The following is a 43,544-nucleotide window of genomic DNA, read 5'->3' on the forward strand; positions in this document are numbered from 1 at the left end:
CCTGTCCCGGATGGTCGCACCATACGCCGAAAATCGCTCATCTCCAGCGGGGATCGGATGGCACCGTCATGATCATACCGGTTACGAACTCAATAGAGGCGTTGAACTCGAAGCTCAGGCGGGCTGTCAGGGCCAGGGGCCACTTCCCCAGCGATGATGCCGCAACCAAGCTGCTCTATCTGATCTTGAACCGATCAGAGAAAGAGTGAAAATGCCGCCACGTGAGTGGACCAAGGCCAAGGCCCAGATCGCCGTCGCCTTTGGCGAGCGCTTCATCCGGGCAATGGCGGCGTAATGTTCAACCGCCCGCCCGCACACGGAAATTCTGACACTCCCTGGATCTGGTCCCTTCACCACGCACAGTCTCTCGCCAAACCATCGCCGGTCCTTCCGGCTGCAAGAACCTATCACCCTTCTATTGGTCCGAACAACCCACCCGACACCTCCTGTCAGTTTGTCGGGTCCGCGACTCAGGCTTGTTAAATCAATCTCTCGTTTGGCCTCAGGCTAAATAGCTGAAAAGCAAGCACAGAATTTTTTCTTCGGCTCGATCATCCAAATTGGCGCGAGTTTTGCGGCGTTCGTTACAAGGCGGCGGGACCTGCCGACCGGCATTTATGTCGTGGGTGACGACGCGATCGATGGAAGAAGGAAGCAACATGTCAGGTCTGCGTCAGATCGCATTCTACGGCAAGTGTGGCACCGGCCAGGCCGGCAAGCCTTCCGCCCCATAGCCGGCCAACGTACCCCCGACCATTTTCTTCCTGCTGGCGTACAATGGCCGAGGTCTCCGTCGCGATGACCGGCCCCTTCGGCCTGTTGGCGATCCATAACAGAAAGAGGAAATATGTAGATGAGAAAAGTTGTTGCCGCCAAGCTTCATGGCATTACCGTGACCGATGCGGATCTGAACTACCACGGTTCGATAACTCTGGATCCAGATCACTGCAATGACGCGGGTATTCTCCCGCTGGAATTCGTCGAGATCTGGAACAGGGCTTCAGGCGCGCGAATCAGCACATACGTCATTTACGGTGAGAAGGGTTCTCGTTGCTGTGTGCTGAATGGAGCCGCTGCTCGAACCTGCCAGGTCGGAGATGAGATAATCGTTTGCTCCTCCGTGTATGTTGAGAAGCATAAGATCGCAGAGATGAAACCGCGACTGCTGACCTTCAACCGAGACAATTCTATCCGCGAACGCATGTTCTACGATGCTGGGGTCAGGGATGATGGAACGATGACGTTCGCCGTTCGCGAGGGCCCACCTGGCGGTAACGGCTGAAAGGTCCCGAGTCGGGCCAATCGCTGATGGCTCATGGGGTCGGGCTGGCTCTGAGGGATACCGCGGAGACCAGTCCTATTTAGTCCAGAGGCTCTTCGCGTTTCGCGCCCACAATAAAGCTGACCCCGCAACTCATTCCGAAGGACAATCTATGATGCAATTGGCGCTCATCTATGGCGGCCGGTCCGTTGAGCACGACTGGTCGATTGCGATGTACAATTACTTCGCTGACGTCCTTAACAATGCTCCCGACGCGGATATTTCACCGGTATGCATCTACTACATCTCCCGATTTGGGGACGTACTCAGGCTCGTACGGGAAGGGGATCGCCTTCCTAACCACGACGAGTTCGCAGCTCGCGCCGAGACGCATCCGCTTGCTTCTCTCGCTCACTTACTCAAGAGCGATGGCCTTTTCGTCTTTTCACTTCTTCAAGGCCAGGACGGAGAGGATGGCCAAATGCAGGCTCTTGCCCAATTCCACGACATTCCAGGTAGCTTTGGCGACAAAACTGCGGCCATGCTCTCAGCAGATAAATATCTGCAAGGCGTAGTTGCCAATCGACTTTGCCCTGAGTTGACTCCCATTCCGATGGTCCACGTCTCCCAAGACAATCTCGAAGCCGGCATCGCAGAGGCCATGCGGCATTTTGCTGGCCCGTGTGTCCTCAAACCGAACACGCTCGGAGGATCCTTCCTAACCGAGTGCACAGACGAGCTCTCAGAGGACGGCCTCCGTTCCTATTCCGAGCGGATCGCTCCGTATGACCCTTCGTTCTTGGTCCAGCAGCGAATTGTTGGAACAGAGTACACCTGCGGCGTCTTAATCGACCGCTATGAGATTACGGCGCTACCGGTCGCGCGGATCAACAATCCCTCGGGCTTCCTCGGGTATGATCAGAAGACGCAGAAAGGCAGTTACTCAGTTGAATTCGACGACGTAGAGAACACCCTTCAAACTCGTATTGCCTCGATTTCCACGCAGATTGCTCGGGAGTTCAAGCTCCACACATTCGGGCGCCTCGACTTCATCGTTGACGAGCAGCAGTGTGTTTACTTTTTCGAAGTCAACGTGGTGCCGGGTCTGACGGCAGGAAGTATCTTTCCCAAAATTCTTGCAAAAGCCGGCTTCGACCTCTACCACATCATTCGGCTAGCTGCCTCCAATGAGATGTATCAACGGCACCGAGAAGAGACTCGTAAGATCGAGACGAGCCGCATCCGCTACGGACTGCCATCAACAGTGGCATCCTAGTTCCCAATCTCGCCTCATGGAATGTTGCTATCAGTGCAGAAGACCAATGCTCCACCGCCATTCGCTCGGATAACGATCAAGCTCGACAATCTTGCCTGGAATTTGGACGAGTTCCGAACTCTTTGCCCTGGAGCTAGGTCAAGGCAGGCGCCTATGGAAACTGGGCTCGATGCAATTACTCGCCGCTTGACCTCACACGGTTGCGCAATTTTCTTCGTGGCCCATCTCCAGGAAGGAACTCAGTTCCGCAAAAGCGGTCGTGATTTTGCGGCATGGCTGGGACTTGTTCCCCGGCAATCTCATCGGGGGGCAAGAAAAGGCTCGGCAAGCTATCGAAGGCAGGACAAGCCGATATTCGCCGATTGCTGATCATCATCATCGGTGCAATGGTCCGCGTGAATTGGGCGAGCAGAAAGCCTCCGGCGCAGGGTTCCAGGCTGGCGCGGATGATAACGAGGAAGCCACGGATGTTGGTCGCGATGGCACTGGCGGACAAGATGGCCCGCAGAATGTGGGCCATGCTGACGAAACAAGAAGATTATCGAGATCCGGTGTTCACCGCCATGGCCTGACCTGTTGGTCAGCATGGACAGCGCATGATCGAACCGATCTGGATCGGGAAAACCAGCTGTTGCCTCGGTGCCTTCAAGCACGCACGTGAGATTTGGATCCGATCCGCAGATCACCATACCGGCCAGCGGCTTCGACAAGTGCCGCACTCAAAAGCCTGACGGAAGACCGCACTCGTTCACACGTTCAGAAATCAGAAACACCTTGCACAACGGACGGCAACCACAGAAGCAACACGACAACTCGAACCCTAGTCAATCTGTTGACCCGTCCAGAGGTCGATGCCTTGCTGGCCGCACCGGATCAATCGACCTGGTTCGAGCGGCGCGATCACGCGTTCCTCTATCTTTCCCTTTCGCCCGGCCTACGACCGCAGTCTTGAGATACTGACAGAAGAACCTCAACGCGGAGAAGGAAGGGGGTATTCTGTTTCCCAGCGCCAAGTGGTGAGTGCTCAGCGTTCATGGTGTTCAGATCTGCTGAACAAAGACCGCCAGGCCGCTTCTGCCATGTGCCCGTCACTGAATGGAAAGCGCGTCACCGTCATCATTTGAGGCACACGATGGCCATAGACCTCCTGGAGGCGGGTGTCGACCGATCGCCTGACGCGGTGGAGGCAGGGGACGTTTCGGATCGGGCGAAAGCTGCGCTTGGAAAAATTGCAGTGGTCAAGGATATCGCGAGCGGGCCGAAGCCTTCAAGGTGGTGTCAGCTGATCAGGATCAGGAGGTCAGCGGGAGGTCGCCACATTCAGGAAATCGCTCGAGGCACGTTTTGGCGAGGAAGGCAGCCGCAATATTGCTCGAGCGGCAGCATCCGCTAAGCCGTTTGAACCTCAGTCCGTGCCGAAATCCGAACAGGGCAGGTTGGATGAGGCCGCGGATTCGATTCTGCAGCCCGATCTGGAGAAGTCGCGCTTAGGCAACAGGCCGAAACTGAGCGTTTTGCAGCGCGACATATGTGGAACGTTCGCTCAGCGTGTCTAACTGGTCAACAAGAAGAGCCGTCAGGGCGAAGCGCCCCGCCGCAGGCAGGCGAGCATCCGTCGGGTCACGCACGATCGCGGCTAATGCCGCCACCTTCGCCGGGCCGGCCGCCGCGATGATGCCCAATTCGGACATATGAGCGCGCAAGGCGTTGATCGCTTGTGTTCTTTGGCGCAGAAGCAGAGCTCGCGTCCTCAGCATCATCGCCGCCGCTTGTTGCTCGGCCGACTTGAACGGCACAAAGCGCATGGTCTTGCGGATTACCGCCTCGCTGATCGCCTCGGCGTCGGCAGCATCGGTCTTGCCGCGTTTAACAAAGGGCTTAACGTAGGCAGGCGGGATCAACCGGACGTCATGGCCCGGCCTTCTTCTTGTCGATCCTTGCTGGAGCGATTGCAGGGTGCGGCTTGGCCTTGAATGATCCAGCCTGTCACGCCTCCGTCGGCGATATGCTGGAAAAGCGCGAGACCCGCTGAAGCGAACGCAGGAGCGCCGCATAGTCATGGGCTGACATTCAGCTTGCGCGAGATCGAGGCAGCAGTCTCGAAGGGGATCTCTCGGAGATGCGTGACGAGATAGGCCCGCGATGACGCTTTCCGCCCGCGAGAATGTCGCCTGCCGATCGTTGATCTTCTCGACAAAGGGCAAGGCGGTAGGTGACGTCTGGGGCCGCTTCCGGTCGGCTCATGCCTTCAATCGTCTATAGTTCCGCATGACCGCCTTAACAGCATCGTGGTCGATAGCTGCAACACTCCGATTCTCGCGCCCAACCATTGGCTCGGCTGCTACCAGGGCATTGATAATTGCTTCCTCCACGGCCTGCGCTGTCGCTTCGAAAAGGATGTCGAGCCTGTTGTTCGGCAGGAAAGCGAGGTCGCCTACTGCGGGCGCGGCCGCCGACTCACTCATGGTGAGGTTGGCGGTGGAGAAGGCAAGGCACAGGTCGCCGGAGCCGTCCCCAGATGGTGTGCCCGTACGACCGATGCCTAGGCCGGCGCGCCGGGCAAGTCGCTCCAATTGCGTTGGCATAAGGGGCGCATCGGTAGCCACGACGGCGATGATAGAGCCCTGTTCGCCGGCCCAAAGCCGATTGTCAGTGAGATGTTCGCCCACAGGAACGCCGAGAATTTTCAGCAGCGGGCGGATGCCAAAGTTCGCTTGTACAAGGCACCCGACGGTGTAGCTCGCTCCGAGTAGTTCAATGACGCGAGACGACGTTCCCGTGCCGCCTTTGAACTCGAAGCAGATCATTCCAGTTCCACCGCCGACATTCCCTTCGGCCAAGAAGCCGCTGGCCGCGGTATCGAGAGCCTCCGTCACGTGGGCGGACGTAACATGGAAGGCATCCATGTCGTTGAGGTAGGCGTCGCATGTTTCGCCCACCACAGGCAGCATGAACTTATAGGGTTCCACGCCCGTATCTGGCCTTCGGATCATCCACTGCAAAATCGACTGATGCACGGTTCCAAGACTATGGGTGTTCGTGATGCCGATAGGTCCCGTGAAATAGCCCGCCTCCTTGATCCAGTGCGTCCCGGTCATTTCACCGTTTCCATTAAGCGAGTGAAATCCCGCCCAAACCGGAGCCCGCAGGGGGCCGGTGCGGCCTCTTGGAAGAATGGTGGTAACCCCAGTACGCGCTGGTCCTCTGCCCGAAATTGACGAGTCGCTGACCACGGTCGAATAGCCCACTTCGATCCCGGCAACGTCGGTAATGGCGTTGAACGGGCCGGCCTTTCCGGGAAACGGTAATCCTAGATTTCGTGCCCGCGGCCTTTCTGAAGCGTGCGATGTCAAGTTCTGATTGGGTTCCATTAGGGTCCTCGTCGGTGGCTTGCGTCGGCCTTTTGTAGCGAAGAGGTGTCCATCGGAAGAGTCGCGCCAGTTCCTGGCGCCTCATTAGAGCGACCCATTCTATAGCTGGGCTCACCGCAATGGTGGGCTGATCCGCAATAATGGTGGTGAGGTAATCGGCGCTGTGTATCATTGGCGATGGTTCTGTCGCGAACTCCAAGGTCGGCCATGAACAGGGAGTTTTTGTCTGTCTATCAGGCAGTGAGGATTTCGAACTGCTCGGCGATTGAAGGTGGATTGTAGGGCGTACCTCACCTGTCGTTTGCGCATCATGTGGATCATCTCGATGCCGGATAAAATGGTTGTGGCGGTTGCCGCCGATTTGAAGCCAAGCATGGATAGGATCCGACGCTTGATGCGCCGGTGATCCTGCTTGATCCGGTGGTTAAGGTATTGGCTCTGTCGGATGTGGATCGGTTTCAGCGACCGTCGTGATCGATCCCGGAGCCGGCTTTCCTCATCGCGGAGGCATATCGCCGCGTGAGTGGTGCGGCTGCTGTCGATAACCATGTGCTCCGGTCGGCCATGGCGCGCAAGAGACTGATGAAAGAAGCGCTTCGCCGCCGATAGGTCGCGGTTTTCGCTGATGAAGAACTCCACCGTGTCGCCCACGCTGTCGATGGCGCGATAGGCATACATCCATCGTCCGCGGACCTTGCTGTAGGTCTCATCCATATGCCACCTGCCTGTGACAGATCGGTTGCGCCGGTTGAACCGCTCCAACAGTAGCGGCGAAAAGTGCACGACCCTGCGATGGACAGTCTGGATTTCGCCCGTCAACAGGGGTCGATGATGGGGATCGTGTGTCCGGCATAGTCGCATTCCATTGCAGCCCACCGTGGCCGACTTGCTGGCGATCATGGTCGCCGGGTCGCCAGCGCCAGCCTGTGAAGCAAGAAGAGCAATATCCCGACCATCGCCATAACGGCGATGGTCGGGATCATCCTTCAGGATGTAGGCAGCGATCCTCAAGCCCTCCGCATATTCCACATCGGGATGAGCAGCGGCATCTCTATGAGGCCGGTGAGCGTCTTGCGGCGCGCGATTGGCTGTACATATTGCCCCAGAAGAACGTAGCCGACATCGTCCCACCAAACCCTTTGCATCTTGCGGGCCAGGGCCTTGCGCTCTTCGAGCGTTTCGACATCCGCCCATTTGGCCCGAAGGGCCTCGTATTCGTCGTTCTTCGGCCAGCCGTAAAAGCTGCCCTTCTCGCCATTCAAGAAAAGGAAGTCTGCGGAGATCGGATCGCTCTCGATGGAATCAGAAGAGCTCGTGATGAAGATGCTCGAGCCGCCGTTCTCGACGGGGCCTTTGTTCTTCAATCGCGCAAGAACTCCGCTCCAGTCGCTCGGGGCAAGCTCGGCATTAACCCCAATCTTGCGCAGCTCGGCCGCGAGAAGCTGGGAGACATTGCTTCCTCCCGCCCAGTCCGTGGGCTGCAGGATGACGACCTTCTCGCCGGCATATCCAGCCTCCTGGAAGAGCTGCCTGGCTTTTTCGGGATCGCCGCCCTTCTTGTACCAACCCGTATTTTCGTCATTCGAATAAGGGGTAGTGTTTCCAAATATCGAAGTGAGGGTGTGGCCGTATTTTGGATCGGGAGCCATGACGCGCAGAAACGCTTCCTGGTCGACTAGGTGAAGCATCGCTCGGCGTGCCTTGATATTGTCGAACGGTTTCTGCAGGTGGTTCATGCGCAGCCACATGTTCCACCCCCCCTTGTCCAGGACCTGGAGTTCAAGATTGGGATCGCTCTCGATCGCTGAGTAAAAGTCGAAAGGTGGCGATGACAAGAAATCGACCTCACCCGCCTGCAAGGCCGAGAAAGCAGTCTGCTGATCGGAGATATTCTCCCAGATGACGCGGTCGACCTTGACGACCTTGCCGCCGCCCAATCCGTCGCTAGCTTCCTTGCGTGGTACATATTTCTCGTTGCGGTCATAGGTTAAGCTAGCACCCGGCTTGGCAAGGGCATCGTTAAACTTGAACGGCCCCGATCCGATGTTCGCGGTCACCTGCTCGGTTGCGGGGCGATCCGCATCCTTTTCGCGCATGATAAATAGCGGGTACGCCGAGATTTCCGCCAGCCGATCGATCAGAAGCCCGAGCGGCTCCTTAAGCGCGATGGTGAAGGTCTTGTCATCCTTCTTCGAGATATCCCTGGCCCGCTCCATAACCAGTTGCCCGCCGGAAGTCTGGCCCCAGCGACGAATCGAGGCCACACAGTCCGCCGCGGTGACGGGGATACCGTCGTGCCAGCCCAGGCCGTCCCGCAACTCGAACGTATAGGTCTTCTTGTCATCGGAAACCCCCCACTTCCCCACCATTTGCGGCTGCGGCAAAATCTTGGAGTCGAGCCCAAACAGGGTGTCGTAAATCGCCACGGCGTGGTTGTAGGTGGGTGTAGACGTCGTATTGTACGGATCGAAGATGGTGGGATTTAACATCACCATCCGCACCGTCCCGGCTGGCGCCGTCTGAGCGCGCAGGACCGACGGGATCGATAGAGCCGCTCCCGCGGCGATACCCGCTTTGAACAAGTTGCGCCGAGAAATTGTCATCTGTTGGTTCCCCTTTTTGGCCACTGTTGCAGTTAATCTGCGCATAGCGAACTCGAGCGAAGTATTCGTCTCCCATTGCCTGTTCGAAGAACTCGATGTTAGCATTTGGGTAGAAGGGTTTTCGCCAAAATACGTCGGCTACTGAAACACGGACTGCATCAAGCATCGCCGTTTGAAATGTCGCACTTCCGCCGGCCTGCGCCACGGAGTGTAATCGCCGTCTCATGACGGAGTGTGGCGCGATTAACCAGCGTCACCTATGTCAATTGCAGGTTCTAGCGAGACGTCATTCATACGGCAGACTGACTGGCGCTCACATATCGAAAGCTTACCCGCAACGCCTTGGGCCCAGCGCTATCGTCCCCCGGTTATCTGCTAGAGCACGTCCGGCTTAATCCGGATCATATCCTGCGGCCTTGAAGTAGTTTTCGCACTCGGCCGGTGAGAACAGGTCGACGATCGAACCGACGGCATCCCACAGGGCCTTGATGGTTCGCTCTGCTTTGGCGCGCAGAAGCGCCTTGAGCTTTGAGAAGGCGTTCTCGATCGGGTTGAAGTCGGGGCTGTATGGCGGCAGCAAGCTGAGTGTCGCGCCGGCCTGCTCGATCGCGCCGCGGACACCTGCCGCCTTGTGCGCCGGCAGGTTGATGGGGTTGTCTAATCGCCGCTGGGACGTCAAGCATGTAATTGCGTCGAGACGACGCTGCCGGGTGCATGGTTGTCTTCGCGGTCGACATCAGTCGCCGCATGATGGAGCTCCGCGGACGAGCCTTCAATGTGGACGACGCACTTTGCTGAGACAGCGGTGCAACCCCATCAGCGGAATGGCTCGGCTCACGTCCCGGCAGGGACGTCTCAGGCGCTCAGGTCCTGAACGCTATTCGCAAGATTTCATGCTGTGGCGCCTGCATTTCGATCAAAGAACTCACCGGTCTTGAGCATCGAATGCATTATCACCGCCAGTTTGCGCGCCACAGCCACGGCAGCTCGTTTGAAGCCAACCCTCTCCCGGAGCTTGAGGCCCACGTGCGCAGGCTGCTGTCGATCGAGCTGCGTGTCAGGATGACCGCCGCAGCCTCATAGAGAAGTCCCCGCAAATGTCGATCGCCGAGTCGGGATATATGGCCGTCATAATCGACTTCTCCCGATTGGTAGCGGCGAGTTGTCAGGCCGATCCAAGCGGCAACAGAGCGGGACTTCTTGAAGTTGCCCGGATCTTCAATGGCAGTGGCGAAAGAGGTTGCGGTAATGGCGCCGATGCCGGGGATCGACATGAGTATGCGGCATGCTTGGCTTTGACGTGCATCTGCGACAAGCTGGCGCCCAAGCTCGGCGGCACGGATGCGAATGCTGCGCCAGGCTTCCAACATCGGTAGGACGACAGGAGCAAGCTCGCACTGATCGATAAGAAGGCTCCGGACATTCTTTTCGAATGTAGTTCCCTTACCGGCGGGAACGAGCAAGCCGAACGTTTTCATGATCCCTCGGATCTGGTTGGAAAGCTCGACGGTGATCCGGACCAGCCGAGTGCGTGCTGCCACGAGCGTGCGGGTCAACATACTGTCGAAGCCTTTCACGCGCACCTCGCGAAAGAATCCTGCTTCAGCAAGACGCGCCAAACCATCGGCGTCATTCGCATCCGTCTTGTTCGCCGCCATATCGAGAGCGGCTTTGGCATGGCGCGCATCGATGCAGATGGCTGGCAATCCCTCGGCGCGCAGCGCATGATAGAACCAAACTGACAGCGGGCCGGTTTCGAACACGACGCGCTTTGCGGCCGGCGCCCGCTTGCGGACAAGCTCGGCAATGATCCTGGGATCAGATGCGCACTTCCCGCGCCAGATCCGTTCGCCTTCACGGCGGATCGACACTGCCGTCTCTTCATCGACACGTCGAGACCGATATGTTCTTCCATGGCTGTTCTCCGTTGATGCTGGGCCCGGCGTCCAGTCGTGAGCCCGTATTTCATCTTATCGGGGAACAGCCACCCTCCAAGGCTATGATCGGTTCCAGGGCGCGTCGCTCCCGCGATTACCCCATGTGGACGCCCCCTGACGGCATCGCTGTGCCAAAGTGGTGTCGTTGATCATCACTTGAACGGAGGCGTCCATGTCGGAAGTTAGCATGATCGGGTTGGATCTAGCGAAGAACGTGTTCCAGGTGCACGGTGCAGATGCATCGGGAGCTATCCTGTTTAGAAAGAAGCTTCGCCGCGATCAGATGCTTAAATTCTTTGATGCGCAGCCGGCTTGCACGGTTGCCATGGAGGCCTGCGGCAGCAGCCATTACTGGGCGCGGGAGATCACGAAGCTGGGACATAACGTCCGGCTGATCGCTCCGGGCTACGTCAAGCCTTTCGTGAAGAGGCAGAAGAACGATGCCGCCGATGCGGAGGCGATCTGCGAAGCTGCGCAACGGCCGACGATGCGTTTTGTGGCAGCCAAGAGTGAGGAACAACAGGCTGCGGCGATGGTGTTTCGCGCTCGCGATCTTCTGGTGCGCCAGCGGACCCAGACCATCAATGCGATACGTGGCCATCTTGCCGAATTCGGGCTGGTGGCCGCGCAGGGCCTTTTCCATGTGGCCAAGCTTGTAACGGCGATCGAGGATCATGGCTCCGCCATCCCACAGGCCGCCCGTCCGATCCTGTGTCTGTTCGTGGAACAGTTGCGCTCGCTGGATGAGAGGGTGGCTGTGCTCGACCGCGAGATCGCCCGGCGCGCCAGGGAGGACGCGGAATCGAAACGACTGATGACTATCCCGGGGATAGGATCGATCACCGCGACTGCTCTCGCCGCTCTGGCTCCGTCGGCTCAGACCTTCAAAAGGGGGCGTGATTTTGCGGCTTGGCTGGGGCTCACTCCGTTGCAGCGTTCCACGGGCGGGAAGCAGAAGCTTGGCGAGACGTCCCGCATGGGCGAACGAACTCTGCGCCGCCTGCTCATTATAGGAGCCAGTGCTGCCGTGCGCTGGGCGATGCGGAAGGGGAAATCTGCGGACCCATGGCTCATGCGCATGCTGGACCGTAAGCCGCCCATGTTGGTGATCGTCGCGCTTGCCAACAAGACGGCACGCATCGTCTGGGCATTGATGGCGAAAGGCGGAACCTATCGGGCTCCGGCCGTGGCGGGTTAGTTCCGCTCGGCCGGAAGGCCTCGAAAGTGTGAGAAGGTCAAACGGAGAGTATGGCGCAACGGTCAACGAGGCGGGATCGGGAAAACCAGATCATGGATACGTGCCTTGAGCACGCGAGATTGAATTGGACCCGCTCCGCGAACTCCCATACGGGCCCGCGGCATGTGGAACGCCGCATCAGAGGCCGGACACATGTCAGCACCCGACCACGCTCCTCATTCTTCATATAAGATTCTTCTTGCGCTGACGGGGGCGTCCACACATGTCCATGATGACGATGTCGCCCGGCTTCAGGGTCGGGACGAGGATCTGCTCGACATAGGCGAGGAAGACGGCGCCGTTCATAGCACCATCATAGACGAACGGCGCGGTCGTGCCGGTAAGGCGCAGCGCCCCGGTGAAGGTGGTGGTCTTCCAGTGGCCATGAGGCACGGCGGCCCGGCAACGCTCGCCGCGTGGGGCGCGGCCCCGCAGCCGCGCCATCTTGGTCGACAGTCCGGGGTGAGTAGGCCGGAGGGATTTCACCTGCCGGCCTCTCGCAGAACGGTGCGTGAACCTCTCGATTCACACCGCTCCCATCAGGCAAACGTATTCGTTCCGAACGCCTTCCAGTGCACGAACAGTCCTGGGTTTTCCCGCGCCAGCTTTCTCACGAAGAGGCTGGCACGCGTCTTATGGGACTGAAAGCGCTTGAACTTACGCATGATCCACGCCCTGAGCTTCCGGTTGACGTAATCAGCCAGAGTGGACAGGGCCGAACGGCTGTAGCGGCCATAATAGGCTATCCATCCGCGAAGGAGTGGATTGAGCTGTTGGGCGATTTCAGCCAGCGTCCCCGGCGTCTGCCGCGGGATGTTCAAGCTTTTGATCGTGGCCCGCATCGACTTCATTGCCGTTGGGCTGGCCGCAGGCGTGTAACCACAGAAGAACTCATCTCGCTGTGTGTTCGCCACGCGTCGCGGCCGGAACTGATACCCGAGGAAGTCGAACACGACATTCGGGTATTCCCCCCTACGCCTTTGGTCTTTGCAATAGACGATCTTGGTCTTTGTCGGATGCATTTGAAGCCCGCATGCTGCCAGTCGAGCACCAAGCTCCGCCTTGAGGGCTTCTGCCTGCTGCTCATTCCGGCAATGCACAAGACCATCGTCCGCATATCGACACCATGGAAGGTCAGGATGCGTCCGGGTCATCCACAGATCAAATGCATAGTGCATGAAGAGATTCGACAAGATCGGGCTGACAACGCCCCCTTGCGGGGTACCGCGTGTGCGCTCGACGACTTCCCCGTTCTTCTCCATCGGCGCTGCCAGCCATCTTTCGATGTAGAGCAGAGCCCACTTGCATGTGACGTGCTTCCTGACCGCCTTCAGCAGGAGATCGTGCGGAAGATTGTCAAACAGCCCTTTGACGTCGAATTCCAGAACCCAGTCATGCTTCCAGCATCGCTGCCGCGTGACGCCAACTGCATCCAGAGCCGACTTTCCCGGCCTGTAGCCGTAGGAGTCTGGAAGAAAGAGGGAGTCCAGATCCGGCTCAATCATCTGCTTGACCACCATCTGTGCGATCCGATCGCTGACGGTGGGCACACCCAAAACCCTTTCGCCCCCACTCTTCTTCGGAATGGAGACAGCGCGAACCGGCGGCGGGAAGTACGTCCCTGAGGACATCCGATTCCAGACCTTGTAGAGGTTTCCTGCAAGGTCCTTCTCGAACATCTCCAGGGTCTGCCCGTCCACCCCGGCTGCGCCCTGGTTGGCTTTGACCGCTTTGTAAGCTTCGTACACTTGTCGTTTCGCAATTCGAAACGGCTTGTCTGTCGTATCTTCCGAAGTCATCCTGTTTCCAGTTGTTCCAAACAATACGACCACCTGATCCGGCCCCTTTGCTCCGGCCCCATTACAGGGCCTTCAACGCTCATACGGGCCGGTCCGCCCCAGTCTCCTGCATCGGTACTCTCGCCTTGCGGTTTGGCCCGCTTGAGCTTCTCCCTTTGCATCAGGAGCCTGGTTCCTGCAGTTCCGCGCGAATGCCTGTGTCCGACTCACGCCCCCTCAACGCCGGTCGCCGCCCGCCCTGTCATCAGGCACCCGGCGGACTTGTCCCAGGATGACGAGACGGTCCTGGTTTCGGCGACACTTACGTTCATAACGACGCGTCTTCGAAGGGTTCACTTTCGTTCGTCTTTCGGACACCCACCTGCTCGGATCTCGTCCGAACTTTTCATCCAACGCTCACCACCACGGCTCTTTACCGCAGCAGCTTGGACTGGTTTGAGACCTGCTCCTGAAAGCCGATCCCGGAGGGCCGTCCCCCATCATTCACGCAGCTTTACGCTACGGTCTTAGTTCATGTTGAACTCCTTCCGCTGCTCTGCAGCACACTCTCATCAATGAAGACGAGCCGGGCAGGATCGAGATCGAGCTGGCCATCGAACCAAGCGCGGCGGCGCTTCAGGATGTCTGGACGGTCCTGCTCCAGTGCATGTGCGGACTTTTTTTGAACGTCCAGCCGCGCCTGCAAAGCCAAGCGCTCAATGCGCTGCGTCCGATACGTGCCGACCGCTCGGTCGCAAGCCGCTCGACCATCTCGTTCAGTGTGATGTCCTTGCGCTCCTCGATCAGCCCGACGATGAAGGCTTCATGCGCATCGAGGCTTGAACCTCGCCGCCAACCCTGCGGCCGAGGCGTTCGCTCGCCGATCTTGGCGCGCGCGACCCAACGGATCGCAGCCGATATCCCGACCCCGTGAACCGGGCTGCCACCTGCCGCGCGGACATGTCCTCGCTCGAAGCCCTCAACACCCGCCACCGAAGATCGCCGCTCAGTGCTCTTGCCATCGTCCACCTCTTCAAAGTGGACGTTGAATCAGCCGGCCAAGCCTGTGTCACCTCACAATGATTCATCGATCGCCGGATATGCTCTAGGTTGACTCCGAGATGCCGCGCCGTGTGGTCGCGCGTATCGGTTCCTCGCAGCGACCAACGCGCAATGTCCCGCAGTCTACCGCCGAGGGCGACATCGGGCCGGCTGACGGCGGTCGCTGCCGCAACGCACCTGCGAGCAAACCAGGCCGCGATAGCGGCGCTTGGCGCAGATACTTGCGCGCCAGCGCGTCGAACCCCTTCGGGGACAGGGTGGACCTCGCCGTTATTAAAGTCGCTCAGGCTCGCGTGAAACGCAGTTTCTTGACGCGGTCCGAGTTTATCTCGAAACCGTCTGCGGTGACGCTTAGCGTTGCCCTCCAGGGCCGATAGGGACCCATGTCGGTGCCGGGCTGGATCAAGAACCAAAGATCACTGTCCGCAGCGACAATGGTCGCGTTCAATGCGCCGAGATCGGAGCGCAGACGGAACATGCCACGCCGTGCGTCGGCGTCGATCTCGACCTGCAGGCCCTGCGCCTTGTTTGCGTACCTTCCGGCAAGAGGGGCGGCCGCCTTGGCGTCTGCGACCAGGGGTGTGTAGACCCTTGGCGTACCGCAGAACATGCCATCGACCTTACCGTCCGGCCTTGGACTGAGAACCAGGTCGGTGATCGAGCTCTCGGGCTTGGCGCCGCCTGGGTGGCCAAAATCGAACCCGCCCACACCAACGGAACTAAGGAAGGTCGGCACGCCAGTCTTGGCGACGATCTCGAACACCTCGGGGCCGTCTTCCTGTCGGTAGCGGCCGGGAGCAAGTTCGAACGGCGCTGGCGCGGCGTTTCCGAAATAGATGTCGGCGATGCGGCGGGCGACCGGGAAGGCGGTTACCTGGTCGTTGTTGGCGATGATGACGATACCAAGCCCGTCGTCAATGAAGCGCATCGAGTGCGAAAGGCCGCCGGCAACATCACCGCCGTGGCTAACAGCGCGGCGGCCACGATAAACATCCGTTACCAGCCCAAGCCCGTAGAAGCCGGTCGCGCCATTGTCGAACACGAATGGCGTCACCATGCGCTCATACATTTCCGCAGTGCCGACCTTAGGGTCGATCAGGTTCTGCTGCCAGACCACCATGTCGTCGAGAGTCGAAACCATGCCGCCCTCGCCGCCTAATTCAATTCCCATGCCCAGATGGATCCACTCGTCAGCGCGTTTTGTATAGTGGGCGGCCAGTCGCTTCCTGGCCAACCAGTCGCGCGGCAGGAGCGAGGTGTCGTCCATGCCGAGCGGGCCGGTGATGCGCTGGCGCAGGACCTCGTCGAAGGTTGCGCCCTCGATCTGTTCAATGATCTCGGACAGCATGAAGAAGCCGCTATTCGAATAGAGCATCGCGCTGCCGGGTTTGAAATTGAGCGCGTCCTGTCTGGCGATGACATCGCGGACTGTCTGGCGGTCTGACGGCGCGAAGATCGACAGGCCGCTAAGGAACATGCCTTCCAGATAGTCGCGGTAGCCGCTCGTATTGGAGGCGAGGTGCCTGAGCGTGACCGGGTACTCGAGCCGGGGCACATAGGGCAGGTGCTTCTGCGCCTCGTCCTCCAGGCTGAGCTTGCCTTCTGCCTCCAGCATCAGGATCAGCAGCACGGTGAACTGCTTGCTCTGCGAACCGATGCGGATGATGGTCTTACGCCCCATTGGCACGTCGTCGTTGATGTTCGCCAGACCATAGGCATTGGCGAAGATCTCGCGGCCGTTCTCGGTCACGGCGATAACAGCGCCAGGCATTTCCGGTCCGCTGAACTTGCTGAATAATGCATCGACGCGCCTGGTAAAATCGCCCTGCGAACTGGTCATGATCGTAATTCCTCGGTGGGGATGCTGCTAAAGGTCCTTCAGGATTATATGACGCATGGGCAAGGTAGTTTTGCGCCAAAATACATCGGCTTTTGAAACGCGGACCCGCGTGCAGCTACGTGATTTGTGATGTTGTCAGCCTCCCGGATTGTCTGACCAGTTCGGGAAAGTCGGTGGTAACTCGGCCCCGTGAAGCATTAGTGTTTCCGACCACGGATCGGTGAAGGCGAAGACGGTACTCGAGCGCCATCCATGTCTGATGTGAGGAACCGTTTCGCGCCTTTGGTCACTAGTGGTCGCCGGCGCACCTCAAAGCCGGCGGTCTGTCCAACTCGCCATTCGAGGCAGGAAACGATGTTTGTGCTCGTCATCATCGAAGCGCAGAAGCAGTACAGGTAGAGGGCCACGTGGCCGGTGTAGGTCATGCGCTCGAGCTGTAGATCCGAGCGTGCTCACGAGCCCTGAGTGTCCTCAGAGCGGAACTCGGGGGCGCCTTGGTGCCTCATAAGGTTGCTGAAGCGCGCCAAATCGGCACACTGTCGCCGACAGGCTGGCGCCGGACCCTCGCTGTGGCGGCGGGACCGACGAAGAGGAATCCGTCCTCTTTCAGCCGAGTGAAGCCCACACGCGTTCATGCAGCAGTTGCACGAACGAGCGCCCGTCGCGCGGTTCGGGCGCGGTTAATCCGCGCGTATCGGGCCTTGTCGATACCCGAGCGAAGCACTCGCTACGCCTGATCTCGGCGGTGACATTTTGAATCGATAGCACTTGGTGGGGAAGTTTGCGCCAAAATGCGTCGACTGCTGATATGCGGGCCTCACAACGCGGCGATGCACCAGGTGGCGTTGAACCTCTCGGACGTAAGCGAAGCGGTGAACGGCACCGACGCCGCAGCGCCGGCCTGACCAGCAGCTCGCCAAATCCGACCGATGCAACAGATCCTTCAAATAAATTTACAGGATCTTTGCGACCGCAAATTGCTGACGATGATACGCTCACGGCAAGGTCTGAGTCGGGCACGGCTGAAAAAAGTAGATGCCGATTTAGGCTCGAACCGCACACAGCACGCAATGTCGGGGCTAAAGCTAATGACAAAAAGAGCGCTCATTATGGTTGGAGGCTCAAGGGGTAATGGTCCGTTACACATCCAAGCGGCCCAGCGTCTTGGTCTTCATCCAATTACCCTGGCGGCGGATCCAACTCAATACGACTATCTTGCGGCGAACGGGATCCAGGCAAACCGTATCGATACAGACAATCTCGATGCGCTGATCCATGAATGTTCCCGTCTGCGTACGACCTATGACATTGCCGGCATTACCGGGTTTGCAGGCCTCGACGAGTCGATCCCTGCGACAGTTGGCAAGCTCTGCCAGCATTTCGGTCTACCGGGACCGAACCCCGCATCCGTTGAAAGGTGCTGCGACAAATTCATTCAACGTCAGCGGCTCGCAGCGGCCGGCGTTCCAATACCTGCTTATCGTTTGGCAGCGAATGCGACGGAGGTAGAAAGCTCTGCCGCGGAGATCGGCCTGCCTGTGGTTGTTAAGCCAGCCATGGGCTGCGGCAGCAGCGGTGTCCGATTGTGCCGCGACGCCGATGAGTTGGCCGAACATACGACCTATCTGTTGGGCGGGAAGCATGTATGGCGCTCTTCGCCGAGGATACTGGTCGAAGAATTCGCCCAAGGCCCCCTTTATGTCGCTAATCTAATGGGGAATGAGGTTATTGGAATTACCGCCTACGAGTACGGCCCGCCGCCGCATTTCGTCGTTCGTGAGTGCATCTGTCCGGCCCCGCTGATTGATGATGACCATCAACGTATCGCCGATGTTTCGCTGAGCTGTTTGCGAGCTCTGGGCCTTGGCTGGGGGCCATCGAACGTTGACTTCCGGTGGACGAAGCGTGGCCCAGTCGTCATTGAAGTCAATCCGCGTCTTGGTGTTGGGGAACCTATACTGATCCGACTGGCTCACGGTGTCGATCTCGTCACCGAGCACATCAAGCTTGTCATCGGCCAGGAATGGGATTTGCGCAAAAGGCATCCGCAGACTGTGGGCTGGCGGTCCCTGCTTCCTGATCGCGATGGCATCCTCGATTGGATCGATGGCGACTGTCGCGCGGCTGCTGTACCGGGTGTTGTCGATGTCAAATTTTACATTGAACCCAAGACGCCAATACTCAGGAAAGGCGACGTCCGAGACTCTATGGGATATGTCATCGCCGTTTCACCCAGCCTCGCTCAGAGCAAGGCGATCCTTCAGCGTGCCGTCGACTTAATCAGTTGGTCGATCACACCATTTCCGACCTCTGGCGAATCGTAACGATATGCGGCCCACTTGCCTCCTGCGCGCCTGGAAGAGCTCGATGCAGTCCAACCCGGCTTCATCACCCAGCTTCATCCGATTCCGAGGTCGACATGGCCGTTCTCGACCATTGCCATCACATCGAGCGCACTGCCGTCGAAAAACTCTGAACGAGACGCGCGGGTAGCATTGCAATACTAGTCAGGAATCCGGGGAAGCAGGCGCATTCCAACAGAAGGAAGGCAAGCGATCCGCACCTGATCTTTCTGTCTTGTGGTCGCAGCCGGAAGTTCAACAACAGCGTTTTCCCGTGCCATGACTATACGCGCGCTTTATCAAGTAAATAACGGCCGAAAGCCTTCAACTCGACACGCTTTGTTGTGCGCTCCAGCAGAGAGACGTCAAGCACTTCTTCTAGTTTTGAATCGTCACCCCGTGAAGAAAGCCATTTCGGCACCGGCGTTGAAGGCGAGTCCCGTTTCAGAGGCTATTCCGGTTGAACTGCGGAGGTCAGGCTGATAGTGGCTGGACCGGTGACGCTGGAGCGGTTGCAAGCAGCGCCGGAAGTAGGCAAACAAAAGCCTCAGACAGTTGAGCAAGAGGCTGAAGTTGTAGCCGACGGCGGCGAGCGTGGCGTTGTTTGGCGTCGCCATCGGTGACGGCCAGGAAGTTGCGGCCCATGCGGTGGTCCTGCTTGAGATGGCCGATGACCGGTTCGACGGCGGACCGGCGTCGCAGTGCCCGCTTGATGGCCTTGGTCAGCCGGCGACATGGACCTTGAACATCTTGTCCTTCGGCGCGTTGTGGCCGCGATAGCCGGCGTCGGTGACGATCTTGCCGAGATTGGCGCCGATCGCGGTTTCGATGGCGGGAATGACGGTGGCCAGCGTGTGGCCGTCATAGGGATTGCGGGCCCTTGACATGGGCGACGAACTGGCCGCCGCGGCTGCGCGCAGCGTGGTGGCGACCGAGACCTTGACGCCGAACTCATAGGCCTTGTGAGCCTTAACCTTGCCCATGCATTCCACCTCGGGAGCGTGCAGGGAATAGACCTTGCGGCCGCGCTCGCTGCCGCCGGTCCCTGACGCGCCGGGCAAGCGACAGCGGCAGGGCGAAGACGTGGGCCAGTTCCGGCTGCCCGGCGAGCGGGAGTGTCAGAATTTCCGTGTGCGGGCGGGCATAATGGGGTCTCGAACGAGGACCCATCTCAGCGGCACGATCTTGCTGCCGGGGCGATACCACATACCGGTTCCCGACATGATGTCCAGTTGACAGCGCTCGTCACCGTACCATTCGGAGGCGACAATCCTGCGCCAGACGGTCGTCCTGGCTTCGGCGACGGCCTTGAGCTTGGGCAAGGGCGCGCCCTTGCTTGCTGGCCGGCCTGCCAAGCGCCCGTGGCCCGCGCGCCGGGGCGGTGGGTAGAGGTTGGCATCAAGACGCAGCCGGCTGACGACGGTGCATCGACGCCGCACGGCGGCGAGCAGGTCCAGGACCGCAAAACCGCTGTCGCCGATCCAAAGTATCTGAGTACAGACCTTGTCATGCGCCTCAAGAGGCAGCAGCGATATGGCTATCATTTGATGGAGTAAATCTGAAGATTCATTCCTCACCTCATCATAGTCTGGCGGCTGGTATCCAACTTCCTTGCAACGACCGAAATGCTCAGCCATTTGGCCAGCTCTTCTAGCGCAGCTAGACCGCCAGATCAGAAAGAGCACGCTACCGAAATACGCCAGCTGAAGGAGCAGCGAACAAGCCAGCGTCGTGACGACTACTGTGCCGATGGAATGAGAAGCGAAGTAGACGGTCAGAGCGGTGCTGCACAGGACCATTCCCAGGACGCGACAAAAGATTCTAAAGGGCAACGCCGTTCTCCTGGTTTTGTCTCCTCAGATCATGCTGCGACCTGGTCGGCCGCAACATGGGTCTGGCAGTTCTTCGGGCAGACGCGGGCGCAGGCCCCGCAGCCAATGCAGCGGCCGGCATGATCGACGACCATGATCATGCGATTGAGCTCGCCATCGAAATCGTCATCCTCGTCGTCGCAGGCGCCGAGGATTTCACCCGCATCATCGACGCCGTAAAGATGCATGACCTCGCGCGAGCAGACTTTGAAACAGCGGCCGCAGCCGATGCAGGTCGTGCCGTCTATAGCGGTGAGATATTCCGGCATCCATCCGGAGCCGTCGCGGGTGGTGAATGTGCTCCTCATCGTAACTTCTTCATTGCAGCGAGCTCTCTCTTGGCACCATCCAACTCGGCAAAAACGGCCGACGTTTCCTCGGCAACTTCCTCTATCTCCGTCCATTTTCCCGGGAGATCCTCTGCAAGGTCGCGCAATTTCATCTTGGCAACTGCCGCGCGCAGCTGAAGCTTTCGGACTTTCTTCCCCATCTCATCTAGCTTTGACATAACCCTTCCTCGAAAATCAGTTTCATCACGCCCGCGCTAGGTCGCGATAGGCTTCAGTGGCTGAGGTCGTATCGTCGACCAGTTTCGTACCGGCCTCCGCGAGTTGCCGGAAAGTCTCGAAGCCGAACCGATGGACGTCTGGACAGAACGGCGAACTGCCCGACCGTGAAAAGCACGGGCCCGAACGCCTTACGGTTTTCATCTCCACGATTGGCGATGTCACCGGGCGAAAACGCTCCGCAATCGCAAGCCCGACGGCGGTGTAAAACATATCGAGCCTCCACAGCACGTCCGGATCGGAATAGCCCATGCCACGGATCGCATGGCGCTGTTTTCTGGTGACGATGAAGTCGGCCAGCAGCGTGGCGTCCGATTTGCCTTCCCATAAGCAGTATGACTCCTGAGCACGGATCAGCCGCACGAGGCATTTGACAAACGGGGTGGCAAGCGCCGCCTCGTCCTCGTTGACAGCAGGGCTAACCGCGGCGTCAGACACTTCATTTTCTCCTCATTTCAGTCCTCTTCCTCGAAGGAGGATTTCTTTTTCGGAGACGCCTACTTCGGGCACACTTGCGCATCCGACGCCCGGCTCGGGGCGGCCAATTCCACGCAATTGATGTCCCTGCGGCCGACTTTGGACGCATCCTCGACTGCCAAGCCTTCCAGGCGGATCCGCGTCGAACATCACTTCCGCCGTGATGCGGCCGGAGATCATCGCAAGATTCGAGCCTCGAACCTGCTACAAACGATCCACCAGGTGCTGCACGGAGCCTAGTTGCTGCGGCCACGGCAGGGAAATGAACGAATTGGCCCGTAAACATTCGACCATCCCCCCCTTTTAGGTGCTCTTCTCGCCCGGCTGCGCTTTGGCCCCTTCGGGAAGCTTGTTTTGCGGAGCCGCACAGGGAGCGCCGTAACAAACCTTCTCACCCTTGTAGTTGGCCAGGGCCTGCAGCAAATCCAGCAGAAGGTGCTGTTTCAGTTTGTCCGGGATAGGCTCCGAACCGTCTAGCGACTTCAGTGCCAGCTCGACTAACTCGATCGCGCGATCTTTGTTGCCGCTCTCGTGATAGTACCGAGCGACCGCCGGATAAGACCGGAACTTAGGGCCGTCGGCTTGCGGGGGATTCAGTGTCAGAATGGCTTCGGAGAGCTCCTTGCCCATCGCAAAGCGCTCAGCACGCGGGAGATGGGAGTTGTGCTTCGCGGGATCGAAGAGTTGGTTCAGGGCCATGGCCATCCAATGCTCCGCCTCGAATTTTTTGCCGATCGCGTCCCGAACTAATTGGTGCATAACCGGCAAGCCGGTCTGCATGTCGCGCAGTTTGTGAAGCAGTAGATTCGTATGAGTCTCCCGGAAGTCGAAATTGTCAGACATCAAGGCGACGCCTTCTTCGACAGCCGAGAGCGCCGCCGTCCAGTCCTCGGCCTGCATCGCCGGCCGAAGTTTGGCGTATGTCGGCTGGTCAGCATTAGTTCGCGCGCTATGCGTTGGTGGCTGAAAATCCGCTCCGTATCGGCGGCTTGATCGCTGGTGCGCCAGCCGCCGCTAAGCACTTTCGGCAAAACCTCATAGAGTTGCATCGGATGACCGATAAAGGCGATGTGGCCGTCTCGGTCGACCACGAACGAGGTCGCAATCCCGACGGAAAAGCTGGGTTTCATCCAAGGCTTGTTCATTTCGCCCGTGTAGTCGAACGCGATCCGATAGTTCAGATTCGAGCACTTTTCGGTCAACCAAGCGTCCAACTTGGTTCGGGCCTCGACGGCCGTTGGAGCGTCTTCATCAGCCGCGATCCCGACGACCTCAAGTCCGCTGTCCTTGTATTTCTCCTGCAGCTGCATCAGATGGGGCATCGCCGACACACATGGTCCGCACCAAGTTGCCCAAAACTCGACGATATACACTTTGCCGGGCTGGAGGTTCGTAAGGGGCTCGCCACGCAGCCAGTTCTCCACTTTGATCGAAGGAGCCGGTGACTCCATTTGCAATACCATGTTGCTCTCCAAAGCTATGGCCAAAGGTTGCGCGACTTCAGGCGCGAGCTTGTTTCCCTCTTAGAGAGGGGCACGCGGGTTCAAGGAGAGGAGAGCATCGCTCGTCACGCGCGTCTGCGTGCAGCCAGCCTTCCCTCAGTGTTGCCGCATCTCAATTCGCAAAGGCCGTGCCAGCGCGCTCAGCGCGCAGTAACCCCGTGATTCGCTGTCAAAAGCCTCGATCTGCCAAGATGGCCGGTTGTATTGAACCCGACATGTTTTCTGCCGCTGTCAGTTTTTGGACACGCATCACCGCTTCGCGCCGGGCAGAAAAGCGTGGCCCGGACGACTCAATACGCATTCGCGCCGAGGGACGAGGCCGTGGACATCATGACTGCGTTGGCTACCGCCAAGCTCGTCATCATCGTCCGCTTCACGCCACCGGCTTGAGCGTCTTGCCGTTTCGGTCCCTCAGGCGGTAGCGGATCTCGCCATTTGCGATCGCAAGGGGCAGCTCCATCCGAGCGTCGCCTGTGCCCTGCCCTCATCCGCCTTGCGATTGAATTCCTGGCTGGCGTCATGGAGTTCTTCACGACGAAGCCGGTCCAGCTGCAGCTCGCCAATACCGCCATCGTCAGATCGACGACGATGATCGTGGCGAAAAAGGCTAGGATGAGTGCCGGAATGTGCGGCCGGTGAGCTCTCCGGGGTTCCTGCTTTGTGCCGACATTTTCTGTGTTCCCTGTGCTCAGGCGCTACAGGGACCGCCTGGTGCGAATGTGAGCGTTGTCGGAATTTGACCAGCCTCAAGGCCGCTCGGTCGCCATGCGATGGGCCGGGCAGACAGAAAACGCCGAAGATGCGGCCTCCCTCGCCGCTGACCCGGCTACCATCCCAGGCGATGACAACGTGATTGACGCCATCGTTCGCGCCGAAGCCGGCAAGAGCCCGACCGTCCGACTCGAAGGTCGGCGCCTTGGCCGCTGCACGGTCGTTGCGGTGTTCACTCACGGCACTCACGGCCAGTGGTGAGGAAATCGCGATAACGCTAATACGGATGCGGCTACGGTCTGAACGCGGCCTGCTGCGCTGAAACGACTTTCTTTCTCGACCACGCCGACCCAAGCATCGGTGTTTTGAGCGCATTGAGGAGCGCCTGTACCTCTGCGCGGCCTTTTGAGCTCCGCGTTACGGATCATCTCGGGCGAGGAGAACCCCCGAGCGCGCGTTAGAGACGTCCGGGATGTCTCGGCGACGGCGCTTGCAAATTCGAGCTTCGCGAAAGTTGCGCTTTGCCGCGACCTTTCTCCGACTTCGCATCAGGGTAGGTGACCAGGGGAGTAGAGCCTCGAACAGCATCGGCGCTACTTCAAAACCCGTCAGCGGGCCAAAAACAGCGGCTGGCGGCTTGCCAACTATCCATCTTGTCACGCCACCGAAGAGCCGCTCGCGTAGCCGGCGGCTGCCATAGGCACCCATGACAATCATGTTGGCAGACGTGTCGATTGCGTGCTGCGCGAGCACCGTGGCCACCGGTTTGCCGGCGCTCGGCAGCCGGTCGACCAACACCCGAGCACCATGCCGAGTGAGATAGGCAGCGATGTCGGCTCCCGGCTCGGCGCCGTTTCCGGTGCAGGTCGCCTCCGGATCGACTAGTGCGACACGAACTTCCTCAGCACCGGCTAGCAGATCCAGCGCTTCCCGAACCGAACGGGACGCCTCGACTCGCGAATCCCAGCCGACCAGCACGCGCCGTGGAGACAGAGTTGCCTCAGCGCCCTCCGGCACGACAAGCACCGGCTTTCCCGTATCGAACAAGCTGCCGTTGATAACAAGAGGTCCGAGACTAGTGTCGTCGAGAAGTGCGGGGCCGATGATGGTCAGGTCGGTGCAGAGCGCCCGCTGTCGCACCGCGTCACCGACGCCAGCCTTGTCCCAGTGTTCGGTATCGACATCATAGCAGCGCCACGTGGCTCTCAGCAGTTTGTGAATTTCCCTGGATGTCTTTTCCAGGTTGGCCATGTCCTGTGAAAATCTCTCGATCTGCCTAAACCGTTTGTCCAGTCTGGCGATGGCCTGTGCGCGTTGTCCAGGCCACTCGGGGATGCCATCGCCGAGCAGCGGAGACGGCATAATGAGCGGCGGAGGCGACATCACCAGTACGGAAAGATACGCGCCGACTTCGGCACACAAGCTGGCAGCTGTTCTGACATCCTGATCGGAGTGGTCAGCTCCCGTCACACTGAGTACGCTTATGTCGTACGTGCCGGCGCGTTTCGAAGCCGCAAGACTTGCCCTCAGCCCGACGGGGGAGTGGCACTCCATCCGTTCGCTTTCATTCGTCCGGCTCCTCGAGCAAGTAGCCGGCCGACCTGACGGTGCGAATGACGCTACCTGGCGAGGCCGCCTTCAGCGCCTTTCTAATCCGGCTGATATGGACGTCGACGGTGCGTGGTTCGACATGGATGTTGTCCCCCCAGGCCCTGCCGATAAGCTCCTCCCGGCTGAAGACCTTGCCGGGAGCTTCAATCATAACCCGCAGCACGTTGAACTCGATGAGTCCGAGGTGAATGTCGTGGCCATTGCCGCGAATCCGGCGGGCATCGCGCTTCATTTCAAGGCTGCCGCAGCAGAGCCAGCTGCCGTTTTCGATCCCGTTTGAACCCCGCTTCGGCAGCGCCAGCCTCGCCCGTACACAGTCGAGCAGCTTGGCCGGGTCGATCGGCCGCACAAAGATCTCGTCAATGCCAGCTTTCAGGAGATCGAGGTGCTGGTCCTCGGCGCCGCGCGCGATCAGGGCAATAACGGGCAGGTCGGCCGTCCGCGGCTCCTCCTTGAGGCGGGCGCAGATTGTGGCTCCCGTCGCGCTTGCTGGCACGCAGTCCAGCACGACGGCGTGGAACTCCCGTTGTTCGGCCAATACAAATGCTTCCTTCGCGCAGCCTGCCTGCTCACTCGCGAAGCGGTCCGCCTCCAGAATGTGGCTATAATTCAGATAGAACTCCGCATCTTGCGAACAGATCAGGACGAGTGGCTTCATCGGCGCTACCCCAAGAGCCCACTCATCGACCTGGCCCGCCTCGGCTTCCGTGGGCTGGCTATCGCGCTCGCTCAAGATTGTCGTGGCCCCCCTTGCTCGAAGATCCGCTTCATCACGCACGCGCCACCTCGGGATAGGTCTCGATGGTAGCGATTGCGTCGCCGACCAGTTTCGTGCCGGCCTGAGCGAGCTTCCGGAACGTCTCGAAGCCGAACCTGTGGACGTCGCGCAGCGTCTTCGATAGAGCGACTAACCGCCCCGCCGTGAAAAGCACGCGCCCGAAGCCTTCATGGCTCAGCTCCATCATCGGCGATGCCATGAGGCCGCAGCGCTCCTCGATCGCAAGCCCAACGGCGGTGTAAAACATATCAAGCCTCCACAGCACGTCGGGATCGGGATCGCCGATGATCGGGATCGCGCGGCGCTGTTCCCTCGTGATGATGAAGTCGGCCAGCAGTTCGGCGTCCGTTTTGCCTTCCCATAACCCGTAGGAATCCTGAGCGCGGATCAGCCGCAGGAGGCATTTGACGAACGGGGTGGCAAAGGCCGCCTCGTTCTCGTTGACAGCGGAGGTAACCGTGGCATCAGACATTTCGCCCACTCCTCATTTCAGTCCTCCTCCTCGAAGGACGGTTTCTGTTCGGCGACACCTGCCTGCGCCAGCACCTTGCGCAGCCAGGGGGGAGGACAAGTCCTGAGCATCATCTGCGTGCGCAACAGCACCTCTTGGATGGTTTCGGGCTGCGGCACTTTGATCGGATGAATTTTTGCCGAAACAACCTTGGCCGCCGAAGGTCCGCCGATGGCCAGACAAAACAGCAGATGACAGCCCTTCAGCGCCTCCACCTTCGGGGCGATGCGGTCATCGCCCTCAGTTCGGTGCTCCCCGCTCTCGTCGGAAACGTCATCGAACGCTACGGCTTCAACGAGATTCCACTCCTCGCGTCGCACGTCGTAGACAGCAAAGCGCCTGGCCGAACCGAAATGGGCGTTGAGGTTCTTCATGTCCTGCGTGGCGATAGCCACGCGCAATGCGCCGGCTTGGCGTTCCGGCGTCGGTGCGTGAACCTCGTCAGTGACGAGCGAGAGGCGACGAACGGAGCTCATCTGGCATTTCTCGCTTACGGAGTGGATCAAGCGCCTCAGGCGTCGGCGTGTGCCGGTTGGCTTCAAAGATGTTGGCAACCTCGAAGATCAGGTCGCGGGTCCCCTGGTAGAGGATTGTGAGCTTGTGCTGACTGCCGAGCCGGTCGAAGATCGGGAAGCCGACGCGCATGAGCGGAATGCCGAGGCGCTGCGCCGCCTGGCGGCCGTGGGAATGGGTGACGAGAAGATCAGCGCCGGCGCCAAGCGCTTCCAAATCGCCGAGATCGCCGATTTGAACCCACTGCGCCGGTACTTCCTCCAAAATTTTCGACATGTCGGTCGTGGTGACCGCCGCCGCGATTTCGGAGCCCATGCCGATGAAGAAGCTCGCGAGTTGGTAGAGTTGGTCTGGTTCAGCAGCGATCGCAATTTTCTTGCCTCCAAAGTGGAAATGTCCGTCGAGCAACGCGTCCTCCAACTGCGCCCGGCGACGGCGCACCCCAGCCGGCGCCGCCGCGCCCGAAACCGCGGACAGCAGAGAGACGAACCGGTCGGCGTTCTTCAATCCAGTCAGCGACCGGAACAGCACGTAAGGCACGCCGGTCAACCTCTGAAGCAGCTCGGCCGGGCGGCGCATATGCTCACCGATGACGATGCATTGCTCGGCCGTGCCAAGCTCGCGGATATCCTCGATGCTGGTGCCGCCGTAGGTGGTCGTGATCCAGCGGTCGGGCACCGTACCGTCGAGCGAGCCGGAGACGTCCGGCAGAATCACCGGCTTGAGTCCAAAGCTTTCAATCATTTCACGCAAATGCTCGATATCAGCCACAGTGAGGTTCCAGCCAGGCAGGATCACGATCTTCTTCGACTGCCGCGCCTGCTCGCCGGGCCGCGTAATCCTTTCGATCATCGCGGTGACAGCCTTGGCCCAGCCCTCTTCGATCGCGCCGTCGAAATCCGGTGTGTTGGCTAGCACCACCTCCGTACCCGCGAGTTCTTGCCTGCGCTTCAGCCTGATATTGGCGATATCTCCTGCGCAGTCTTCGCCCCGGGTTTCCACCAGCGCCGTGGTGCAGACCCCGATCAGCGTTGGCTTTGTGCGGGCCTTGAGGTTGAGGATCGCCTCTTCCAGATGGTCTGCCCCGCCGAGGATCGTCGCCACCTCGTCCATCGCCGTCGTCTGCAAGGGGATGGCTTCCTTGAAATGCCGCACGAACAGCACGAGCGCAAAGCTGGTGCACCCCTGGCTGCCGTGGAACAACGGCATCGCGCCGTCGACGCCAAGAAAGGCCAAGGCGGCACCCAGCGGCTGCGATGACTTCAGCGGATTGATCGCCGCCGCTTTGGTCTGGGGAAGGATGCGGACCATCGGCTTTCCTCAACACCCGCCGAAATCGTCGATCGTCGTGCCGGCGAATTCCTGGACAACATGCAAGGTCGCGGTCTCGCTTTTCGTGCTCGGCAGTTCCTCCCTCACCGCAGTCTGGCAATCCCATGGTGCCGGCTCCCGCACCTGGCGCCAGATCGGGTTATGAATGGCGAAGTCGATCTGGCGTACGAGTTCCACCATGCCGTCATAGCCGGCGTAAGGATGTTGGCGCTCCTGGTTGATATCGAGCCAGGGTGTCTTGGCCTTCAGCGCGATGAACTGCGTGCGCCCGCCTGACAGCATGATATCGGCCTTGTGTTCTGAGAGCATGGCGTAAAGCTCGCGCGGCGCCATCTGCTCGAATATGTGGTTGTCGTCCTTGAGTATCTGCTTGATGCGCTCCTTGTCTTCGACCGTCGACTTCTTGACAGAGGTGCCGACGATCTCGATGCCGATCTCCATCAGCGCATGGACGAGCGACCAGGACTTCACACCGCCGGTGTTGAGCAGCACGCGCTTGCCTTCGAGCCTCGGCCGGTAGGCCGTGAGCTTTTTCCACGCGATCGCCTCCTCCTCTGCAATTAAGGCCTCGGTGCGGCCGAGGATCTCCGGATCGGCACCCTTCTTCACGAGCAGCTGAGAGATCTGTCTGAGCGCTTCCGAGGTGTCGGTGATGCCGTAGAAGGAGCCCTCGAAAAACGGGATGTCCCAGCGCTGCTCCATCTTGCGGGCGAGATTGATGAGCGCGGTCGAGCACACCATCATAGCCGCCCGGGCGCGGTGCGCGCAGGCAATGTCGAAGTAACGCGCGTCGCCCGGAATGCAGGCGCGCACCCGGATACCGAGCCGATCCAGCAGCGGCTTCACCAGCCAAAATTCACCCGAGAGGTTGAATTCGCCAAGAATGTTGATGTCATAGGGTCCGGCGTCGTCCGGTTCTACCGTGCCGATGACATGCTCGAGCAACGCCTCGCCGGCAAGCTTGTTGCCGAGATTCTTGGAGCCGACGAAGCCTGGCGCATTGACCGGCACCACCGGTAGGCCGAACTTTTCCGCCGCGCGCTTGCAGACGGCCTCGATGTCGTCGCCGATCAGCGCCGTCACGCAGGTCGGATAGACGAAGATAGCCGGCGGCCCATACGCTTCCTTGATCTCGCGGATCGCTTTGAAGAGCTTCCGCTCGCCCCGCCCCATCACCACGTCGAGTTCGGTGAGATCGGTCGTGAAGCTCGTGCGCCACAGCGTTGGCCCGGACGAAGCCGCACCGCGGTTGTCCCAGGAATTGCCCTCGCAGGCGAGCGGCGCATGGATCAGGTGCGCGACGTCGGTGATCGGCTGCAGCACGATCTTGGCGCCATCGAAGGCACAGCCGCCGGCCGCCGCCCCGGGGGTCAGTGGCTTCGAACAGCCCTCCTTGCGCGCCTTGGCATCCTTGCCGCGGTTCTGCTCGCAGGCAGGCTCGTTGAAGACATCCTGGATTTTGGCTCTGAGCGAGGACATTCCGTTGGTCTCCGAAGTCCCTTCGGGAAGACGACCGGCCTCACCGAAGAGCCGGCCGCCACCCTTAGCGGGTGAGGTCATACGAATAGTCCGTCACGCCCGTCTCGCTTGTCTCGCGATCGAGCTTGTCGAAGATCTTGTCGAGGATCGTCGTCAGGACGCGCAACCCGCCTTGGTAGCCCATGAGCGCAAAGCGATGGTGATGGTGCCGGTCGAAGATCGGAAACGTCAGCCGGATCAGCGGCGTGCCGGTGTCGCGCTCCAGATACTTGCCATAGGAGTTGCCGATCAGCAGGTCCACCGGCTCGGTGAAGAGCAGCGAGCGCATGGCCCAGAGGTCCTTGCCCGCCCAGACTTGAGCGTCCTTGCCGAAGGGCGATGATGCAAGCAGTTCCTTCAACTCCGCTTCCCATGCCGAGGTGCCGTTGGTGGCGAGGCAATGGGTCGGCTCGCCGCCCGTCTCCATGATGAAGCGGGCCATGGCGTAGACAAAGTCCGGATCGCCGTAGACGGCATATTTCTTACCGTGCAGCCAGGATTGGCTGTCCGCCATGGCGTCAACAAGTCGGCCGCGCTCCAGGCGGATTGCCTCGGGGATTTGCTTGCCGGAAATCGCGGAGACCTCCATCAGGAAGTCGTCGGTCGCCTGGACTCCGAGCGGGTAATGAAACGAGGCAGTCGCCTGCCCTACCCCCTCGCAATACTCCAGTGTTTTTCGGGTGTTGTAATGCTGTAGCGAAAGTGTCGCCTCGGCGTTGAGTGCTTTCCTCACGTCTTCGATCTTCGTGCCGCCGTCGTACATGCGGTATTCGCCGTCCGACGGCGTGTCGAACTGGTCAGAGGCGTCTTGGATGAAGGTATATGACACGCCCAGCAGATCGAGCAGGCGCTTGAGTTCCCGGTTGTTGCCCACGCAAAAGCCGTCGAAACCCGGAATGATGTTGATGGTTCCCTCGGCTTCCGTTCGCTCCTCGCCTTTCCAGAAGTGCTCCAAAATGCCCTTGACCGTAACGTCGTAGCCATCGACATGGCTGCCGACGAAGGCTGGCGTGTGGGCGAAGGGCACGTCGAAGTCGCGCGGGACGGAGCCTTCGTCCTTGGCGTTCTCGATGAAGCTGTGCAGGTCGTCGCCTATGACCTCCGCCATACAAGTGGTCGAGACGGCGATCATCTTCGGGTCGTAGAGTTGGTACGTGTTGGCGAGCCCGTCGACCATGTTCTTCAGGCCGCCGAACACTGCCGCATCCTCGGTCATCGAGGAGGAAACCGCCGAAGCAGGCTCCTTGAAATGGCGCGACAGGTGCGAGCGGTAGTAGGCCACGCAGCCCTGGCTGCCGTGGACGAAGGACATGGTTCGCTCGAAACCGGCGGCCGCGAACACCGCGCCGAGCGGCTGGCAGGCCTTGGCGGGGTTCACGACAAGCGCTTCGCGAGCGAGGTTCTTTTCGCGGTATTCCCACGTCTTGGTGAATTCGCCTTGGTCGGTAACGACCTGGTCCGGGTGAGGACATTCGAAATTCAGCCTCTTCTCGGCGAGCATCTGCCTGTATTCCGGCTCGCGGAACAGGGGCGCATGGTCGAGAACTTTTTCAGCCGACTGCGGCATGGATGGTTACCTCTTCTCCATCTGGCCGCGCCATACGGCGGCACAGGGACGTCGAAACGTTTCAGGTCTCCCGCGGACAAGGGGCCGCAGGCGTTCATCGGCCTTCCCGGCTTCCGGGAGGCCAGGTTTTTCATTCCGCAGCGATCGCCGCCGACGGCTCGGCTTTTTTCTTCCAGGGAGCGTCGTAGAGGCCCCAGACCGGGTTGTTGATGGCCAGATCCATGTCGCGGGCGAAGATGGCGAAGCCGTCGTAGCCGTGATACGGGCCGGAATAATCCCAGGAATGCATTTGACGGAACGGTATGCCCATCTTCTGGACCGGGTACTTTTCTTTGATGCCGGAGCCAACGAGATCAGGACGGATCCCCTCGATGAACTTCTCCAGCTCGTAACCAGTCACGTCGTCATAGATCAGCGTGCCCTTCTTCACGTAATGGCCGGTACGCTGATAGTCGTCGTTATGGCCAAATTCATAGCCAGTGCCGACGATCACCATGCCCAGATCCTCATATGCCGTGACGACGTGACGGGGGCGCAGCCCGCCGACATAGAGCATCACCGTCCTGCCTTCGAGGCGCGGCCGGTATTTAGCGATGACGGCATCGACCAACGGCCGGTATTTGGCGATGACCGCCTCGGCCTTGGCCTCGATTTCCGGCCCGAAATGCTTGGCTATCTTGCGCAGAGAGGCTTCGGTCTGGGAGGGGCCGAAGAAATTATACTCCATCCAGTCGATGCCATACTTTTCCTCCATGTGCCGGCAGATGTAGTTCATCGACCTGTAGCAATGGATGAGATTGAGCTTGGCCTTCGGCGCGCGCTCTATTTCGGCCAGCGTAGCGTCGCCGGACCAGTTGCCGACCACGCGCAGGCCCATCTCCTCGAGCAGGATGCGCGAAGCCCAGGCGTCGCCGCCGATGTTGTAGTCGCCGATCACATTGACATCGTACGGGCTGGCCTCGAACTCGACGTCTTTCTTCTCGAACACCCAGTCGCGGATCGCATCGTTGGCGATGTGGTGGCCGAGCGATTGCGAGACGCCGCGGAAGCCCTCGCAGCGCACCGGCACGATCGTCTTTTCGTGCTCCTTGGCCTTGTTGCGGGACACAGCTTCGGTGTCGTCGCCAATCAGGCCAATCGGACATTCGGATTGCACGGTCATGCCCTTGTTCAGCGGAAACAGTTCCTCGATCTCGTCGATGATCCGTTCCAGCTTCTTGTCGCCGCCGAAAACAATGTCCTTCTCCTGGAAATCGGAGGTGAACTGCATCGTGACGAACGTGTCGATGCCCGTCGTGCCGACGTAGTAGTTGCGGCGTTGCGACCAGGAATATTGCCCGCAGCCGACCGGGCCGTGCGAGATATGGACCATATCCTTGACTGGACCCCACACCACGCCTTTCGAGCCGGCATAGGCGCAGCCGCGAATCGTCATCACTCCGGGGATGGACTTGATGTTCGATTTGACCTCGCATTCGGAAAGGACCTCGCTTTCCTCGCCAGCCTCGTCGCCGCTCTTTGCGACGCTCAGGTGCTTTTTGCGGCGCTTCGCCGCCTTGTCAGGATATTGCGACAGCACCTCCTCGATAAGCTTCGCATGGAGGGCGCCGTCATTCTCGTATTCCAGGCTCATGGGACCCCTTTCAAGGTTCAGGGTGACGCCTCACCAACGAGGCGCCGTTCTTTGAAAGGCGCGCCAGGTCAAGGCCGCGCCTCGTTCGGCAGCGGTCGTTACTGTGCGGCCGCCTTGGCCGCTTCCTTGACCTGAAGCTCGGCAAGCATCTGCTCGTCAGTCTTCATGATGCCGAAGTCGAGCAGCATGTCCTCGAGCTCCTCCATGGTGATAGGGGTGGGGATGGTGCCCTGGCCCGAATTGGCATGGATCTTCTCGGCCAACGCCCGGTATTCCCCGGCCTGCTTGGAGTCCGGCGCATATTGAATGACAGACATCTTCCTGAGTTCGGCGTGCTGGACGATGTTGTCGCGCGGCACGAAATGGATAAGCTTGGAATTGAGCCTGGAAGCCAGCGCTTCGGCGAGGTCGAGCTCGCGATCGGTTTGGCGCTCGTTGCAGATCAGGCCGCCGAGCCGCACGCCGCCCGAATGGGCGTATTTCAGGATGCCCTTGGCGATGTTGTTGGCGGCATAGAGCGCCATCATCTCGCCGGACATGACGATATAGATTTCCTGGGCCTTGTTCTCGCGGATCGGCATCGCGAAACCGCCACACACCACATCCCCGAGCACGTCGTAGGAGACATAGTCGACATCGTCGTAGGCGCCGTTCTCCTCGAGGAAGTTGATCGAGGTGATTACGCCGCGGCCGGCGCAGCCGACACCCGGCTCGGGGCCGCCCGACTCCACGCATTTAATGCCTTTGTAGCCGACCTTGAGCACGTCCGCGAGTTCCAGGTCTTCCACCGAACCTTCCTCGGCCGCGAGGTGCAGGACCGTATCCTGCGCCTTCGCGTTCAGGATCAGGCGGGTGGAGTCGGCTTTGGGGTCGCAGCCGACGATGAGGATTCTCTGCCCGAGATCGACGAGGGCGGCGAGCGTATTTTGAGAGGTGGTGGACTTGCCGATGCCGCCCTTGCCGTAAAAGGCGATCTGACGCAAACCTGACATGTAGCTTTCCTTCCTTCGTTCCATTCATCGCGGCTGCCGCGACATGAATGCCGTCGGGCAGCTGTGGCCGCCTCGCACCCAAGGATCTCAAGACTCGTGCCAATTTGGCTGATCGAACCGAAGAATGTTTTCATGGTTGCTTTTCAGGGATTTAGCTTGAGGCCAAAGAAAGGATCGGCGGAACAAGCCGTGTAGCGGACCCGACAATGGCGACACAAAGCGTCGGATCGCGATCCTCAGTCACCGCATTCGTTCGAACCGCATCGTTGTGGTGAGGTGGGCGAACAGCATCTCGACCCTAGCGTTAATTGCGGGGATGCTGCGAAGTCTTCTGTTCCGGCGAGCTGACGTGCTTGGTCTCGCGTGTCCTCATCGAACCTGCGCGGAATCTGCGCGCCGCTGGCATACCATCGATCCACGGCATCCATCCGGAGCCACGGCGACAATTCCGCCATTTCACCAACCCAAGGCGACGCGGCTCACTTATCGGCGCAGGAGTTCAGTATCGGCGTCATCGCCTTGACATGTTCGTCAATCCGCTCAAGCACTTTCGCCGCGACAACGTCGCGCTCAGGCAGATGCCACCAGTGCTCATTGACGAGTTCGACGGTCTCGACCACTGCCTTCAGGACTGCCGGCTCCGGAAGCCTTGCGCGGTTCGCAAATGCCTTCCATCGCGGTGCTGCTAGCGCCTTGAACGAGCGCTCCCCTCCAAGCGAAAGCGTCGGCGGGAATATATGACACGGTCGACAGAACGTCGTAGATTGGTGCAAGCACCGGCTTGTCGCCGTTACCGGGATAAATCAAAGACCAGTTCTTCAGGTGCATGTCGCCATTGCCGGTGATGACCGTCAGCACCAGGCGGCGGACGAATTCGAGAGCCGCCGTAGGCGAGACGGCCACGCCAAGAGCCGAGGCTATGTATGGTAAGCGGCTCCCTCATATTTGCGCGAGGGATAGACACCGAAGACCTGAGCGAAATCCTCGATGTGTATCCTCTCGCCATCGGCGCCGCGATCGAAGCGTTTGACGAGAAGGACCTTGCCCTACGACAGCGTGTTGAATTCTTCGGGAATGCCCTCAAAATTGGACTTCTCGACCAGTTCGCATTCAGGCACCTCCATGCCGATTGCTGCGGCCAGCGCCAGGTTGGCGAATTCGTTCTCGGAAACGCCCGGAAACGCCGTCGAAGCGAACTTGGCGATGTACCGGCCCTGCTCGTCGTCCATCGGCAAGGTAAGGCCCCCGCCTTTTCCAGTGTTCTTCATGACCGACAGCTTCATCTGCACGCCGGCAAGTGAGAACCGTGCCTTGGGCTTATCCTTTGAAGCATCCTGCGAAACCGCGATCGCGCCGTCACTTGGCAACGCCCGTACGGCTCCCGGCAGATCGGCGCCAGCGCCGCTAAGAGATCGAAATCATTGCCTGGCCGCACATTGCCTTCATGGTGCTTTTCGCCCCGTCGGCGAGTGGGACGCCCAATGCGTCGCGGCCCCCTACCCGTTCGGCCGTTCCGTCGTACCAGGCGAGCGTCTCGTAGCCGCGAAAGCTGCTCACGCGACCGTTTCGCGATCTCGGCCCGTTCAACGCCGTTCTGGGACGGGAAACCAAGCGAATGGCTGGCGAAACGGCTCCGCCGCAGCCTGGCCTCGATCACAAGAACCCGGCGTCGGGCGTGAGCAACTCGACGTCGGATTGCATTGAAGCTTCAGCCAGGGCGGCTCAGTACGGATCGTTGTGAGCGACACGCTTCGGACTCCCATTCGATTGCCCGACTCGGCTCATGCCGGGACGGGCGGTATTCTGAGGGTGTCTGCGCACCATGTTCATGGTGGCCGACTCTGAAGCGGCGCCCAATCGGAAACATTAGCATCTCCGCGTTTTGGCGTGGCTGCTTAAACTCTTCGACAGTAACCGCCTCAAGTAGCAGGTCCAAGGCTTCGCGCCCCCTCCGACTTATCGGGTCATCGCCCCGCAGGTAGTGATACGCTCGATCTAAATGCACCCGCGCGGCGGAAAAATCGCTTGTCATATGACCCTCTCAGTTACCGCCCGCATTAGCCGTCTAGGAGGTGAGGGAGGCGCAATCGTTAGTATCCACAGACGGATTTGATTTAAATCGCTGATGATCCGGGAGAAACCAGGGCGCTGGCTGGTCTTGATGCGAGAGCCTCGCCGGATGGGTAGTATGCCACGGCTAGGGACGGTCTTGATCGAGATGATGGTTGAGGCTGCGGACTTCCCGGCGGACAGCTTCGATCGTTCTAGGCGTCTGCGCCGATAAATCAGGCGGGCGAATGCTCTCAATGTCCGCGTTGACAGCCATGCGAATACCGCTTCGTTCTAAATCTGTGGACACGGACCGAATACTGGCCCCGGCAAGTCGGCCAGTCGAGCTCTAATCCCTTGCCATCACAAAACGCGCATTCACGAGGGGTCATCGCGAATGCCGATCATCATCGGGCTTAGGGAAGCCATCCCTGAGCACTCGTCGTCAACCAGGGCGAGGACGAGATTGTGGCACCTCTCCTGTTAGGGTTCGTTGTCTCTCCCGTCTGTGAACAAGCGGGGTCAAGCTGCGGTCTTCACCCGGCCCGGTTCCGCTGCCGCCCCAAAGTTGATTGTGGAGCGTGCGGAAGCGACTGCTGGGTCATGCTCTGGAAATACTGACCGATTACACAAATCTATAGACAAAAAGTCAGTACTGGCAGCCGTGAGTTAACGATCGGCTCGTGGAAGGCAAAAAACGTGCAGCACGAAGATCCTCAGCCGTCCGCTCCAACGACGCTTGCCCCGCTTCGCAATCCGGTATTTCGCTCGATCTGTACAGCCATACAGATATCCAGCCTCGGGTGGCTCGTGCAGACGGTCGCCATCAGTTGGCTGATGGCCACCATTTCAGCTTCCGACCTCATGGTCGCACTCGTTCAGGCCGCATCCACATTGCCGGTGTTTTTCCTCTCAATTCTCGCCGGAGCCATCGCCGATAACTTCAGCCGCCGATGGGTGATGTTTGCGGGGCACTGCTTGATAGCATTGGCATCAACGACGCTGATGATTTTGGTCGGTCTGGGATTTGTCGATCCTTGGCTGATACTCGGACTGGGTTTCCTGGCCGGCTGCGGCTTTGCTTTGAATGATCCGGCCTGGCATGCTTCGGTCGGCGATATCCTCGACAAGCGCGACATACCGGCCGCGGTCACGCTGATGTCCGTCGGATACAACATCGTACGCAGCATAGGTCCTGCTCTGGGTGGGACGATTCTGGCCTTCTTTGGTCCGCTGGCCGCTTTCGGCTTGGCCGCGCTGAGCGATCTCGCGCCTCTAGGTGCACTATGGCGCACCAAATGGAAAATCCGCTCTTCGCCTCTCCCCCGCGAGAGAATGATGACGGCGATTCACGACGGAGTGCGCTTTACGGCGATGTCCCTGGAAATCAGGGCGGCGATCGCCCGCGGAACCCTTTTCGGGTTGGCCAGCATTTCGATCTTGGCGTTGCTGCATCTCGTCGTTCGGGATCAGTTGAAGAGCGGGCCGATCGTCTACGGTATTCTATTGGCCGGCTTCGGCACCGGGGCTTTCATCGCGGGTATGAGCAACGGCTTCCTTAGGCGGATCACGTCTCAAAACAGGCTGGTGACGTTCGACTTTGTCGCTTGTGCAGCATGTTGCGTTTCCGTTGCACTAACATCGTCGGTCCCTGTGGCGGCAGTCGCGCTTGCCTTGGGCGGCGCGGGTTGGCTTATCACCTGGACCGGCATTGACGTGGCGGTGCAACTCGCAAGCCCACGGTGGGTAGTCGGCCGTACACTCTCCATCTACTACGCCTTGAGCGCTGGCGGTATGGCTGCCGGCAGCTGGATTTGGGGTTCCGTCGCGCAGAATTACTCCCTGACCTGGGCTTTGGAGGGCGCCGCCGGGGGTCTGTTGCTGCTTGCAGCAGCGGGAATGGTGTTGCCGATACGTCCATGGGAAGATACGGACCAGGAAAGTTCGGATTTTCGCGCACCGGAGCTGGCACTCGATCTAAAGCCAAGGAGTGGCCCTATCGTCGCCAAAATCGACTATTGCATATCCGAAAAGAATACCGACGCGTTTCTGGCCTGCATGCGTGCAAAGCGCCACGCTCTTAGCCGCGCCGGTGCGCGAAACTGGACGCTCCAGCGCAACCTCCAAACGCCTTCACTTTGGACAGAGACATTTCGCACGCCACCTGGATGGACTTTCTTCGCCTGATCATCGGCTGACGGCAGCGGACAAGGAAGCAGCCCAGCAGCCTCTCGCCTTGCACGATGGAGAGCTTCCTCCACACACAGTCCTTTCGATCGAGCGAACGACCGAGGCAGCTCGTACCCGTGCGTCAACAATCGCTTCTCGTCCTCCGAGGTGACGTCATGATAAAGGTGTCAGCCGATGCCAACCCGCCGCGAAGGGGCCTAGGCTCACTCCCAGACCCCCATTCTGGGCTTCGGCTCCACTCAACCGCGCATAAACTGCGTTCCTTTCTCTGACCAGCCAAGGCTTGTCCGACTCCCCCGAAGAGAACCGCCCAAGAGCGCCGGTGTTACTATTTCCACAAGCTCCTAGTCGATAAGGACGCGAAGTCTACGCCATGGAAGGTCGAGCTCCTCGCCGCGCGCGATCAAGGCCATGTGCTCGCTTACCTGCTCGGCAACGGCCCCGGTCAACTCCGGCAGTTCAGTCAATTTTTCGAAGGCGGCCATTCATCTGATGCTTTCGGCAAGGTTGCCACGTCTGTCTGAAGCAAAAGCTCGTCCAGCGTGAGCAGCGGCGAGCGCATCGCCTTGGCATAGGCGTAGTGGAAGCAATCGAACATGCATCGACGAACATTATTCGTCACCACCTGTGAGATCATGGTCGAGCTCGTGATAGGCCTCCGGTGGAACCGGCTTTCGACCTGGCTGAAAAGACAGGCCGTGCTTAACCAGAATCTTTTTCGCCGTTTCTCTCGGGCTTTCCTTGTTCATCCGGTTGCGGATGGTTTCCCGCAGGGCGACAATCACAGCATCGGTGATGCTTGTGCCGTCAATGCGCGCAAGCTCCCGAGCGAGAGTATCGGCCTCCGGATTGTTGGCGAGCGGGCGAGCGGAGAACAGGGCAAGATAATCAAGCAATTTGAGCCGCGATAGCCTTCCACTCGGCCATCGCGCGTAGGCGGTGGTTCCGGGTCAATCTCACCAAGGCGTCGGGGCTCTGAAAGCGGCCCTCCCCTCCCCTGCTCAGTGCGCGGCTGCAGGAGTTTTGTTGTTGAGGTTGGCCTCCGTATCATTGGGCGTTAGAGCACGCAGCACCGCCTCAGGCTCCCGGTCCATGACGCGAAGCAGTGTACGGGCCGCGCCGCTTGGCTGCCGCTTGCCCTGCTCCCACTTCTTGTAGCCGGATGGACTGGTTCCCAGCACGGTCGCCATCTCATCCTGTGTCAGGTCGAGCTTCTTGCGGATGGCTTTGGCGTCGACCGCGCCAACATCGACGCTGTGCACCTTGATACCGGGAACGTCCTTACCCTGCGCGTGCGCCAGAGCTTCCGACATAGACTGGATCAGATCAGCGCCGAATTTTGTCATCTCGCTCATGTCCTGCTCCTGTTCGCTGCCTTAATCGCCTTGGCGAAGGCTGCAACCGCTTTTGCCTCGTCCGGCTTCAGATCGACCTTTTCATTCTTGCCGTACGCCAACAGCGCGTAGATCGGTGCGTCATCGCTGTACCAGTAGTAGATGACCCTTGCGCCACCGCGCTTACCCTTGCCTTTGGCGCCGAACCGCATCTTTCGAACGCCACCGGTACCTGGAATCTCATCACCCACCTGCGGATTGGCAGCGAGAAAGTCGATCAGTTCCTTCCGCTCATCGTCGCTAAACAGCTCCGCCGCCTGCTTGATGAACAATGGTGTCTCGGCGACGGTCTGCATGCACTTACTATAACCCAATGGGTTATATATGAGCCAGCGGTGGGCAGAGTCAATGGCCGATCTACCGAAACGACGCCTCCAACCGATCGATTATCCTTATCCTCTGGATTTGGAAATCAGCCCCGCAACGAGCTCTCAGGCGCTGCAAATGGCCGCTGACATGCAAAACGTGCTTCCCGTCGACCACAGGGACGGCTGATCGGCTACCTGCTCGGCGGCAACGACCCCGGTCAATTCCGGCAGTTCAGTCGATTTTTCGAAGACGGTCATTCATCTGATCCTTTTGGCAAGGTCGCCACGTCTGTCTGAAGCAAAAGGTGGTCCAGCGTGAGCCGCGGCGAGTGCATCGCCTTGGAATAGGCGTAGGGGCAATCGAACTTGCTGAGGCGCCGCTTTGCTATGCCGTGCTGTCCGGCGACAGCGACCGCGTAGGACAGGACGTGTCGGGGCGAAACCGGGCTCGCAGAGCCGAATCTTTGGTGCTGCGAGCCATTCGACGACGACCGCCTCAGTAGGCGCAATTCAACTGATCCGGCCGTGAAAGCACGATGATGGCTTCCTAGGCAGCAAGTGTCATGTGAACGGCGAGCCGCATCGAGCGGCGCCGCTTCATAGGCGTCGGCCGTGTCCTCCGCCGCCATCATCGAGACGATCGCACATGCATCGACGAACATTATTCGTCACCACCTGTTGAGATCATGGTCGAGCTCGTGATAGGCCTCCGGTGGAACCGGCTTTCGACCTGGCTGAAAGACAGGCCGTGCTTAGCCAGTGTCTTTTGCGCCGTTTCTATCGGGCTTTCCTTGTTCATCCGGTTGCGTATGGTTTCCCGCAGGGCGACAATCACAGCATCGGGTGATGCTTGTGCCGTCAATGCGCGCAAGCTCCCGAGCGAGAGTATCGGCCTCCGGATTGCGAATGTTCAGCGTCATGTGTGTAGCTCCAAGCGCGTAGCGCCCTTTACATCACTGTGTAGCTTGGAGCATACCCGCAGTGTCGGTCGATTAGGCTGGCTCACACTTCGCCGGGGGCTTTGTTCATCCTCCTCTTCAAAACTGTTAGCGGCGAGCCAACCCACCAATGTCACTGAGGCGAATTCCCTCGGGACGGGCAGAGGCTGCCTGCCGCGCGTCCTAATGGCCTTGGCGCTTCGGGGACGGGCCACGCTTTTCGGGCGGCGCGAAGCGTGTCCAAAACCTGACAGCGGCAGACAATATGACAGGTTCAGAACAAACAATGGCAAAAATATCAGGTGCATTACAACCGGTCATCTGGGGCACCGGGAGGTTTTTCCAAAGCATGTGCGCGCTGAGCTCGCTGGCATGGCCCTTGCACGAATAAGGGAGCAACCAGAGGCTCCTCTTCCCCCCAACCCGTGCCTCTCTAGGAAGGAAACCAGAGTGCCGACAACCTTACCCTTTGGAAATAACTTTGGACAGCACCCGGTCTTGCAGATGGAGTCCCCGGCCCCTTCGATTCAAGTGGAAACCTGGCTGCGTGGCGAGCCGCTCAGCAGCTTCGAGCCCGGGAAAGTATACATCGTCGAATTTTGGGCAACTTCGTGCGGCCCATGTGTGGACGCGATGCCTCATCTGATGCAGTTGCAGGAGAAATACAGGGACAGCGGCGTTGAGATCATCGGAGTCGCGGCTAGTGAAGACGCTCCAACGGCCGATGAGGCCCGCAGCAATCTGGACGCGTGGTTGACCGAAAAGTTCTCGAATCTGAACTTTCGGATGGCGTTCGACTCCACAGGCGAAATGAAAAAGCTTTGGATGGAGCCCAGCTTTTCTTGCTGGATTCCGACCAGTTTCGTGGTCGACCGAGACGGCCACATCGCCTTTATTGGTGGCCCGACGGAACTCGATGAGGTTTTGCCGAAGGTGCTCAACGGCAGCTGGCGCGCCAGCGATCAAGCGAAAGCCGCCGACAGGGAGCGGATCGCGAAAGGCGAACCCAAAGCGCGCGAACAAGCGCTGACGAAGCCGATCAAGGCTAGATATCGGGCGGCGATGGAGACAAATGATTGGAAGACGGCGCGCTCGGCAATCGAGGAGGGCGTCGCCTTGATGCCGGACAACCTATATTTCCGCGTGAGTCTTGCGCATCTGTTGCTTCACAAAATGCGCGACATGGAGGCCGGCTTGCCCGAAATGCGCCAATTCGTTCGCGACGCGATCAACAGAGAGTCCGAGCACTGGATATATTATGGGCTATTCCTACTCTTCGCGCCGTGCTTTGATTATGCGGGCTTTCCGTCTGCTGAGCGCTTTGCGATGGGCGAAGAGCTGTCTAAACACATCGTGGCACTGCCGCAAGGCCATGGCTCTAAGTTCATGTCTTATCCGATGGTCGCTCAGTACTATCATGAGAGCGGCAACAAAGATCGCGCGATCGAGTTGGTCGAGCAGGCACTTAAGGTGCTGGACGGTCCGGAGCCTATCTCGAACGACCTGAAACAGCACCTTCTACCGGAGTTGCTGCAGGCTCTGGCCAACTACAAGGGTGAGAAGGTTTGTCACGGCACTATCTGTGTAGCTCCGCAAAAGGATTCTCCCAACGTCAATGGGGTGGCCGAGGAGCAAACCTAAGAAGGGGCGTGTCGGAATGCGTTACTGGTCAATTCGTCCACTTTCCTGGCGTGGTTGTGCAAATAGCAGGCCCAGGCGTCCAGCCCAGCCTCGCCGTCATCCGCAAACACGTGACTGACCAAGGAGAAGACGACGTCCCCTGATCACCTCACCAAAACATACTGCCGCTGCGGGTCTCCCGGACCCGTCAAAGATGGCACTGGAGTAAGGCTTGGAACATGAAAAAAGGTTACTAGCCAGCTCGACGCTGCCCACCGATCCACCTGCACCCACAGGCGGGGAAGACGGGGACGCAGCCGACCGCCTGTCTCAGCGCCACGATAGCACTCGCACGCTCCGGCAACGGAACACCATTCAACATCCGCACCAAGGACATCCAAAAATGGCAAAGAATTTCCGGCCGCTGCATGACCGCGTGGTCGTTCGCCGCGTCGACTCCGAAGCGAAGACCGCCGGCGGGATCATCATTCCCGACACCGCAAAGGAAAAGCCGCAGGAAGGCGAGATCGTCGCCGTCGGCTCCGGCGCGCGCGACGAAGCGGGCAAGCTTGTTCCGCTCGACGTGAAGGCTGGCGACCGCATCCTGTTCGGCAAGTGGTCCGGCACCGAAGTGAAGCTCAATGGCGAAGACCTTCTGATCATGAAGGAATCCGACATTATGGGCATCATCGGCTGAATATCGGCCTCACCCTCATTTAAATCTTCGGGCTCAATCCAAGCCCCTGCCAGGAGCTA

At 59.5% G+C, this 43,544-nt stretch carries 32 protein-coding genes and 13 pseudogenes; 10 read left to right on the forward strand and 35 right to left on the reverse strand.

All coding sequences use genetic code 11. The features are described from left to right. From NKI50_RS28480 to NKI50_RS28495, 4 genes and pseudogenes are all read left to right on the forward strand, one after another. A pseudogene (locus NKI50_RS28480) lies at positions 1–295 on the forward strand (transposase); the annotation flags it as partial. Between the two features lie 558 nt (positions 296–853). Further along, positions 854–1,282, forward strand: a complete 429-nt coding sequence (panD, locus tag NKI50_RS28485) for an aspartate 1-decarboxylase (protein WP_352718308.1) — start codon at positions 854–856, stop codon at positions 1,280–1,282. A gap of 151 nt (positions 1,283–1,433) precedes the next feature. After that, a complete protein-coding gene (locus tag NKI50_RS28490) occupies positions 1,434–2,537 on the forward strand; it encodes a D-alanine--D-alanine ligase family protein (RefSeq protein WP_352718310.1) in 1,104 nt (367 codons plus the stop codon). 249 nt (positions 2,538–2,786) lie between these two features. After that, positions 2,787–3,109 (forward strand): annotated as a pseudogene (locus tag NKI50_RS28495) (transposase); the annotation flags it as partial. A gap of 1,091 nt (positions 3,110–4,200) precedes the next feature. Here NKI50_RS28495 and NKI50_RS28500 read toward each other — a convergent pair. From NKI50_RS28500 to NKI50_RS28525, 6 genes and pseudogenes are all read right to left on the reverse strand, one after another. Further along, positions 4,201–4,453, reverse strand: a pseudogene (locus tag NKI50_RS28500) (IS110 family transposase); the annotation flags it as partial. 324 nt (positions 4,454–4,777) lie between these two features. Then, complete coding sequence (locus NKI50_RS28505) at positions 4,778–5,890, reverse strand: DmpA family aminopeptidase (RefSeq protein ID WP_352718347.1); 1,113 nt, start codon at positions 5,888–5,890, stop codon at positions 4,778–4,780. Between the two features lie 251 nt (positions 5,891–6,141). Beyond that, positions 6,142–6,709 (reverse strand): annotated as a pseudogene (locus NKI50_RS28510) (IS6 family transposase); the annotation flags it as partial. A 206-nt stretch (positions 6,710–6,915) separates the two neighbouring features. Next, on the reverse strand, positions 6,916–8,511 hold the full coding sequence (locus NKI50_RS28515; RefSeq protein ID WP_352718312.1) for an ABC transporter substrate-binding protein: 1,596 nt from the start codon (positions 8,509–8,511) through the stop codon (positions 6,916–6,918). Positions 8,512–8,902: 391 nt separating this feature from the next. Beyond that, positions 8,903–9,157: pseudogene (locus tag NKI50_RS28520) on the reverse strand (transposase); the annotation flags it as partial. Positions 9,158–9,402: 245 nt separating this feature from the next. Continuing rightward, positions 9,403–10,426, reverse strand: a pseudogene (locus tag NKI50_RS28525) (IS110 family RNA-guided transposase). A gap of 194 nt (positions 10,427–10,620) precedes the next feature. Here NKI50_RS28525 and NKI50_RS28530 point away from each other — a divergent pair. After that, the gene (locus NKI50_RS28530; protein ID WP_352718314.1) at positions 10,621–11,646 is read left to right on the forward strand and encodes an IS110 family RNA-guided transposase; all 1,026 of its coding nucleotides are present in this window, start codon (positions 10,621–10,623) and stop codon (positions 11,644–11,646) included. 264 nt (positions 11,647–11,910) lie between these two features. Here NKI50_RS28530 and NKI50_RS28535 read toward each other — a convergent pair. From NKI50_RS28535 to NKI50_RS28550, 4 genes and pseudogenes are all read right to left on the reverse strand, one after another. Then, positions 11,911–12,144 (reverse strand): annotated as a pseudogene (locus NKI50_RS28535) (transposase); the annotation flags it as partial. Between the two features lie 80 nt (positions 12,145–12,224). Next, positions 12,225–13,484: a group II intron reverse transcriptase/maturase gene (gene ltrA, locus NKI50_RS28540; protein WP_352718316.1), complete on the reverse strand. Its 1,260-nt coding sequence runs from the start codon at positions 13,482–13,484 to the stop codon at positions 12,225–12,227. Positions 13,485–14,016: 532 nt separating this feature from the next. Beyond that, positions 14,017–14,485 (reverse strand): annotated as a pseudogene (locus tag NKI50_RS28545) (transposase); the annotation flags it as partial. A 323-nt stretch (positions 14,486–14,808) separates the two neighbouring features. After that, positions 14,809–16,365, reverse strand: coding sequence for a serine hydrolase domain-containing protein (locus NKI50_RS28550; RefSeq protein WP_352718318.1), 1,557 nt, complete (start codon positions 16,363–16,365; stop codon positions 14,809–14,811). 1,088 nt (positions 16,366–17,453) lie between these two features. On the opposite strand from NKI50_RS28550, the gene NKI50_RS28555 reads away from it, so the two are divergent. Continuing rightward, on the forward strand, positions 17,454–18,689 hold the full coding sequence (locus tag NKI50_RS28555; protein ID WP_352718350.1) for an ATP-grasp domain-containing protein: 1,236 nt from the start codon (positions 17,454–17,456) through the stop codon (positions 18,687–18,689). Between the two features lie 527 nt (positions 18,690–19,216). Here NKI50_RS28555 and NKI50_RS28560 read toward each other — a convergent pair. From NKI50_RS28560 to NKI50_RS28595, 8 genes and pseudogenes are all read right to left on the reverse strand, one after another. Beyond that, positions 19,217–19,802, reverse strand: a pseudogene (locus tag NKI50_RS28560) (transposase family protein); the annotation flags it as partial. A 23-nt stretch (positions 19,803–19,825) separates the two neighbouring features. Then, positions 19,826–20,344 (reverse strand): hypothetical protein, encoded by a 519-nt coding sequence (locus NKI50_RS28565; protein WP_352718356.1) that lies wholly within the window; start codon positions 20,342–20,344, stop codon positions 19,826–19,828. Between the two features lie 42 nt (positions 20,345–20,386). Continuing rightward, positions 20,387–20,506: pseudogene (locus tag NKI50_RS28570) on the reverse strand (exopolysaccharide production repressor protein); the annotation flags it as partial. A 62-nt stretch (positions 20,507–20,568) separates the two neighbouring features. Continuing rightward, positions 20,569–20,886 carry a ferredoxin III, nif-specific gene (fdxB, locus tag NKI50_RS28575; RefSeq protein ID WP_352548332.1) on the reverse strand — a complete coding sequence of 106 codons (318 nt, stop codon included), beginning with the start codon at positions 20,884–20,886 and terminating at the stop codon, positions 20,569–20,571. Continuing rightward, positions 20,883–21,086 (reverse strand): CCE_0567 family metalloprotein, encoded by a 204-nt coding sequence (locus NKI50_RS28580; protein ID WP_023801957.1) that lies wholly within the window; start codon positions 21,084–21,086, stop codon positions 20,883–20,885. Before NKI50_RS28580 ends, fdxB begins: the two co-directional genes overlap by 4 nt. A gap of 25 nt (positions 21,087–21,111) precedes the next feature. Then, positions 21,112–21,582, reverse strand: a complete 471-nt coding sequence (locus NKI50_RS28585) for a DUF269 domain-containing protein (RefSeq protein WP_352718321.1) — start codon at positions 21,580–21,582, stop codon at positions 21,112–21,114. A gap of 342 nt (positions 21,583–21,924) precedes the next feature. Further along, positions 21,925–23,084, reverse strand: a pseudogene (locus tag NKI50_RS28590) (TlpA disulfide reductase family protein). A gap of 329 nt (positions 23,085–23,413) precedes the next feature. After that, positions 23,414–23,815 (reverse strand): FixH family protein, encoded by a 402-nt coding sequence (locus NKI50_RS28595; protein ID WP_352718353.1) that lies wholly within the window; start codon positions 23,813–23,815, stop codon positions 23,414–23,416. Between the two features lie 34 nt (positions 23,816–23,849). Between NKI50_RS28595 and NKI50_RS28600 the strand changes: the two genes are divergently transcribed. Next, entirely contained in the window at positions 23,850–24,095 is a 246-nt protein-coding gene (locus NKI50_RS28600) for a hypothetical protein (RefSeq protein WP_352718323.1), read from the forward strand. Between the two features lie 156 nt (positions 24,096–24,251). Here the strand turns inward: NKI50_RS28600 and NKI50_RS28605 are convergent, their stop codons facing one another. From NKI50_RS28605 to NKI50_RS28650, 10 genes and pseudogenes are all read right to left on the reverse strand, one after another. After that, positions 24,252–25,256: a universal stress protein gene (locus NKI50_RS28605; RefSeq protein ID WP_352718325.1), complete on the reverse strand. Its 1,005-nt coding sequence runs from the start codon at positions 25,254–25,256 to the stop codon at positions 24,252–24,254. Between the two features lie 142 nt (positions 25,257–25,398). Next, positions 25,399–26,178, reverse strand: coding sequence for a winged helix-turn-helix domain-containing protein (locus NKI50_RS28610; RefSeq protein ID WP_352718327.1), 780 nt, complete (start codon positions 26,176–26,178; stop codon positions 25,399–25,401). A gap of 37 nt (positions 26,179–26,215) precedes the next feature. Further along, entirely contained in the window at positions 26,216–26,695 is a 480-nt protein-coding gene (locus tag NKI50_RS28615) for a NifX-associated nitrogen fixation protein (RefSeq protein ID WP_352718329.1), read from the reverse strand. Positions 26,696–26,712: 17 nt separating this feature from the next. Continuing rightward, a complete protein-coding gene (gene nifX, locus NKI50_RS28620; RefSeq protein ID WP_352718331.1) occupies positions 26,713–27,210 on the reverse strand; it encodes a nitrogen fixation protein NifX in 498 nt (165 codons plus the stop codon). Further along, complete coding sequence (nifN, locus tag NKI50_RS28625; RefSeq protein ID WP_352718333.1) at positions 27,176–28,558, reverse strand: nitrogenase iron-molybdenum cofactor biosynthesis protein NifN; 1,383 nt, start codon at positions 28,556–28,558, stop codon at positions 27,176–27,178. The genes nifX and nifN overlap by 35 nt, the downstream gene beginning before the upstream one ends. 9 nt (positions 28,559–28,567) lie before the next feature. Beyond that, complete coding sequence (gene nifE, locus NKI50_RS28630) at positions 28,568–30,058, reverse strand: nitrogenase iron-molybdenum cofactor biosynthesis protein NifE (RefSeq protein ID WP_352718335.1); 1,491 nt, start codon at positions 30,056–30,058, stop codon at positions 28,568–28,570. Between the two features lie 64 nt (positions 30,059–30,122). Continuing rightward, on the reverse strand, positions 30,123–31,664 hold the full coding sequence (gene nifK / locus NKI50_RS28635; protein ID WP_352718338.1) for a nitrogenase molybdenum-iron protein subunit beta: 1,542 nt from the start codon (positions 31,662–31,664) through the stop codon (positions 30,123–30,125). 130 nt (positions 31,665–31,794) lie between these two features. Continuing rightward, entirely contained in the window at positions 31,795–33,297 is a 1,503-nt protein-coding gene (gene nifD, locus NKI50_RS28640) for a nitrogenase molybdenum-iron protein alpha chain (RefSeq protein WP_352484991.1), read from the reverse strand. 98 nt (positions 33,298–33,395) lie between these two features. Then, the gene (gene nifH, locus NKI50_RS28645) at positions 33,396–34,289 is read right to left on the reverse strand and encodes a nitrogenase iron protein (protein ID WP_023801970.1); all 894 of its coding nucleotides are present in this window, start codon (positions 34,287–34,289) and stop codon (positions 33,396–33,398) included. Between the two features lie 479 nt (positions 34,290–34,768). Continuing rightward, positions 34,769–35,814: pseudogene (locus NKI50_RS28650) on the reverse strand (type II toxin-antitoxin system HipA family toxin). A gap of 1,223 nt (positions 35,815–37,037) precedes the next feature. On the opposite strand from NKI50_RS28650, the pseudogene NKI50_RS28660 reads away from it, so the two are divergent. Further along, positions 37,038–38,679: pseudogene (locus NKI50_RS28660) on the forward strand (MFS transporter). A 193-nt stretch (positions 38,680–38,872) separates the two neighbouring features. On the opposite strand, the gene NKI50_RS28665 reads toward NKI50_RS28660, so the two are convergent. From NKI50_RS28665 to NKI50_RS28695, 7 genes are all read right to left on the reverse strand, one after another. Continuing rightward, positions 38,873–39,013 (reverse strand): hypothetical protein, encoded by a 141-nt coding sequence (locus NKI50_RS28665; RefSeq protein ID WP_023722625.1) that lies wholly within the window; start codon positions 39,011–39,013, stop codon positions 38,873–38,875. Between the two features lie 126 nt (positions 39,014–39,139). Further along, the gene (locus tag NKI50_RS28670; protein ID WP_352718340.1) at positions 39,140–39,424 is read right to left on the reverse strand and encodes a type II toxin-antitoxin system VapB family antitoxin; all 285 of its coding nucleotides are present in this window, start codon (positions 39,422–39,424) and stop codon (positions 39,140–39,142) included. Positions 39,425–39,529: 105 nt separating this feature from the next. Further along, entirely contained in the window at positions 39,530–39,883 is a 354-nt protein-coding gene (locus NKI50_RS28675; protein ID WP_023722622.1) for a helix-turn-helix domain-containing protein, read from the reverse strand. Continuing rightward, positions 39,880–40,218 carry a type II toxin-antitoxin system RelE/ParE family toxin gene (locus NKI50_RS28680; RefSeq protein ID WP_023722621.1) on the reverse strand — a complete coding sequence of 113 codons (339 nt, stop codon included), beginning with the start codon at positions 40,216–40,218 and terminating at the stop codon, positions 39,880–39,882. Before NKI50_RS28680 ends, NKI50_RS28675 begins: the two co-directional genes overlap by 4 nt. Before the next feature lie 135 nt (positions 40,219–40,353). Continuing rightward, a complete protein-coding gene (locus NKI50_RS28685) occupies positions 40,354–40,488 on the reverse strand; it encodes a hypothetical protein (protein ID WP_023722620.1) in 135 nt (44 codons plus the stop codon). Beyond that, positions 40,485–40,892, reverse strand: a complete 408-nt coding sequence (locus NKI50_RS28690; protein WP_352718343.1) for a PIN domain-containing protein — start codon at positions 40,890–40,892, stop codon at positions 40,485–40,487. Before NKI50_RS28690 ends, NKI50_RS28685 begins: the two co-directional genes overlap by 4 nt. 90 nt (positions 40,893–40,982) lie before the next feature. Continuing rightward, a complete protein-coding gene (locus NKI50_RS28695; RefSeq protein WP_352485012.1) occupies positions 40,983–41,150 on the reverse strand; it encodes a type II toxin-antitoxin system VapB family antitoxin in 168 nt (55 codons plus the stop codon). Positions 41,151–41,672: 522 nt separating this feature from the next. Between NKI50_RS28695 and NKI50_RS28700 the strand changes: the two genes are divergently transcribed. Further along, positions 41,673–42,809 carry a redoxin family protein gene (locus NKI50_RS28700; protein ID WP_352708773.1) on the forward strand — a complete coding sequence of 379 codons (1,137 nt, stop codon included), beginning with the start codon at positions 41,673–41,675 and terminating at the stop codon, positions 42,807–42,809. 382 nt (positions 42,810–43,191) lie between these two features. Further along, positions 43,192–43,485: a co-chaperone GroES gene (groES, locus tag NKI50_RS28705; protein ID WP_352718345.1), complete on the forward strand. Its 294-nt coding sequence runs from the start codon at positions 43,192–43,194 to the stop codon at positions 43,483–43,485. Positions 43,486–43,544: the final 59 nt, after the last annotated feature.

Source organism: Mesorhizobium sp. M0563 (assembly GCF_040321065.1).
Classification (GTDB): domain Bacteria; phylum Pseudomonadota; class Alphaproteobacteria; order Rhizobiales; family Rhizobiaceae; genus Mesorhizobium.

Coding starts and splice junctions, on each gene's coding strand:
- panD (WP_352718308.1), top strand. CDS start 854: ATGAGAAAAGTTGTTGCCGCCAAGCTTCATGGCATTACCGTGACCGAT.
- NKI50_RS28490 (WP_352718310.1), top strand. CDS start 1,434: ATGATGCAATTGGCGCTCATCTATGGCGGCCGGTCCGTTGAGCACGAC.
- NKI50_RS28515 (WP_352718312.1), bottom strand. CDS start 8,511: ATGACAATTTCTCGGCGCAACTTGTTCAAAGCGGGTATCGCCGCGGGA.
- NKI50_RS28530 (WP_352718314.1), top strand. CDS start 10,621: ATGTCGGAAGTTAGCATGATCGGGTTGGATCTAGCGAAGAACGTGTTC.
- ltrA (WP_352718316.1), bottom strand. CDS start 13,484: ATGACTTCGGAAGATACGACAGACAAGCCGTTTCGAATTGCGAAACGA.
- NKI50_RS28550 (WP_352718318.1), bottom strand. CDS start 16,365: ATGACCAGTTCGCAGGGCGATTTTACCAGGCGCGTCGATGCATTATTC.
- NKI50_RS28555 (WP_352718350.1), top strand. CDS start 17,454: ATGACAAAAAGAGCGCTCATTATGGTTGGAGGCTCAAGGGGTAATGGT.
- NKI50_RS28565 (WP_352718356.1), bottom strand. CDS start 20,344: ATGGCTGAGCATTTCGGTCGTTGCAAGGAAGTTGGATACCAGCCGCCA.
- fdxB (WP_352548332.1), bottom strand. CDS start 20,886: ATGAGGAGCACATTCACCACCCGCGACGGCTCCGGATGGATGCCGGAA.
- NKI50_RS28580 (WP_023801957.1), bottom strand. CDS start 21,086: ATGTCAAAGCTAGATGAGATGGGGAAGAAAGTCCGAAAGCTTCAGCTG.
- NKI50_RS28615 (WP_352718329.1), bottom strand. CDS start 26,695: ATGTCTGATGCCACGGTTACCTCCGCTGTCAACGAGAACGAGGCGGCC.
- nifX (WP_352718331.1), bottom strand. CDS start 27,210: ATGAGCTCCGTTCGTCGCCTCTCGCTCGTCACTGACGAGGTTCACGCA.
- nifN (WP_352718333.1), bottom strand. CDS start 28,558: ATGGTCCGCATCCTTCCCCAGACCAAAGCGGCGGCGATCAATCCGCTG.
- nifE (WP_352718335.1), bottom strand. CDS start 30,058: ATGTCCTCGCTCAGAGCCAAAATCCAGGATGTCTTCAACGAGCCTGCC.
- nifK (WP_352718338.1), bottom strand. CDS start 31,664: ATGCCGCAGTCGGCTGAAAAAGTTCTCGACCATGCGCCCCTGTTCCGC.
- nifD (WP_352484991.1), bottom strand. CDS start 33,297: ATGAGCCTGGAATACGAGAATGACGGCGCCCTCCATGCGAAGCTTATC.
- nifH (WP_023801970.1), bottom strand. CDS start 34,289: ATGTCAGGTTTGCGTCAGATCGCCTTTTACGGCAAGGGCGGCATCGGC.
- NKI50_RS28665 (WP_023722625.1), bottom strand. CDS start 39,013: ATGGCCGCCTTCGAAAAATTGACTGAACTGCCGGAGTTGACCGGGGCC.
- NKI50_RS28675 (WP_023722622.1), bottom strand. CDS start 39,883: ATGAGCGAGATGACAAAATTCGGCGCTGATCTGATCCAGTCTATGTCG.
- NKI50_RS28680 (WP_023722621.1), bottom strand. CDS start 40,218: ATGCAGACCGTCGCCGAGACACCATTGTTCATCAAGCAGGCGGCGGAG.
- NKI50_RS28685 (WP_023722620.1), bottom strand. CDS start 40,488: ATGACCGTCTTCGAAAAATCGACTGAACTGCCGGAATTGACCGGGGTC.
- NKI50_RS28690 (WP_352718343.1), bottom strand. CDS start 40,892: ATGTTCGTCGATGCATGTGCGATCGTCTCGATGATGGCGGCGGAGGAC.
- NKI50_RS28695 (WP_352485012.1), bottom strand. CDS start 41,150: ATGACGCTGAACATTCGCAATCCGGAGGCCGATACTCTCGCTCGGGAG.
- NKI50_RS28700 (WP_352708773.1), top strand. CDS start 41,673: ATGGAGTCCCCGGCCCCTTCGATTCAAGTGGAAACCTGGCTGCGTGGC.
- groES (WP_352718345.1), top strand. CDS start 43,192: ATGGCAAAGAATTTCCGGCCGCTGCATGACCGCGTGGTCGTTCGCCGC.